This is a genomic window from Shewanella marisflavi (genome assembly GCF_002215585.1).
In the GTDB taxonomy this organism is placed as follows: Bacteria; Pseudomonadota; Gammaproteobacteria; order Enterobacterales; family Shewanellaceae; genus Shewanella; species Shewanella marisflavi.
The window spans coordinates 3,572,632-3,630,302 of record NZ_CP022272.1; the positions used below are offsets into that span (position 1 = coordinate 3,572,632).

Genomic DNA, 57,671 nt, shown 5'->3' on the forward strand with positions numbered 1-57,671 from the left:
CTTTGTATTTTTGTAACACACTTTGGCCTTTATCGGCAACCAGGTGATAGACCCATGAAACGACTCTTTCTTGCCATCTCTCCCAATGCTGCTCAGCTCGACACATTGACTCAGCTGCAGGCAAACATTGGTGGCGAAGGGCGCATAGTCCCTAGAGACAATCTGCATATGACGCTGGCCTTTCTCGGCCAATGTAGCGCGGCGCAGCAAGAGGCCCTCAGCGAAACCTTAGCGCGGCTCGCCCACCAACGCCGGCTGCCGGCTTTTGAAGTGACGCTCAATACGCTAGCGCATTGGGACAAGCCGAAGATCCTCTGCCTCAAAGGCGAGGCGCGAGACCCGCAACTAGTCTCCCTGTTTAACCTATGTCAGCGTTTGGCGCAGCAACTCGGGCTACATACCAGTGAGCATAGCTTCCAGCCTCATATCACCCTGATGCGTAAGGCTAAGGCACTGCCCGATATCAAATCCCCGACTCTTACCCTCAATGGCCATGCCCTGCATCTATATCACTCCCAAAGCAGTGAGCAAGGCGTGCAATATGAGATATTGGCCTCCTGGACACTTACATAAAAAAAACGCGCCATTGGCGCGTTTTTCACATTCACTACAACTTAGCTTAGTCTTGCAGCAACTCGGCAATGGTTAACACGCCGTGAGCGGTCGCCCCCGCCGCCCACAAGCCATTGGCCGAATCGGCAAAGGCCGAGGCTAGATCCATATGTAACCACTGAGTGTCATCCGACACAAAGCGCCATAAGAAACCGGCAGCGTTTGAGGCGCCGCCAGCTCCGCCACCTTTGACCGGACGACTGTTGGCGGTATCGGCATAGGCTGATGGACACATCTCTTTGTGCCAAGGATCGAGGGGAAGTGGCCACACCATCTCGGCGACAGATGAAGCCTTCTCTTGGGTGCGGTTAATCAACTCACGACTTGGCGAGAAGATGGCGTTGTACTGAGTCCCCACGGCCATCACGGCAGCACCGGTCAGGGTCGCGGCATCGATCACCAGCGGTGCACCTGTCTCACAGGCGGCTTGCAGGCCATCGGCCAATACCAAACGCCCCTCGGCATCTGTGTTTACTACCTCAACCGATACGCCATTCTTGTAGGTGAGGATATCCCCCAGTTTATAGGCACGGCCACTGATCAGGTTCTCGGCGCAGCAGAGGAACAGCTTGATACGCTTATTCAGACCAGACTTGATCGCCAGGCCCAGCGCTGCCGTCACGGTCGCCGCGCCGCCCATGTCGCACTTCATCCCCAGCATGCCTTCGGACGCCTTGATGCTGTAACCGCCTGAGTCGAAGGTGATCCCTTTACCCACTAGCGCCGCCGACACAGGAGCATCATCACCCAGTGGGTTATAGTCCAGTTCGAGCAGCGCAGGAGCACGCTCACTGCCGCGGCCCACAGAGTGAATGCCTATCCACTTCTCTTCCAGCAGGGCTTCACCCTCAACGATGCGATAGCTCACCTTGTCGCCACCGACTTTAGTCAGCCACTGGGCAGCCTGATTTGCCAGGGTCACCGGCGCCAAGTTTTCAGGAGTCTCGTTGATCAACTGCCTGGCGAAGGCCGCGCTGTCGCGTCTGTCGTCTAGCACTTTCTTGATGGCGTCGTCGCCAGTCCAGGCTATCTTGCCTATCTGCTTGGCCGTAGCAAAGCCTTGGGCGAAGGCCCACTGAGTGTGAAGATCCCAGATCTCACCTTCTAATGCCACCTCGTTAATCCCTTGATTGCGTAGCTTACGCGCCGCCTGCTGCACCTGACGTAGCTGATCGCCCGCCTGCAGATGGATATTGGCCTGGCCCGCCGTAAAGGTCACATCTGCGCTGCCCCAATGGGCTGCTGGTGCATCGCTGGTCAGATAAATCTTCATCACGTCGCTCATAGTTATTCCTTTTCTGTACAGAGAGTCGCGAAACCTTTAGCGGCTCCGCCTTATAATGGCGCCAAGTATAACGCCAATCATGGGCCTTTATCTAATCGCTTAAATCAACCCCATTCCCCCTAGGCCAGCAGGGCGGTGCGACAGCATAATGCTAAATAAGGTAGAATCGCTGCGCTCAGCCGTGGTCTGTTACCACATAGAGATAGCAAACCAACGCCAAACCCAGCCACAGAAATAATAAGCAGCATAATAAGGTCGACAAGATGATTTTTACCCCCGCATTTGAACAGGGAATATTGCTCAGACGCTACAAGCGCTTCCTCGCCGATGTGCAACTTGATGATGGCTCAGAGATCACCATCCACTGTCCTAACACTGGCTCGATGCGCAACTGCCTCTATCCCGGCGAGCCCGTCTGGTTCTCCACCTCTGACAATCCCAAACGCAAATATGCCCATACCTGGGAACAAGCGGCCTCAGATGAGGGCCACATCATAGGGATCAACACTGGGCGCGCGAATGCCCTGGCGGCTGAGGCGATTGAGGCGGGCGTTATTACCGAGCTGAGCGGCTACGACACCCTGCGCCGCGAGGTAAAATATGGCAGTGAGAATAGCCGCATCGATCTATTACTGCAGAGCGAGGGCAAACCCGCCTGCTATATAGAAGTCAAAAGTTGTACCTTATTAGAAGAGGGCCAGGGTTACTTTCCCGATGCGGTCACCACTCGGGGACAAAAACATCTGCGTGAACTGATGGAGATGGTCAAGCAAGGCCACAGAGCGGTACTGCTATTTGTGGTGCAACACACGGGGATCACCTCAGTGGCCGCCGCCAAACATATCGACCCAGACTACGCCGAGCTTCTGACTCAGGCCCACCAAAATGGGGTGGAGATCCTCGCCTACAGCAGTAAATTATCCCCAAGTGGGGCCAGTCTGATTAAATCCTGCCCTGTCAAGTTGTAAATAGAAGGTAAAAGTTGAATTAATGCGTAATAGAGGACATAGTCAAAAGATAAACTTATGGCAGCTTAAAAAATTTGCGTGGTATATCAGATTCTGATATAGATATCGGCCTTTAATAAAGACGCCCTACAACGCAAATGATTAACAGGAGATGCGTTATGCCTGAAGGCACTAAAAAACTTGGCGTGCTCGCTATCGCAGGTGTAGATCCTTACCAGGAAAAACCAGGTGAGGAATATATGAATACCGCTCAACTGGGTCACTTCAAAAAAATTCTCGATGCTTGGCGTAGTCAGCTCCGTGAAGAGGTGGATCGCACCCTGAATCATATGCAAGACGAAGCGGCTAACTTCCCAGACCCTGTCGACCGTGCGGCTCAGGAAGAGGAGTTCAGTCTTGAACTACGCGCCCGTGACAGAGAGCGTAAGCTGATCAAGAAGATTGAAAAGACATTGCAGAAGATCGAAGACGACGATTTCGGTTTCTGTGATTCATGCGGTATCGAAATCGGTATCCGCCGTCTCGAAGCTCGTCCAACGGCCGATCTCTGTATCGACTGTAAGACGCTCGCCGAGATCAAAGAGAAACAGATGGCCGGTTAATCTGGCGTAAAGCGGGGCTTAGCCCCGCTTTTTTATGATGTGTCGTTAAAGGTTTTGCCGTGATAGTTCAAGCAGACCACTCTCAAACCCCAAATACTCAAACCACTATGCCCAAAGCCGTCGCGTCCCAAGCCACCGGCACAGAGGCCTATGTTGGTAGATTCGCCCCCTCCCCCTCGGGTCCACTGCATTTTGGCTCCTTAATTGCCGCGCTAGGTAGCTTTCTACGCGCCCGCGCAAACCAAGGTAAATGGTTGGTGCGTATCGAAGATATCGATCCCCCGAGAGAGGTCATAGGTGCCAGCGACCTTATCCTCAAGACTCTAGATGCCTATGGCCTGCAATGGGACGACGCCGTGCTCTATCAAAGCGATCGCCTAGGCGCCTACCAGGCGCAGCTTGACGCATTAGTTCAGCAGGACAAAGCCTACTTTTGCCAGTGCACCCGCAAACAGATCCAGGCGATGGGCGGCACCTATGATGGCCGCTGCTCTGCGCGCATGCCTAAACATACTGAAGGCGCGATACGCATTCACAATACCTTGGCCATAGACCATTTTAATGATGAGTTACTGGGCCCTATCCAGGTTGAACCAGACTTTGCGGCTGAGGACTTTATTATCAAGCGCCGCGACGGCCTCTACGCCTACCAGCTGGCGGTGGTCATGGACGATGCCTTTCAAGGGATCACCGAAGTGGTGCGCGGCGCCGACCTGCTCACCTCCAGCGCCCGCCAAGCCACGCTCTTTGAGCTATTTGGCGAAACGGCGCCTAAGTGGCTACATCTGCCACTGGCCTGCGCCCAACCTGGGATGAAGCTCTCAAAACAGAATCATGCCCCGGCGATCGATATCGAGGCGCCTCAGGCCAGTATCAATGCCGCGCTCGCCTTTCTGGGGCAAGCTCCTTGCGATATCGACAAAGTTGAAACCATGTTAGCCCAGGCCATCAGCCAATTTGACCTGAAGCGGATCCCGTGTCAGCAGGAGATCCTTCTGCCGCAAGGCGCTTAAGTCGATGCGCTAAAGTAGTGAAATGCAAAACCTAACCGCCGTCACGAAACCCAGTTGACCGGGAAAGCCCGGGTATACTCTTTAACCCATATTTGGGTTATCATAGCGGCCTAATTTTAACCCTAACTCAAGATCCAAGTTCGAGGTGTCCTATTTTTCGCCGTATTAGTCAATTCTGTAAGCAGCTTTTTGACGACAATCAAAACACCACAGAAACCACACAAGCGGGACTAAGCCTAGAGATAGTTGCACGCAAACACCATGCAATCTCTCGTAAGCAAATTAGCGAAAACGCTATTAAGGTACTCTATCGTCTGCACAAGTCTGGCTATAAAGCCTACCTGGTGGGTGGTGGTGTGCGTGACATCCTCCTCGGTCTCGAGCCAAAGGATTTCGATGTGGTCACCAATGCCACACCGGAAGAGATTAAAAAGCTGTTTCGCAACTGTCGCCTGGTCGGGCGCAGATTCCGCCTGGCCCACATCGTCTTTGGTCGCGATGTTATCGAAGTTGCCACACTGCGTGGCCACCATGTTGACAGTGGCGAGAAGATCTCTAAGGTCAATGCTGAAGGGCGCCTATTGCGCGACAACGTCTATGGCACCATAGATGAAGACGCCGAGCGCCGCGATTTTACCGTCAACGCCCTCTACTATGACATCAGCGACTTCTCCATCCACAGCTATGGCGGCGGTTTGCAAGATCTCGAGTCTCGCACCCTGCGCCTGATTGGCGATCCGCAAAAACGCTACCGTGAAGACCCTGTGCGCATGCTGCGCGCCGTGCGCTTCGCCACGAAGCTGGGGATGAACATAGATAAGGCCGCGAGTGAGCCAATCTATGAACTGGCGCCGCTGCTTCAAGATATTCCCGCCGCCCGTATGTATGAAGAGGTGCTTAAACTCTTCTTTAACGGTCAGGCAGAAAACAACCTAGCCATGATGCGCGACTTTGGCTTGTTCGCCCCCCTCTTCCCGCTGGTCGATAACCTGTTAGAGGAAGATCCTAAGGGACCGGTTAATAAACTGGTCAAGGCGATCATGCGCAACACAGATGAGCGCGTCCAGGCTGACAAGTCGGTCACTCCGGCCTTCTTCTATGCCGCCATGCTTTGGTATCCCCTGAGCCAAAGAGCCGATGATATCGCGCTGGAAAGTGGCCTAACCCAATATGATGCCTTCTACGCTGCAATGGGTGACGTGATGGAGCAGCAATGCCGCACCATCAGTATTCCCCGCCGATTCAGCACACCGGCAAAAGATATCTGGCAGCTGCAACTGAGATTCGACCGTAACCAGGGCACCCGCGCCTTTAAGTTTATCGAGCATCCTAAGTTCCGCGCCGCCTATGATCTGCTGCTACTCAGAGCAGAAGCCGAAGGTGGCAATGTCGCCAAATCCGCCGCCTGGTGGAAGAGCTTTGTCGAAGGTAACGAAGAGCAGCGAAGCGTGATTGCCCGCAGTGTCAATAAAGGCAGCCGCAACCGCAATAATCGCCGTCGTCGCAGCCCAAAGAAAGCACCTAAAGCCGAATAATGCTCACTGTCTACGTCGCACTGGGGGCCAATATCGCGGCCCCAAAAGACCAATTGGATCAAGCCTGTCAGGCACTGAAATCCCTGGCAAGCGACGGACAGGTGAGCGTCTCTCCCTATTACCAAAGTGCCCCTATGGGTGATGTGCCGCAGCCGGACTACCTCAATGGGGTGGCTCGCTTTCAGACTATGCTCGCACCATTGGCGCTACTCGATGCTTTACAAGCCATCGAAAACGAACAGGGCAGAGTGCGGCAAGTGCGTTGGGGAGCGAGAACTTTAGATCTGGATCTGCTGCTCTATGGTGACTGGCAGCTGGATATTCCCCGTCTTAAGGTGCCGCACTACGGCATGAAGAGTCGCAGCTTCGTGCTGATCCCTCTGTATGATCTGTCTCCTGATCTGATCCTTCCTTGTGGTACCCCGCTAGCATCACTCATCAGCCCCGAACTTAAGAGCCAAGTTCAACAACTCGCCCTGGATCATTGAACTTAGGCGCCAGTTAGCTTATAAAGCACACTACTGTAGAGTCTGTTGACCTTTACTGTTTTGTTTTCCAGCATTTTGTAGACGATTTATACCAGGCAGAGCCTGTGTAATGTAGTTATTCTACATAGACGGGCGATAGCACCGTAGAAATGGACTGCAAAAGCTGCCCTAAGGGTTCATCTAAACACGCCTTGTCCTGCGTTGCGTGCTATTTGCATAGAAAAACTATGCGGCACAGCACGCGCCTTGAGCAAAACGCTTTTAGATTGAACAAAAATTAAACCTGAAAGGTAAACAGACCCTAGGCCGAATCCTTTTCTAAATCAAAGTTAAGACCAGCATTATGTCCAAAATAACCAGCTCTACCCTGCTGAAGTTCAAGCAGGAAGGTAAGAAGTTCACTGCACTCACCGCCTATGACGCCAGCTTCGGCGGCGCCTTCGACAGCGAAGGGATAGACGTCCTCCTCGTGGGCGACTCGTTAGGCATGGTGTTGCAGGGTCATGACGACACCCTGCCGGTCACCATTGAAGATATTGCCTATCACACCCGCTGCGTGCGCCGCGGTATCAAGCGCTCTCTGTTGATCGCCGATATGCCGTTTATGAGCTATGCTACGCCAGAGCAGGCGATGAACAACGCCACAGTGCTCATGCAATCAGGCGCCAACATGGTCAAATTAGAGGGCGGCCACTGGCTACTTGAGACTGTAACCAAGCTGACCGAACGCGGCATTCCCGTCTGTGCCCACTTAGGACTCACACCTCAGTCTGTACATGTTTTTGGTGGCTTTAAGGTTCAGGGGCGAGATGCCGACAACGCCCAGCGCATTATCGATGAAGCTAAGGCTATCGAGGCGGCAGGTGCTCAGTTACTGGTGGTCGAATGTATCCCGGCTGCACTGGCGAAAAGCATCACTGAAGCACTAACGATTCCGGTTATCGGTATTGGCGCGGGCGCTGACACCGACGGTCAGATCCTGGTCATGCACGACGTATTAGGGATCTCCAGCGGCTATATTCCTCGTTTCTCGAAAAACTATCTGGCTCAAACCGGCGAGATCCGCAGCGCGATTCGCGCCTATATCGAAGAAGTCGACAAGGGGATCTTCCCCGCTGCCGAGCATACTTTTAGCTAAATTAAGGTAGCAGTAACATGTACACCACCCAAGATATCGCCGAGATACGCAGTAAGGTGCGTCAGTGGAAAAGAGCTGGCGAGACAGTGGCTTTTGTGCCCACCATGGGCAACCTGCATCAGGGGCACATCACCCTGGTCACGGAGGCGCTAAAACAGGCCGATCACGTGGTGGTCTCTATCTTCGTTAATCCGATGCAATTTGGGCAAAACGAAGATCTGGACGCCTATCCACGTACTTTAGCCGCCGATCAAGCTGCTCTCGAAGCTGCCGGTGCCGAGCTGCTGTTTACGCCAACGCCGGCCATCATCTACCCCAAGGGAATGGATCAGCAGACCTTTGTTGAGGTACCAGGGCTATCGGATGAACTATGTGGTGCCAGTCGTCCGGGTCATTTTCGCGGCGTCACCACCATAGTCTGTAAGCTATTTAATATCGTCCAACCTGACGTGGCGCTATTTGGTAAGAAAGATTTTCAGCAGCTCATGGTGATCAAGGCCATGGTAGAAGATCTTTCCCTGCCTATCGAGATCATTGGCGTCGATACCATCAGGGAAGACTCAGGTTTGGCGATGAGTTCGCGCAACGGCTACCTCAGTGAAGAGCAGAAACAGCAAGCGGCTCAGCTAAAGCGCACCTTGGATGAGATGGCCAAGGCGATCACGGCTGGTCAAGCTATCCCTAATGTAGTGCAGCGCGCTCAGGAGCAACTGCACCAGGCTGGATTCAAACCTGATTATCTGTCGGTGCGTAACGCCGCTAACCTGCAAGCCGTCGGTGATGATGACAAGCAGTTAGTGATCTTAGCCGCTGCCTTCATGGGTAGCACGCGATTGATCGATAACCTCTGTTTTCAGCGATAAGCGTTAACCTTAACGGCTTCATTTTAGCTCTCTAAGATGAAGCCGATTTTGGCCCTCATCTCTTTTTTACCTCGCCTCTCCCCCCATCTCTGCACCAAATCGCGGCAACTTACACGCAAATATCCTTCTTAACTCATTGGCTGCGCACCAAATCGGCTCACAACCCTGGCCATTATTTGCGAAAAATTTGGAAAATAAATTACGTATATGAGGAAAGCTCAAAAAAGTGACCCTGATCCAGATCACCTGCATTTCATTTACATAAGATTCAGATAGATTACCACTTATCGAACCTAATACACTGAAAGCAAGTGGTAATACCTATTTACCAAGAATTCAACTTCTCCACATAGGAGTTACAAGGTGACATGGGTCACAGTGACCCAAGAGCGTCACCGAAACGATTAGCTTCTAAACTGAAATTATCAGATCAGATTTTTCCACTTTCGAGACCTAATTAGAGTAATTACTCTTTAAAATACCTGTTTTTTGGCTAATAAACCTATTCTTAGTTCCTAAAAGTTATAACTGACCTCGCCGCCTAGTGACCTGCGTCACATTTCTAGTTTAAGGCGTCAGACTAAGTTCACACACATCTAACTCCATCTCACATAATCAGCACATAATGATCTAGATCATATTTGCATTTGATGAATTAGCGTTTATTACGCATCAAGGATAAACCGATTCCATTTAGGAATAGCTTTCCCCCAACACACTATGCTGCATCGGACGAGTCAGCATCGACAAATTAAAACTACCAAGTGACGACAGTAAGAGGCAATCATGACCCTACTTCAACTACTCGCCAGTTTGACGCCTGTAATCAGCGTTATGCTATTTTTGGTGCTACTCAAGATGCCTGCATCGCGCGCCATGCCCATCTCAATGGTAATGACCGGCCTTGCCGCCGTCTTTATCTGGCAAATGGATACCACCATACTCGGTGCCTCCGTGGTTGAAGGGCTACTCTCCGCCCTCACCCCACTCAGCATCATCTTCGGTGCTGTATTCCTGCTTAATACCCTGAAATACTCAGGGGCCATGGATACTATCCGCGCAGGATTTACCAATATCAGTGCTGATGCCCGCGTTCAGGTGATCATTATCTGTTGGTTGTTTGGTTCATTTATTGAAGGCAGTGCCGGTTTCGGTACCCCTGCAGCCATCGGCGCGCCATTATTGGTTCTCCTAGGCGTACCGCCTATCGCCGCCGCCGTGGTTGCCCTTATCGCCGACTCCACCAGTGTTTCCTTTGGCGCCATCGGTCTACCAGTCCTCTTCGGTATGGAGCAGGGTCTGATGCAAGGCGGTGTGAGCATGGCTGCCGAGCAGATCGCTCAGCATGGTACAAGTTTCGCTGACTATGCGCAGTTTATTGCACTGCACATGATCACTATCGACTTGATCACAGGTTCTCTAATCCCGCTTGTACTGGTTGCAGTACTGACAGGCTTCTTCGGTCGTAACAAGTCCTTCAAAGAAGGTCTGGCTATCTGGAAGTTTGCCCTGTTCGCCGGTCTTGCCTTTACTGTACCAGCATGGTTGATCAACTTCTTCGCCGGTCCTGAGTTCCCATCTGTAATTGGTGCGCTTGTCGGTATGGCCATTGTGATCCCAGTAGCTCGTAAAGGTCTGCTACTTCCTGAGACACCTTGGAACGATTTCGCTGAAAATGATAACCAAGAAGGCAAAGCTAAGATTGAGACAAAGGCACAATTCTCTCAGGTTGCCGCTTGGACTCCGTATATCATCATGGCAGGTCTGCTAGTACTGTCACGTACCGTTGCACCGCTTAAGTCTTGGTTGACCAGCTTTAACATCAGCTGGACTAACCTGCTGGGCACCGAACTGAAAGCCGGTTTCGCGACCTTGTACGCCCCGGGCGCCTTCTTTGTGCTAGTGTGTATACTGGGTTTCGTGCTCTTTAAGATGAAGTCACCAGCCATCAAAGAGTCAATCACTGTCTCTTGCAAGTCAATGCTACCGACTATCATCTCTCTAGGCGCTTCAGTGCCTATGGTTAAGATCTTCCTAAACTCAGGGACTAACGAAGCGGGTCTACAGTCTATGCCGGTAGCTCTGGCTGACATGCTTGCAGGCTCTATGGGTGCTATATGGGCCTGGATGTCACCTATCGTAGGTATCTTCGGTGCCTTCCTATCAGGTTCTGCAACCTTCTCTAACATGATGTTCTCGGGTCTACAATATAGTGTTGCCGACAACATCGGCATGAACCACGCGTTAGTCCTAGCCCTTCAGGGTATAGGTGCCAACGCGGGTAACATGATGTGTGTGATGAACGTAGTTGCTGCCGCTACCGTAGTGGGTATGGCAGGCCGTGAATCAGAAATTATCCGTAAAACAATGCCAGTCGCTCTGGGTTATGCCTTGATTGCAGGTACTATCGCCAGCCTATGGGGCGGCCTATAACAGATAACTCGAGAAAGGCGGAAGTGATGACCCCGCCTTTCTGTGGGTCAACTAAAAGAGTAATGTTATGTCGATTAATTATTCAGCAGTAGTCGCAGATTTACGCGCAAAACTCGGTAATGAAGCAGTAACAGACGATGCAGTGCGTCGTTTTGCCTGGTCAACAGATGCCAGTTATTTCCGTATCGTCCCTGAGGTAGTGGTACACGCCGAAACCTTAGAGGATGCCAAAAGCACCCTAGAAGTGGCACGTGCCCACAATGCCCCAGTCACCTTCCGCGCAGCCGGTACCAGTTTGTCTGGTCAGGCGATTGGCGAAGGGATTTTATTGATCCTGGGCCATGATGGTTTTAGAAAGATCGCCGTTAGCGATGATCACAACCAAATCTCATTAGGCGCGGCAGTCATTGGCAGCGACGCCAACTTGGTGCTTAAGCCCTTCAACAAAAAGATTGGTCCCGACCCAGCGACTCTGGCATCAGCCATGGTTGGCGGTATCGTTTCTAACAACGCCTCAGGCATGTGCTGCGGCACGGCCCAGAACAGCTATCAGACCATCGCCTCGGCTAAGCTACTGTTTGCCGACGGTACCCGTCTAGATACTGGCTGTGAGCGTTCTAAGGCGGCATTTAAAGAGTCGCATCAGGAGCTACTTACCGAGCTGACCGAACTGGCGAAACTCACCAGCAGCAACCCTGTGCTGGCCGATCGTATTCGTAAAAAATACTCTATCAAGAACACCACAGGCTACAGCATTAATGCCCTGGTGGATTTTGAAGACCCATTTGAGTTGATCAACCACCTGATCGTCGGCGCTGAAGGCACCCTGGCCTTCGTCGAAGAAGTAACCTATAACACGGTCGATGAGGCTAAGTTCAAGGCTTCTGCCATGGCGGTATTCTTCAACATGGAAGATGCGGCCCGTGCCATCCCACCAATCAAATCTGACAGCGTCGCCGCTGCCGAGCTACTGGACTGGGCATCGATTAAAGCCGTAACCGGTAAGAAAGGGATGCCTGATTGGTTGAGCGAGCTACCTGAAGGCTCTGCGATCCTGCTTATCGAATCCCGTGCTAACGATGAAGCCACTCTGGACGTATACACCCAAGATGTGATCGCCAAACTGGCTCATATCGAAACTGAGCGTCCTATCACCTTTAGCCGTGACCCAGAGGTTTACAGCAAGTACTGGGCAATGCGCTCAGGCCTGTTCCCGATCATTGGTGGTGAGCGTCCTAAAGGCACCTCGGTTATCATCGAAGATGTGGCCTTTGAGCTAGAACACTTGGCCAATGCCGCGACCGATCTTACCGAGCTATTCCACAAGCACGGCTACCCTGAAGGGGTGATTTACGGTCACGCATTAGCGGGTAACTTCCACTTTATCATCACACCGACCTTCGCCTCACAGGAAGATATCGACCGCTTCCACGCCTTTATGCAAGATGTGGCAGAGATGGTGATCAACAAGTACGACGGCTCAATGAAGGCCGAGCACGGCACAGGCCGCGCGGTAGCACCTTTCGTCGAAATGGAATGGGGCGCCGATGCCTATACCCTGATGAAGCGCATCAAGCAGATCTTCGATCCACAAGGCCTGCTTAACCCTGGGGTGATTCTCAACGATGATGCTAACGTGCACGTTAAGAACATCAAGCCTTGCCCTGTGGTCGATGACTTTGTAGACAGATGTATTGAGTGTGGTTTCTGTGAAAAGACCTGCCCGACCTCTGCGCTCAACTTCACTCCACGTCAGCGTATCGCAACTTTACGTGAAATCGCCCGTCTCGACGCCTCTGGCGACAAGCAAGCCGCAGAAGAGATGCGCGCTGCCGCCAAGTATGATGTGGTCGACACCTGCGCGGCCTGTCAGCTGTGTACTATCGCCTGTCCGGTAGACAACAGCATGGGTAATCTGGTACGTAAGCTACGTACACCTTATATCACTACCACTGAGCAGAAAGTACTGGATTTCCAAGCCAAACATTTTGGCGCGGTAAACCAGGTGATCAGCACAGGTTTCAATATACTCAACATCATCCATAAGGTCACCGGCGACAGCGTCACCAACGGTCTGATGAAAGTGGGCCGCATGGTGTCTAAAGAGGTGCCTTACTGGAATCCTGATTTCGCTAAAGGCGCTAACCTGCCTACGCCATCGCCAATATCTCCAGACAAAGAAACCGTGGTCTACTTCCCAGCATGTGGCGGTCGAACTTTCGGTCCAACACCACTAGACCCAGACAATCGCACCCTACCCGATGTCGTGGTTACCTTACTTGAACGTGCAGGCTATAATGTGGTGACCCCTGACAATACCCGTCATCTGTGCTGTGGCCAGATGTGGGAATCTAAGGGTGACTTTAAAAATGCCGATGCTAAGCGCGATGAGCTAATCGATGCCCTAAGTGCACTAAGTGAAAACGGCAAGGTACCCGTTGTGGTCGATGCCCTCTCTTGTACTTACCGCACCCTGACAGGTAACCCTAAGGTGGAAATCACCGACTTGGTCGAGTTTATGCACGATAAGATCTTGCCTAAACTGACCTTCACCAAGAAGGTTAATGTCGCGCTGCACTTTGGTTGTAGTGCCCGTAAGATGAAGCTTGAGCCTAAGATGCAAGCTTTAGCCGATGCCTGTAGTGCAGGCGTTAAGCTACCTGAAGGCATCGAGTGTTGTGGTTATGCGGGTGAGAAAGGCCTGTACAAGCCTGAGATGAACGCCAGCGCGCTGCGCAACATCAAGAAACTGATCCCTGCGGACATCAAGGAAGGCTATTACGCTAACCGTATGTGTGAAGTGGGTCTATCACATCACAGCGGTATCTCCTATCGCCACCTAGCCTACCTCCTAGAGGAGTGTAGCCGATAGGTTAGTCGCAACCGATTTAAGGTTTAGATAACCCACCCAAGCAAACTCCGCGGTGTGACATCAGCTCACATCGCGGTTTTTTTATCTTTACCCCACGACAAAACAAACGAAGATCCCACACGTCATGCAAAATACTGGTGTTAATCCGTGACTTGCGCCATAGTATTAGCAAGTCATATAGCGCGATACCCAAGTAGCCGACCCGCCTAAGTATTGCCAAACCTGATAAATGAAATAAGGAATAGAGTGGTTACGACGACATTTCACCTCAGGTTGATACCGTCCGACGCAGATAGAGGAATTATCGCCCCATGGGAAAACTGCTCCTAGCCATCGCACTTCTGTTGCTTCCCGGCCTGAGCCAAGCCAACGGCATCTATAAGTGCATCAAGGGCGAAAAGATCGTCTTTAGTCAGACCTCCTGTCCCAAAGATTTCAAACAGCACCATATCGAGTATCAACTGGGGATCACCACGGAAACCGATAGTGATCAAAAAGCGGAAAAGCTCGATCCCCTGCAGACCTTATTAAACAAGCGCACTCTTACCCAAGAAAAATTACTGCAGCTAATCGACGCCGAAATATACCGGCTCAAACAGGAAAACAGCTATTATGAGATCCTAAGGGCCAGTGAAAAACAGAAGCTGGATCGTAAACGCTATTGGCAAAAACAGGCTAAGAATGACCCAGAGTTTCTTGCCAAGCTCGAGGAGATGAACCTTTACTTCGATGGCTTGATTCAACTCAATCTCGATGCCATGGCCACCTTGGAACAGCACAAACAGCGCATCGCAAATGAGGAAGCTGAAGAGCCGGCGTTAGAGGCAAGTAGCAAACAAGGTGAGCAAAACTAACCAAAGACCAAGAGGAAGGCCATGAACAAAACCCGGTTGAGCTTGCTTATTATCGGCCTGCTGCTCGTGGGGTTATATCTGCGCCAACAGATCATTAGCCCTGCCAGTACCTCTAGGGAACCCAATATTGAAAGCTTCGTCGATCATGCCCAATATCTCACCACCCAAAGTGAGGTGATCGCACCGCTGCTGTGCGCTAAGCTGGCCACCGACATGGGATATGAGATAGATCAGCAACAGATTAATCAAGATCTGCATCAGGCGCTGGCCGCCTACGATGATGGCCAAGACGCTCCCCTGTATCTATTTATCTATATCAAGGGTTATGCCTTTGGCTTAGCCCATGGTATAGAAGATAAGCCCGGCGCCTATTATCACCTGGGCTGCCAGCAGAAGCATCCCGACATAGAGCCGGAGGAGGCGCCAACGCGCATCTGATGATCCACTTTCCCCTATTACTCAAGGTCAGCGGCGACAAACAGCTGTTGCTTATCGATAACCAGAATGACTTGCAGCGTGAAAGCGCCCATCTGCCTAAAGATGCCCTGCTTATTATCGACTGTCAGGGCGCAGCCTATCACTGCCAAGCGGGCGAGTTTATCCCCTTGGTGGAGCCTATTTCGTTAGCCCAGCTTATCGACTGGGTCAGTGAGTACGCCTGCCAAAACGGTCACTTCTGCAGCGCTAAAATCGGCGCCAAGTCGGTTAGCCAGTTGTTTGAGATAGTGCGCTATCTCGACGACCAATGAGGCGACAACCAAGCGGTCTCCCCCTCACACACACAATCCATCCACAAAAAAGCCCCAATTTCATGGGGCTTTTTATTGAATATATCTGGCTATATAGGGTTAGGTTCTCAGGCCTATGCCACGGCTGATCAGGTAGTAAGCCACCAGCCAGAGACCCACGCAGAAGCCCACCATGATCGCCACCGACAGCGAGATACTGATATCGGCATAGCCAAGGAAGCCGTAGCGGAACACGTTGATCATATAGACCACTGGGTTCAGCTGAGATACCCCTTGCCAGAAGTCAGGCAACAGGGTCAGCGAATAGAAGACGCCACCTAAGTAGGTCAGCGGCGTCAACACAAAGGTCGGCACTATGCTGATATCATCATAACTCTTGGCAAACACCGCATTAATCAGGCCGCCCAGGGCGAACAAGATAGCGGTCAGCAGCACAGTCAAGGCCACCAGCCCCGCATGGTGCAGACTGATATCAACGAAGAACATGGCCACCAGAGTGACTATGGTGCCGACACACAGGCCTCTTGCCACGCCGCCGCCCACATACCCGGCAATCATCACATAATGTGGTACCGGCGCGACAATTAGCTCCTCCAGATTGCGCTGGAACTTAGCACTGAAAAAGGAGGACGCCACGTTGGAGTAGGAGGCGGTGATCACCGACATCATGATAAGCCCAGGCGCGATAAACTCCATATAACTCACGCCGCCCATCTCGCCGATACGCTTCCCCACCAGGTTACCGAAGATCAGGAAGTAGAGCGTCATAGAGATAGCTGGCGGTACCAAGGTCTGTACCCAGATACGGGTGAAACGGGTCACCTCTTTGATCAATATGCTCTTAAAGGCGGTAAAATAGACATGCTTCATATTCATGCTCGAGCTCATACTTTGGCACCTCCCTTACCTTGCTCAACCAACTCCACAAACAGCTCCTCTAATCGATTGGCCTTGTTGCGCATCGACAACACCTCGATCCCCTGCTCGGTGAGCTGGGCGAATACGCTATTGATGCTGTGGGCCTTCTCCACATCCACCTCGAGTGTGTGTGGGTCGCTCAGGCGGCAGTTGATCCCCTTAAGCGATGGCGGCTCGCTGATATCGGCACTGAGGTCAAACACAAAGGTTTCCATGTTCAGGCGGCTGAGCAAAGACTTCATGCTGGTACACTCCACCAACTCGCCCTTGTCGATAATGCCTATGTTACGACACAGCATCTCGGCCTCTTCCAGATAATGGGTGGTCAAGATGATGGTCACTCCCTTGCGGTTAAGCTCGGTTAAAAAGGTCCACATGGAGCGTCTCAGCTCAATGTCCACCCCGGCGGTGGGCTCATCGAGGATCAGTAACTTAGGTTCATGCATCAGGGCGCGGGCAATCATCAAGCGGCGCTTCATACCGCCTGAAAGCGCACGGGCCGGGCTGTTACGCTTATCCCACAGGTCCAGCTGACTCAGGTACTTCTCGGCGCGCTCGAAAGCCTGCTCGCGGGAGACACCAAAATAACCGGCCTGATTGACCACTATCTGCTGCACCGTCTCAAACTGGTTAAAGTTGAACTCCTGAGGCACCAGACCGATAGACATCTTGGCAAGCTCAAGTTGGGTGTCGATATCATGCTCGAACACCTTAACCTTGCCAGAACTCTTCTGCACCAGGGAGCAGATCACCCCTATGGTAGTGGATTTGCCGGCGCCGTTAGGCCCTAGCAGGGCAAAGAAATCCCCCGCCTCAACCTTAAGGCTAATCCCTTTTACCGCTTCGACACCGCCCTTGTAGGTCTTCCTAAGCGAGTCAATCACTAAAGCATATGGCTCTTGGGTCATTAGTTACTTCCGTTCTTTTGACAAATGCGAGTAAATAAAAACTCCCGCACAGGGCAGGAGTTTAGGGTATTGCTAAAATGCGATTAATCTAAGGGTACGACTTTGGCGATATAAGGCAGATTACGATACTGCTCAGCGTAGTCGATACCATAGCCCACGATAAATTCATCGGGAATGGTGAAACCGATAAAGTCGACCGGTACATCTACCTCACGGCGCTCAGGCTTATCCAGCAGGGTGCAAAGCGCCAGGCTCTTAGGCGCGCGCAGCATCAGCATCTCACGCACCTTGTTTAGAGTGTTACCCGAATCGATAAGATCTTCGACGATCAACACATCACGCCCTTCGATATCAGACTGCACATCTTTTAAAATCTTCACATCGCGCGAACTGGTCATGGCATTGCCGTAGCTGGATACCGACATGAAATCGATCTCAACATGGCCCTTAATACGGCGGCAAAGATCGGCCATAAAGACCACAGACCCTTTTAGCAGGCCCACCATCAAGAGGCGCTCGCTGTTGGCGTAATGGGCATTGATCTGCGCGGCCAGGATATCCAGTTGTTGTTCAATCTCATCAGCCGAGATCATCACTTCGGTGGTGTGTTTCATACTCTTCTCAAATTTGTGTTAATTGTCGCGATTGTCGGCACTGTGCTTATCATAGCCCCAACGCTTGGTTAACGCGTGGTCGACGCCCAGATGATCTAAAATCCGAGCGACCATGAAGTCTACCAGATCTTGCACCGATTTGGGATCATGATAAAAGCCAGGCGCCGCAGGCATTATGGTCGCCCCCAGACGAGACAGGGATAGCATATGCTCTAAGTGTATGCTGCTAAAGGGAGTTTCCCGTGGCACCAGAATCAGCTGACCGCGCTCCTTTATCACCACATCGGCGGCGCGCTCTAACAGACTATTGCTCATGCCTGTGGCTACCGCCGCCAGGGTGCCTGTGCTGCAGGGGCAGATCACCATCTGCTTTGGCGCCGCCGAACCAGAGGCCGGTGGCGAAAACCACTCCTCCTTACCCAGCACATGCAGTTCCCCTTTTGGCGTGAGTCCCTGCTCGGCAAACAATGCCAGTAGCTGTGCCTTAGCCTTGTCGCCATTGGCGCTCAGCTGCAGGCCATGTTCGGTCGCCAGCACCACCCGCGCCGCACTGGAGATCATCAAAAACACCTGGTAATCGGCCATCAACAGGCATTCCAGCAGCTTGAGTCCATAGGGGGCACCCGAGGCGCCGGTCCAGGCCAGGCTGATCGCCTTGGCCTTCTTGGGATAATTCATATTACTCTCTTCGTTTAAGACGCGAGTTTAACGCTTGAGCTTAAGTTCCAACTTGTGCAGCAACTTACCGTGCAGGCCGCCGAAGCCGCCGTTACTCATTACTATGATGGTGTCGCCAGGGCGAGCGTCCGTTGCAACCCGGCCCACCAACTCATCTATCTGGTATAGCACAGTCACGGGTAACTCGGCCTTAGCCATCGCCGCTTCCACGTCCCAGTCGATATTTTCAGCCTGATACAGATAGGCGGCATCTGCCAGCGCCATAGAGCCGGCCAGAGTATCCTTATGCACACCGCGCTTCATGGTATTAGAACGCGGCTCAAGCACCACCAGGATGCGACCCTCTCCCACCTTGGCGCGGCAGCCCTGCAGCGTGGTGGCGATGGCCGTCGGGTGGTGGGCAAAGTCATCATACACGGCGATATCATTTACCGTGCCGATCAGCTCCATACGACGTTTTGGCGGTGCGAAACGGGTCAGCGCCTCGATAGCCGCCGCGGGCTTGACGCCCACATGACGGGCTGCGGCGATCGCCATGGTGGCATTCTCTACATTGTGCTGACCGATAAGCGACCAGTCGAGTACGCCCTGGGACCCGCCATCGAAAAACAGCTCGAATCTATGGCCATCTTCGCTTAGCAGCTCGCTGTACCAGCCTGGGCTACCCGCCATCAGATTAAAGGTTTCCTGCTCACTCCAGCAGCCCATGTCGATCACCTCGCGTACGGCGTTACTCGCCGACGGCCAGATGATTTTGCCCTGACCCGGTACTGTGCGTATTACGTGATTGAACTGACGTTGGATCGCTTTTAAATCATCGAAAATATCGGCGTGATCGAACTCCAGGTTATTGATCACCAGAGTACGTGGCTGATAGTGGACAAACTTAGAGCGTTTATCGAAGAAGGCGCTGTCATATTCATCGGCCTCTACCACGAAAAACGGCGAGTTACCTAAGCGCGCCGACACACCGAAGTTTTGCGGCACGCCGCCGATCAAGAAGCCCGGCTCATAGCCGCAATCTTCCAAAATCCAGGCCAGCATACTGGAGGTCGACGTCTTGCCATGGGTGCCCGACACGGCCAGCACCCAGCGATTGGTCAGAATATGTTCGGCCAAAAACTGCGGGCCAGAGGTATATTTCAGGCCACGATTGAGCACGGCTTCGACGCAGGGGTTGCCACGACTCATGGCGTTACCTATCACCACCAGATCCGGCGCGTCATCTTCATTTTGCCCCAATTGGCTTGGGTCGAAGCCCTGGGTGAGCTCTATCCCCTGCTCTTCGAGCTGAGTGCTCATGGGCGGATAGACGTTGGCATCGCTGCCCGTGACCTTGTGACCGTTAGCGCGAGCAAGGAGTGCGAGACCACCCATAAAGGTGCCGCAGATGCCTAAGATATGTACATGCATGGGGTTGGCTCTGGATAGGAATAATCTGGGGGGTATTCTAACGATTCGTATCACCATTGTCAGTTAACAATGGTTTAAATAACGTTTTGATGACTAACGTCATGTTGACGGTTTATCGAAACTTCGTTTGTATCGCTGACGTCAAGAGTGCGGCCTTACGGCCGAGGTAAGTCGTGGAACTCCGTTCCACACCAGGGCAAGAGGGGGATCTCCAGCAATCCCCCTCTTGCATCTCCCGGTGCCGCCCCAGACGAAGTTGTGATCCCTACGTGGCTTATTGAAAATGACTGACGCTTCCGATGGGGCATCCAAGCCCCCCGAAAGCTAGCCTCACATCCATGTGAGTCTCACGCCATTTTCTGCTATCCACTCCGGCAACTTCGATGGGGACTTGTCGTAGCATCTACCAGCAACCTAATCAACAAGATAAATATGATTTCGCCCCTTTCTAGTAACTTTCCAAAGCATCACATAAATCCCTGAATGCAAGCTCCAAACAAAATTAACAAATCAAACGCGGGTTGTGGTTACTATAAATCCCCATCGAAGTTGCCGAAATGCGCAGATGAAAATGCCGTATAGCCATCATGGACGATGGCTAAGACTCGGGGGGACAGGAGTCCCATCCGAGTCGTTAGGCGATTTTCATTGAAGCATGAGGAGTAACAACTTCGTCGGGGCGTCAGGGTGGATGCAAGGAGGGCGAGGACGAGCAGTCCTCCTTGCCCGGGTGTGGGATGGAATCCCACGACTCTCATTCCCAAACGGAGTTTGGAAAATAAATCAATGGCCACAAGGCCAAACAAAAACCTAAGTGCTAAACCCGAACTCAATTTAAAAACCAAATGCCGGTTGTGGCTACAAGAAATCCCCATCGAAGTTGCCAAAATGCGCAGATGAAAATGCCGTATAGCCATCATGGACGATGGCTAAGACTCGGGGGGACAGGAGTCCCATCCGAGTCGTTAGGCGATTTTCATTGAAGCATGAGGATCAACAACTTCGTCGGGGGCGTCAGGGTGAATGCAAGGAGGGCGAGGACGAGCAGTCCTCCTTGCCCGGGTGTGGGATGGAATCCCACGACGTTAATCCAAACGTAGTTTGGGAAACTCAATTCAGGCCGAAAGGCCACTCCGACCCTAGTATGGAACGGAGTTCCACGACTTTCTCAGCCATAAGGCTGAATTAACCCTGTGTGACACTTACCTCGACCGTCAGGTCGCACATCCCCGGGTGTGAGATGGAATCCCACGACTTTCATTTCCAAATGGAGTTTGGAATACGAATGAACAGCCTCAAGGCTGCATTCTTACAAAAACCAATCATTTCCCTAACTTCCCAACTGCAAGTACAATGAAAATTCTAAGGACAAGCTGGCAAGACCAAAGGAAAGGCGATGACACTAAAGGAAGATGTCAACAAACTCAGCCAGGCGCTTGATGCGCTCAAATCACAACAAGCCACAGATCAAGCGACGCTCAGTCGGCAACTGGCGCTATTTAGCCTGCAGTTATCGCAGCTAAGTGAGCGAGTCAACGCGCAAGAATCTCACCTTCAAGAGACCCAAACTGACACCCAAACTCAAGCCTGTGCCGCTCAAGAGCAACTATTGCCAGAAAAAGAGAGCCTATCTGCCTCACCGGCAAATACTGGCTACCACCATGAGATTTGGCATTCAGATAAGCAAAACCAGAAACAGGCTCCTAGTCAGAATCCCCCTCAAAAAGGTCCCCGTGCTGGTATTAATCCTCAGTTAGCCAAAGCAACAGCGCAGCTACAGGGAACTCTGGGACAGATAGTCCCCCTACTACTCGGCCCCTTTGCCGCACTCGGCGAGCAGGCGAAGGGCTTTTATGATCACTATCGGGATAAGGGACAGAGCGCGGTATTTCTGATGACCCTAGCCGGCATCATCACACTGACGCTCGGTTTCGGCTACCTGTTACAGTACTCTATCAATCATTGGTTCTCTGAGATGGGCAAGGCAATACTGGCATTGGTAACCGCCAATACGGTGATCGCCGGCGGCCTGTTTATCCGGCGCGCCCGACCCGGCATGGAGGACTATGCCTCGGGCATCGTCGGCTTAGGCGTCATCTTAAACTACCTCGCCATCTATTTCCTCGGCCCCTATTATGAGCTGATACCTGAGAGTCTCGCCTTCTTGCTGATGCTGGCAAACACACTTTTGGGCTATGGCCTGTCGATGAAACTAGAGACCAAGGTGGTGGCCGCTATCGCCCTGTGCGGCGGCTCGCTGGCGCCACTTATGCTGCTCGATGCCAGCCAAGCACCACTGCTCTATCTCCCCTATTTGCTCATCATAGGCGCCTGCTCTCTGGCACAGAGCCACAGACTCAACTGGCCAGCGCTTATCGAGATCACGGCACTGCTACATATCGCCTGTGTGCAGTTGCTGAGTTTCTTCCTATTTCTGCCTCTCACGCCAATCGATTCCATGGCGATCATGGCGATGCTCTGCATCAACGGCCTCTTCTATCTGTATGGACTAAGCAGCCTCGCTTTACAGCGCAAGATGAAACTGAATGCCCGTTTGCTCATGGTGCCAGTCGCCATGCTTTGTTTCATTCTCTACACCTTGAGTGAGTTTACTGCCTATGCAGGAGAGATCTTTGCTATCAACGCTCTAATAAGCGTCCTAATAGTTTGGAAAGTAAGGCGTGATCCCCTGATTGCACCGCTGATGTTGGCCGCCGCGGGGGTATTTGCAGGGATAGCTGCCCTCTATCTTATCAGCGCCGAACTTCTGGGGCTGGTGCTTTTAGTCGAGGCCCTGTTACTGCTCTGGCTGGGCTGCAAACATGATTTCATCTCCATTCGCACTGAGGCATATCTGCTACTCCTGGTAGGGATCGCGAGTAACCTGCTCAGCCTGTTTGATGGCCTAACAGCCACTCTGGACAACCCAGTGCTCTTGAGTATGAGCATGGTGCTCACCACCCTCGCCTGTTGGGCGGCGACTCGACTCATCACGACACAGCTCGTCGTATTAACAATGCCGGAGCGGCTGATCCACACGCTGTTAAGAGAGGCTTTGGGGCAACTTGCCTGCATCAGTATTCTGTTTATCGCTTACCTAATCTCTGACACCTACTATTTGACCATTTTACCTCTGCTCAGCCTGCTGCTGCTTCACTACAGCGCCAGAGGCCAGCTGCGCTTTAGCGAGATCCTGGCCTGGATATGGCTACTGCCACTAGTCGGTTTAATTTTCATGGGAACGGTGGAAGCCAATAGCATCACCTATGGCGATCAGCCACTTAATGCCAAGCTGGCACGCATCGAACTGTTTAGCAGCCTGCTACTGGCTTATTACTGGTACAAGCGGCACTTTAGCGACTCTCCCTTGCTGCGTCTGGCCTATTACGTCCAGCTCGGCTGTTACCTTGCCTTACCGCTATTGCTGCTCCCCAAGGTGCTGCGCAGCTATCAGGAACTGCTCCCCATCTATCTCTGGCTTGCAAGCGCCTTGAGTCTCGCTCTGGCCCGCCTGGTACGACACAGAAGCCAGGTCATTGAAACCCAGATACTAGTTTCGACAGCCATGCTAACCACCGCTATCAGTTGTCTTGACAATCAATGGCAGGGGCTTATCGCCCTCGCCCTGGGTGCCCTCGCGATGGGCAGCATACTCAGGCTTTATGCCGGCTTAAATCGCCGCTGGCGCTTGCTGCTGACCTTCCCCTGGCACCTAAGCCCCTTCTATTTTGCCTTAGTTGTCGCCGTCGCCGTACAGAGCCTGTCGGGGCTTATTGCACCGGGTTGGTCCTTGGTGTTCTTGGCGTTGACCACCTACTTTGCCCTGCTGCTAGAGCGGGACAATGCTCTGGGTAAACGTTTCGCCAAGGCGCTCAAGCCCGGCTATCTCTTGGCCTACGGCTTACTTATCTTGCTATCACTAATGCCTGTCATATTGCACAGCGAGCGCCCGCTGGTGCTGGATATGACTAATCTGCTGTTTAGCCTCAGCGAGCTAGGCATACTCCTGGTACTGGCCTGGTATCTAAAGGGCAATCGACTCGCCATAGCCCAGCACAAGAAGCTACTGCCGAAACCTTTGCTGCTGTGGGGTTGGCACGGCCTGTTGGCGATGAGTTACTTTATCTGGAGCTATCAGCTGGGCACCAAGATAGCCGCACCAATCAGCAGCATCTTATTGGTCTGCCATGGCAGTACACTGATGTTTATCAGCCTGCGGCCCCGACAGGAAAGTCTAGTGCGCCTGGCTGGTATTCTCTTTGGTCTCGCCTGTATCAAGACCCTATTTGTCGATATGGCCTCCTTCGAACTGCTGCAGAAGGTCGTCGCCTTCATCATCATAGGCGCCATCTTGCTCACCGTGGCCTACTTTTATCAAAAGAGTAAGAATCGATTACAGGCAGCCAGTCAGGAGAATCTTGAGATGACCCACTCTTAGTCCACCGAGGCCCCCATCGAAGAAAAGCCGTTACATTCGCGTCTTTCTGCCGAGAACCAAACAAAAAAAGAGGAGCTATTGCTCCTCTTTTTATGCCATCACCTAGGGTGGCATTTTGAATTAGTAGGAGCAGAGTAAACTTTTACGTATTTGTTTAAAAGAAGGTTGTGGCTACGATGAATCCCCATCGAAGTTGCCGACGACTGCATGGATGCAGGAGGTAGGGCGAAGCAGGATGCCAGAGCCGAAGGGCGCAGATAAAAATGCCGTATAGCCATCATGGACGATGGCTAAGACTCGGGGGGACAGGAGTTCCATCCGAGTCGTTAGGCGATTTTCATTGAAGCATGAGGATCAACAACTTCGTCGGGGGCGCCGGGGGATTTCCAAAAGGGGAACAGGCGATTTTCCCCTTTTGGTCGGGTGTGGGTTGAAGACCCACGACTTACCTCGACCATAAGGTCCCCATAAACCTGCGCAGCGTTATGCCGAGAACCTGGCCAATGTTAATCACCAAAAAGATATGGGTAAGACAGTTAGATCTACCCTGGTTTTCAGCACAATCGCCCACTCCATTGCTGTTAGAGGGTGAGTAACAATCCCATACAACTGTGACCCAAACCGCAGTTTTTTTAACCGTTTCCTGCTACAAGGGAAAGTTATCAACTGGTTAATATTTAATCGGAAGATCTATTATTTATGCCTCTATTACAGGCTGGCAGATAGACGTCATTGCTAAGGATATCGCTATGCTGAAAAAAGTAAGCCGACTCGATTATTTTACGCTACAAGTGTTTATCGGACTGGTTGAGCTTAAGAGCGGCAGTGCGGTGGCCGAGCGGCTGCGCACCACCCAGTCTAAGGTGAGTCGCAGTCTCACCTGTCTGCGTGAGGTCCTGGAAGATGAGCTCTTTATTCGCCAGCAGTATGGCTTCGAGCCCAACCAGGTCGCCTTAACCATCTACCCTATGGTGCAGACCATAGTGGAGCAGTTCGACAAGATTGTCGCCGCCACCATAGACAAAGGCGCAGAGCCCTATCAGCTGAGCGTCGCCACCTATGAACAGTGGTCCCTGATGGCGATGAACTGCGTCCACAATACCTGTCACTGTATCGAGGGCGGCGTCAGCATCAATATTCAGCCTTGGACCGATAAGATCAATCAACGCCTGTGTCAGGGTAAGGTAGATTGCAGCATCTCCACCGAGCCTATCGACCACCCCATGATCAATAACTATAAACTGGGAGATATCACCCACTTCTTTATCGTGACAAGACGCGGACACCCACTGCTAAGCAGCACAGATCCCATGACAGAGCTGTTCAATTATCATGTCGCTCTGGTTAACACTCACCTTCAGGAGCAAGAGCCCCATCCTATAGAGCGCTACGCAAGATCCAAGAAAATCGATATTCACGTGGCCCTCAAGAGTCCCAGTTTGCGTATGTTAGTGGATCATGTCAGTCACAGTACCGATGTCGCCCTACTCTCCTCGGCGATGTCGATGACCTATTTCGAGAATCGTGATGATGTGGACTACCTAGATGTGTCTAAGATCTGGTTACAAACCAGTGGATTAGAGAAGGAAAGCTATTATCTGCACTGTCACAAAAGCATTAAACCTGAGCTGGTCAACTGTCTACGTAATCTACTCACAAAGAAACTCAATGAGATGCAAGCTCACTGCGACGAGGCAGCTCAGGAACGAATCGCAAACCCAGCGTAAAACGCCAAGACTAGTGCACGCTCTGATTGATCAACAGCCTGATCTCTTGCTTTAACCAGTCAAGGTGGGCGCAGCTATGCTGCTTGGCGCTCAGCAGATACAGCCTGGGGTAGGCTTGAACCCGATACAGGCGCTCAGTGTCATTGGCCGATAGGCAGCAAACATGCAGACCGGGAAGCAGATCGCTCTGTTCATACACCTTGTTATAGGGCAGTAGACTCACTGTTTTGTCGTCAGAGAGATAGCGAAACAGCTGATGAAACCCCAAGCCCTCCTGCCCCAAATCCGTAGGCGCCAGATGACAGGCCAGCTTATGCTGCCGACAGTAGCGCAGGAAAGGATCCGGCGACTGCTTATCTATCTGGCTAAAGGCACTCAGGTAGGGATAGGCCGCGATATTATCCAGGCTGATCTCCTGATGCAAAATAGGATGATTAAGGGAGCAGAGCAGGTACAGATGGGTTAACTGCTTAAGAGGCTCAACTTCAAGGCGCGGGTCTTGTAACCCCTCGGCCGACGACTCGCTAAGGATCGCGAGATCCACCAACCCCTGAGTCAGATCTTCAATAATGTCGGATGAACCAGAACGTAACTCATAGCTGATGGGCAGCTGCGCCTCGCTGATGGCGCCACTCAAGCGCTGGGGCAGATGAGCGATCAGCAGATCGCTCACATAGATCACCATGTTGTGACTAGCAGCCATGCCATGGCACAGCTCCAATTGATGCAACTGCTCGCCACACTGCACTAGGGCTTTCACTAGGGGATAGAGCTGGCGGGTAAACTCATTGGGCTCCAGGCCATGCTTCTTCCGAATAAAGAGGGGATCGTTAAAGATCATCCTGGCGTGTCGCAAGCAACGACTCACTTTAGGCGCAGGTATATTCATCTCCATAGCAACCGAAGAGGCAGAATGCTTTTCATACAAATTAACTAATATATTAGCACTAAGCATATCTAAACTATCTAGAGTCATATTTTTCATTTCAAAATACCTCTCCCGACAATGAATATACCCATTCAGAGTATAGTAAATATAATTACCCTGACAATGAATTTATTAAAACTTAATAAAACAAATAAAATAGATCTCAATCATATTTCTAAATTTCAATCATTTACATGACGCTCGCAAAACACTATTTTTTATAAAAATTAAATCCAAACCCGCTTAGAAACACAGATATCCAATAATTAAAAAACACATATCCAAGTATTGATTATCTGTAATTTGAAATAACCAAAAACAAGTATCTGACCCAGCCCTAAATTTTAATAATCCGATTTCAATAGTTATTGTAAATATCCCGCATAACGTAATAATTAAGTGGAGAGTTAAAAATGAAAAAAACCTTGGAGGTTTATCATGAACACCACCGCTACCGTTATTTTAAGCTATGCGTTTATGTACTTTGTTTTGTTCATCATTTGTCCTCTCGTCATCGTGACCTTTGTCATGACGTGTATTAAGTTCTTTAGATCAAATGAGGCACAGTTGGTCGATGCCGCCGTGAGCATCAAGCCACATTTGCTCGACAAAGAATCTATGCAGTTTCTCAAAGGCCTGAAGGCTATCGCCGCAAATCGCTACGATATTCTATATGGGGCATCACTGGTGAATGTAGTCGACATAGATGATTCAATCAAAAACCATGATGAGGTGCAGGAATTTATGGATCACTGCCACCTTGATTATGTGGTCGTCGACAACGAATCTTCTGCAGTCAAACTCGTCGTGAGCGACCCTGCAGCCAGCTCTCCCGAGCAGATGAAGTTTGTCGAAAAATGTTTGGATTACATAGGGGTTCAGTTGATCAAGCTGGACAAAGACAAGCATTGTGACGAAGCCCTGCTGCGCACAGCACTCGCCGCATGATTGAGGTTCAGTCATACCAACCCCGCTAGATGAGCGTCAAACCGACCACTTGGCGCTCCTCATTCGCCCGAACTCATGCTCACTGAGGTGTAAGGATGCATTATGTATCGAATTACCCCTTGCACTGCCGTGCTGCTGGTCAGCGCCTTAGCACTTGGGCTTGCCGGCCTTATGTCGGCCCCCACCTTCGCCGCCGACGAGCAAGCAAGCCGCAGCTGCATCAAATGTCACAAACGTAATGGCAAACTCGAGGGCATACATGCCAGCCCAGGCCTAGCCATTCTCTGCCAAGACTGTCACGGCCCTAAGGGCACGCACCCGAAAAAAGGATCGACACTCAACACCTTTGGCCCAGAGAGTTCACTAACCGCCGAGCAACGCACAGGGATCTGCCTAAGCTGCCATGATCATCAGGCACTAGGCGAGGTCGAGTGGACGCACAATGTGCATGCTAATCGCCTGAGCTGTGATAGCTGCCATAAACTGCACCCCGAAAGCGATCCTATGTTGTCCCTGAGTAAGCAACAACATAGTCAGCTCTGCGTCAGTTGCCATAAGGTCAAACAATAGGAGGCCTGTGATGCAAGTATCTAAACGTCAATTTCTCAAGGGTGTTGGCGCCTTGCTGGCGGGAGCCTCTGTTTATGGCGTCACCCGCTCGCCCCAGGCTGACTCGACTCAGGCAACTGAGCCGACGCCTGAGATCAAATATGCCATGGTGCATGACGAAAACGCCTGCATCGGCTGCAACGCCTGCGTGGATGCCTGTCGCGACGCCAATCATGTTCCCGAAGGCGTGACCCGGGTGAAAATAGAGCGTAGTGGTCCCTTTGGCGAATACCCAGAGCAAAGCTATCGCTTCAGCCGCGTCTCTTGCCAGCACTGCGAAGCCGCCCCGTGTGTCAGAGTATGCCCAACTGGCGCCGCCTATATCGATAAGGAGACGGGCATAGTCGCGGTCAATAGCGACCGCTGCGTCGGCTGCCAATATTGCCTTGCCGCCTGCCCCTATCAGGTCAGGTTTATCAACCCCGAGACCCGCACCGCCGACAAATGCGATTTCTGTCAGCAGAGCCGCTTGTCTCAGGGCTTGCAACCCGCCTGTGTTGAGGCCTGCCCCACCAAGGCTCTGACCTTTGGCAACCTCAAAGATCCCGACTCGGATCTGGTGAAACTGCTTAAGCGTAAACCCAGCTACCGCGCCAAGGTGGATCTGGGTACCCGGCCTAAGCTGTTTCATATTCAAACCATAGATGGGGAGATAATGCTATGAGTGCTTTTCATTTCGAAGGCCTGGTATGGCATTGGCCTATCGCCATTTACCTGTTTCTGGCTGGACTCTCTGCGGGGGCGGTATTTTTCGCCATTATGCTGAAACACTTTAAGCTGGCCCATGAGGCCTGGCATTCGCCCTTTGTACAGGCGGCGGCCATCATTGCCCCGCTAGCTGTATTTGGCGGCTTGGGGATCTTAGTGTTCGATCTCACCCGCCCCTTGGACTTTTGGAAGATATTGGTGTTCTACAACACCACCTCTGTGATGTCCATGGGCGTGCTGGTGCTGATGGCTTACCAGCTGGTACTGTTTGCCTGGATCGCCTGCGTATTCCAGCGCAGGATCTCCCTGCTGCTTGGACAGAGGTTTAGCCTTGCCAATAAACTCTTGACCTGGCTGGTGCGCCAAGAGGCGGCGATTACAGGTATCTTGGTGATCCTCGCCATCTCCTTGGGCGCCTACACAGGCTTTTTACTGTCGGCGTTAATCGGCTTCCCGCTGCTGAATAACCCGGTATTGCCCTTGCTGTTTTTGGTCTCAGGTCTCTCTTCTGGTGCGGCGGCGACCCTACTGGGCGGCGTGCTACTCAGAGGCAACCCCAATGGGGTCGAGGTGCGCTTTATTCACGGCATAGAGATCCCGCTGATCTTAGTCGAGATAGGCCTGCTGTTTACCTTCTTTGCCGGCTTAATCCTCTCGGGCGGTCAGAGCCAGGTCGCGGCAATCAACGCATTAGGCTTTGGCTTCTGGGGCTGGATATTCTGGGCCGGGGTGATAGGAATCGGCCTAACCCTGCCGCTGGCCTTCAACCTGTGGATGAAGGTATCGGCGGATCGTAAATTTGCCTATGTGGCGGTAACCGCCAGCTTCAGTTTGATAGGGGTGTTCTTGCTGCGCAACTTTATCCTCTATACCGGCCAGATGACGGGAGTCTAATCCTTACTGGCCACTCACTCGAGGGGCGTCCTTGCTACTGATAAGCTGCAGCGGCGCCCCGTCACTTAAGTAAGCCTCATCCACCTGATCCAAGTTGTTATAGCGGATCATCTCGCGAATACCATCGATATAGTCCTGCCCCCGCTCTGAATACTTGTCCAGGGTTCCGGCCAGCACCAAACCAGAAATCGGCTTATTGCCAGCCCTTAGCTCCGCTCTCAGTGCCCGTAACTTTTGATAAGCATCGTGAGTATTAAGGTTTAGCAGATAGCCCTCTACCGAGGCCAATGGCGTATCAAAGCGGGCCAGGCCATAGTTGCCCAGCTCCTTACGTTGTTCCTTTGGCTTCATTCCCTTACCGCTAAAATCCCACTGACCGAAGAAGGCGTTACCCTCGACGGTAAAGCGTGAAGTGGCCCAGCCACTCTCTTTTGCTGCCTGCGCAAGCACCAAGGAGGGCGGCATAATATCCACCCTAACCAGCAGTTGTTGACGCTCCTGCTCACTAAGCTGAGTAACTGTGTCATCGGCTAAGCGATATTTACGCGCCAGGGTCAGTAGCTCTGGGTCATCCAGCGCCGCCAACGCAATGGTTTGTCGTTCCAATAAGATCTGCTCATTAGCCACTAAGATCAACGGCGCCATCAGCCGGAAGAAGACTTTCTTCTTAAGCTGAACCGGGATCTGCGATGAGGTTTGCTGCCATCGCTCACTGACAGCCTTAAAGGTGAGCCTGGGCACCTCACGTTTACCCGCCCGCCAGCTGGCATCGTTATAGTCCAAGCGATCAAACAGCTCCATGAGCTCATCAAGCGAGTCAATCTCCACATCCTCAGGCGTCTTGGTTGGCCGCGTCTTAGACACTGTCGTAAAGCTGGTTTGGGCCTGCTGACTATCCACTTGAGTAGCAAGCTCTTTGGCCGCGACTGGGCGATACCATAAGGCCCACACCATAATCATAGAGGTGAAGATAAATAATATAGGCTGGGTTATTTTTTGGGGGCGGCTAGCAATGGACATAGCGTCTCCTCAGGCACATAAAAGGATAGGCGACAGTCGCCTCACATCTACTCCCTACTCTAGTCTATCCTTGGGCCAGAGTCTCTAAGCCAGCATTTCGACGGCAATACTTCGCTGCAAGCCGATTATCGTAAATAGGAAAATTAAAGACCAAATGCCACAGCGCTCGACCCATTCTTATGGTTAACCAAGGAAAAACCAGCCACCCAGCAGTCATTTTTTGCTTAAGAGGTAATAAGTTAAGTCAAAGCGCAATTAAAACCACAATCCCCACTGATGCCAAACCTTTGGCAAGCCAAGCCCCATCTCGCTCCCCCCTTAGCGCGCAACAAAGGTAGCAAAATGTACCATGTTGTTTAGACAGTTGTTTCAGTACCCAATAGTGGTTAACTTATGCCTGATAAATGTAAAGGAGATCTCCCCAGATGGAGCCGAATGAGCAGCCATCCATTAGCCAACTGGAAGCCGAAATTGCGGCGCTTAAGCGCGAGAATGCCAAGCTTAAACTACTCAACGATCGCGCCGAAGAAAAACTCTTCGCGGCACTGGACGGCAACCGCCTCTGCCTGTGGGAGCAGCATATTCCCAGCGGCAACCTGACCATATTTAATATGCGTTGGGGTGAATTGCTGGGTTTTAGCCGAGAAGAGTTGGCGGCCCATGTGGATAGCTGGAAACAGAACCTGCATCCGGATGACAAGGAGTGGGTGATCAAAGCCTTCGAGGATCATGTTGCAGGCAAGTCTGATTACTATCAGGCGGTGCACCGCATGATCCACAAAGACGGCTCTGTTACCTGGGTATCAGATCGTGGCCGTATCGTCGAGCGTAAGGCCGATGGCACGCCGCTGCGCATGATGGGCACTCACATGGATATCACCCAGGAGAAACGCTATGAGCAGGAGCTATCTGAGCTGGCCCATTGCGATCCCCTCACCAATCTAAGCAATCGTCAGGCGATCACCCAGGCCTTCGAGCAGCAATACCAACACACTCAAGGCAGCCTGTTCTTCATCGACCTCGACGGCTTTAAAGAGCTGAATGATAAGCTGGGGCACAAGTTTGGCGACCTGCTGTTGATCCATGTGGCCAATACTCTCAAAGGTGTGATCGGCACTCAGGCCCATATTGCCCGCTTAGGCGGTGATGAGTTTTTGATCTTACATCCAAGCCAGGATCTTTCCTTACTCGCCGATCGAGCCCAAGCACTGCTTGATGTCTACCGCCAGCCGATCATCTTAGAAAATACCGAGATAAAACTTGGTCTTAGCATAGGTATCTACTGCTTCGCCCCAAGCGATGACTTTGCCAGCGCCTGCGAACTGGCCGATGCCGCCATGTATAAAGTTAAGGCCCAGGGCAAGCACGACTACCAATTCTGGCGAGCCGAATAAGCGACAACCCTTGTGCAATAGGGTCAGATATTCTTAATCGCCTACACTGAAACCTAGCCTAAATTGTGATAGCATCCAGCCCAAATTTTCCGCGCGACAGCGAACGAGTGCGCCAAGCGATATGTCAATCACGCCATTGACCCACGATTAAAGGAAGCCACTGTGAGCGAACTTGAAACCCGTCTTAATAAATACATCAGTGAGAGTGGCATCTGTTCACGTCGAGAGGCTGATCGCTATATCGAACAGGGCAATGTTTTCATTAATGGCAAGCGTGCCAAGATTGGTGACACCGTCAGCTATGGTGATAAGGTGAAAGTTAACGGCCGAGATATCGAACCCAGAGATGCCGCCGATCTGGTCTTTATTGCCCTCAACAAACCCGTTGGTATCGTGAGTACCACCGAAGCCAGCGAACGCGATAATATTGTAGACTTCGTCAATCACAGTGAACGCATCTTCCCTATCGGCCGCCTGGATAAAGACTCTCAAGGCCTTATCTTCCTCACCAACAACGGCGATCTGGTCAACAAGATATTGCGCGCAGGCAACAACCACGACAAAGAGTATTTAGTCACGGTCAATAAGCCGATCACCGAGGCTTTTCTTACCGGTATGCGCGCGGGTGTACCTATGCTTGGTGTTATCACCAAGAAGTGTAAGGTCGAACAAGTTTCCACTTTTGTATTTAAAATAGTCTTGGTGCAAGGCCTTAACCGCCAGATCCGTCGTATGTGTGAACACTTCAATTTTGAAGTGACCAAACTAGAGCGTCAGAGCATCATGAATGTGTCGCTCAAGGGACTCCCCATAGGCGAATGGCGCGATCTTGACGAAGAGGAGCTAGCAACCCTGTTTAAGCTCATCGAAAACTCCTCGTCAGAAGACAAGAAAACCACCAAGGCCAAGACAAACAAGAAGCCAGCCAAGAAAAAGCCCAACCAATCGTTACGCGAAAAAATTGAAGGGCCTGAGCACTTTATGCAAAACCATGGCGGCCGCAAGAAAAAACCTGCTGGCACCAGTCGCGGTAAACCCAATGCCAGACGCCCCAAACGCTAACCCCAATCACCCCAAACGCTAACCCCAATCACAAGGCAGCCTAAAGGCTGCCTTGTGATTTAAGCAGTAAATCACCTCAGTTAAACGACCAACCTCTTCACCTCAAAGGCTATTGCCTCAACTCGCCGTCACTGCACCAAAGTCAGCCACGCAGGCACCAAGTTGGTGAGCCCCGTGCGCCAGATCACATCTTCCAGTAATAATGCAAATAACAAAATAACATTAAATATCATACACTTGATTAAATAACAAAAAGTTGGCACGGAACTTACATACTACTTAATAGGTAGTCATTGGGCAGGGCAGTTTTACCAGCAGTGCGGTGAGACAAAGACCCGTCCATAAGGAGCAGAAGATGAAACCTTGGTTAAAAACGGTCAGCCTATTTGATGAGTGGCAATTCCTCTTCCACCTCGGCGTTAGCCAGTGGGATGTCGACTAATCAGACAACCGCTTTCCCCCAAATTCATCAATAAGGAGTCGCAGATGAGTACAGTAGCGAAAAGTATCACACCAAAGATGGCAGAGCGCATCGTCACCGAAGTGAAAATGAACAATTGCCTGCTCTCTGAGGTCGCCAAACAATTTGGCGTTTCCACCAAGACAGTTTATCAACTCGTCAGACAGAGTGAGCAACAGGGTGGACGTGTCGGCGTACTGCGCGCCGAAATAGACAAGTTAACTTTGCAACTTAATCAACTCATGCGTGAGCTGAAGCTTATCCAGGGATAAATCGATTCGCCAAGGGCTAGGGAAGGCTGTAAAACAAAATGGAAATAGAATAAGTGGTCTGCAGGAAGCATGCGATTTTAGGTTAGAGGGCAGCATAAATAATAGCCTAAGTCGAGGGCCAGAGACCTAACGACGGGCCAGAATCGCAAAACCATTTAAAAGAGGTGTTTTACAGGTGGCACCTCTAGCGCTCCCCCAAAGGCGCTTTTCGCCTGGTGATTGGCAGGATGCTCAATCATCAGGTTTTTTCTTTTGGGATCCAGCCACGCCTTAAATAAAAATTTTTAACCCCTTTTAGATTCAGCATCGTCTATAAGTTCAAACAACGGATTTCTATCTACTGATTTCTATCTATTTTGACGTTTGGAGTATTCGATGAAAAAGACCCTGATTGCGACACTATTTAGTTCACTGGTTTTCACTACCAGCCTGCTTACCTTGCCTGACGCAGCCGCGGTGGAACTTAACTTTCCCCATATCGAAACCGTGGGCACCAGTGAACTAGTGGTCAAGGCCGATATGGCTGAACTTACCGTCGAGGTAGTCACTAAGGCTGATACCCCAGCGAAAGCCAAAGCGGGTTCTGACAAAGCGGTTAGCGAATTTCTAAACCGTTTGTCCAAGGCTGGCATCGCCCGGGGCGATATTCAGAGCGCCAACCTTAACCTGCAACCACAACACCTGTACGATCCTGAGACCCGCACCAACAAGGAGATTGGTTATCGCGCCAGTCGTCAGGTGACTGTCACCCTAAGAGCATTAGACCAACTCAACGAGTTGCTGGACACGGCGCTCAATGAAGGGATTAACCGTATTCATCAGATCAACTTCAAGTCCAGTAAAGAGGCGCAGATGATAGAGCAGGCCAGACTGATGGCGATCAAGGATGCCCAGCAGAAAGCCGCAGCATTGGCAGAGGGATTTGGCGAGCATCTGGATGGTATCTGGGAGATACGCTATCAGGCACAAGGCTCTGTGCGCCCCATGGTGTATAAGATGAACGCCGCGGCCCAAGGAGACATAGGCGAGAGCTATCAAGAGGCACAAACCAGCATCAGCGATCGCGTCGAGGTGATCTACCGCCTCAAGTGATCGGCCTTAGCCTAAATATCTCTTGGCCCTTAGTAAAGTACAAAAGCAACAAAGGCCCAACCTAAGTTGAGCCTTTGTTTGACTTGATGCTAGCGTAAATCTCGAGGGGGCCTTAAATAGGCCATCACCAACAAAGCTAATCCAGCTAACACAAAGGGCACACTGAGCATCTGACCCACGCTGAGGCTCCAATCCAGTGCAAACTCAGCCTGGCGCACTTTGACAAACTCTATCAGGTAACGCGCCCCAAACACTAAGGCCAGGAACAAACCTACCAGCGCCCCCTCTCTGCGTTTCATCTCGGTATAACGATAGAGCAGCCACAGGGTGATAAAGATAACCAGATAAGCTAAGGCCTCATATAACTGCGCAGGATGGCGCGGCACCATATCGATTCGCTCAAAGATGATCCCCCAAGGCTTGTCGGTTGCGACGCCGAGAATCTCTGAGTTAGCCAGATTACCTAAACGGACGAAGACACAGAAAATGCCGGTTGCGATCGCCAAACGATCAAGCAGGAAAAGAAACGGAAGCTTCACTTTAAGCTTGTAGTAGTACATGGCCAGCACCACGCCCACAGTACCACCGTGGCTCGCCAGTCCGCCTTCCCAGATCGCCAGGATCTTTGCCGGATGGGCAAAATAGTATCCAGGATCATAAAACAGAACATGTCCTAAGCGCGCACCGAGCACTATGCCCACCACGCAATAAATCAAAAGATTATCCAGTGACTCCACATCGAGTCCTTCACGGACATAAATATGCTTAATCACCTGAAAACCACTGGCGATCGCCGTGGCAAATAACACGCCGTACCAGTGTATGGTTAGCCCCATGAAAGAGACCATCACTGGGTCCATATTCCAAATAAAGTGATCCAAAAACCTAAGCTCCCTAGCTTGAGGCCGACAGGCCTAATGAAACATCTCTGCTGACAGGCAGTTTTACGCGCTTCGACTTGCTTATTCAAGGTCTTGAGGCAATTTTCAGCACACCGACACAAAAAAGCCTGCACCATAGGGTGCAGGCTTTGCATCAATAGGCTTGTCGCTTGCTAGCTTAATCCGCCAGAGAGGCAAATAGAGTGTTGAACTTAGCAAGCCCCTCGGCCATCACCTCATCGCTAATGGTGAGCGCCGGCAGGAAACGGATCACGTTACCGTAGAAACCACAGGCCAGTAGCACCAGCCCATGCTCGGCGGCATTGGCGATAATCGCCTGGGTCAAGGCAGTATTTGGCTGTTCACTGTCACCGTCGATCACCAACTCCATGGCGATCATCGCCCCTTGGTTACGCACCTCGCCAATGATCTGAGGATATTGCTCCTTGAGGGCACATAGCGCCTGATTAAAGGTGTCGCCTATCTTGACCGCACGCTCTACCAGCTGCTCCTCTTTCATCACCTCAAGTACCGCCAGCGCCGCCACACAGCCTACCGGCGAGCCGCCATAGGTGCCGCCCAGACCGCCCGGCAGCGGCGCGTCCATGATCTCGCTCTTACCGACCACGGCCGCCAGTGGAAAGCCACCAGCGATCCCTTTGGCCATAGTCATCAGATCTGGCTCGACACCTGCGTGCTCGCAGCTAAACATCTTGCCAGTACGGCCAAAACCAGTCTGGATCTCATCCATCACCAGCACGATACCGTGCTTGTCACACAAGGCTCTGAGCGCCTGTAAAAACTCAGGTGGCGCCGCATAGAATCCACCCTCGCCCTGCACTGGCTCGACAATGATGGCTGCCACATCGCAAGGGGCAATATCCACCTTAAACAGGTTCTCTATCGCCTTGAGGGAGTCTTTAACGCTTACGCCATGCAGCGCCATAGGATAAGGCGCGTGGAAGATATCGCCGGCAAAGGGGCCAAATTGATGCTTATAGGGCGTGATCTTGCCCGTCAGCGCCATGGTCAGGTTAGTGCGGCCATGAAAGCCACCATTGAAGGCGATAACACCGCGACGCCCGGTGTGGGCCCTGGCGATCTTGATACAGTTTTCCACCGCCTCGGCGCCCGTGGTGACAAAGATAGTCTTCTTCTGGCTGTCTCCTGGGGCTAACTGATTAAGCTGCTCCGCCAGCGCTACCGCCGACTCATAAGGGTTGACCATGACACAGGTATGGCTAAAGTTATCCAGCTGCGCCTTGACCGCCGCCACCACTTTAGGATGACTGTGGCCCGTATTACACACGGCGATCCCAGTACCGAAGTCGATATAGCGCTTCCCCTCGACATCCCATAGCTCGGCGTTTGATGCTCGCTCCACATAGACGGGATAGGCATTGCCCTGTCCTCTGGCGATAGCCTGTGTCTTACGCGCCTGTAATTCTGCGTTACTCATTGTCTCAATCCTTATGCTTACTTATCCAGGCCACCAAGGCACAGGTACTTAATTTCTAAATAATCGTCCAGGCCATACTTAGAGCCTTCGCGACCGTTACCCGATTGCTTCACCCCGCCAAAAGGCGCGGCGGCATTAGAGATGATCCCCTCGTTGACCCCGACCATGCCATATTCCAGCCCCTCGGCGACGCGGAAGATACGGCCGATATCACGGGCATAGAAATAGGCGGCCAGGCCATACTCAGTATCGTTGGCCATGGCGAGTACCTCCTCCTCACTATCGAAGCTGATGATAGGCGTCACAGGACCAAAGATCTCGTTACGGGCCAAAGGCATCTCGTTAGTCACATTGGTGACGATAACCGGCGACAGGAAGCTTTCACCCAGTTCACTTGGCTGACCGCCTGTGACCAGGCTCGCGCCACTGGCCAGGGTGTCATCCACCAGCTTAAGCACGTTTTGCACAGCATCTTTGGAGATCATAGGGCCAACGGTCACGCCATCACCCAGGCCATCGCCCACCTTGAGGTTCGCCACCGCGGCGGTGAACTTTTCGGTAAAGACCCGCTCGATCCCTTTCTGCACAAAGATACGGTTGGTACAGACACAGGTTTGCCCCGCGTTGCGATACTTGGAGATCAAGGCGCCCTGCACCGCGGCGTCGATGTCGGCATCATCAAACACGATAAAGGGCGCATTGCCCCCCAGCTCCATGGAGACCTTCTTCACGCTGGTCGCGCACTGAGCCAGCAAGATCTTGCCCACGGCAGTAGAGCCGGTGAAGGTAAACTTGGCCACATCGGGATGCTGAGTCAGCACCTTGCCCATGCCCACTGCATCTTCACCCACAACAATGTTAAATACCCCGGCAGGGATACCCGCACGCTCGGCCAGCTCGGCCATCGCCAAAGCAGACAAAGGGGTGAGCGGTGACGGACGCGCCACAAAGGTACAGCCAGCCCCGAGCGCTGCTGCCGCCTTACGGGCGATCATGGCGTTCGGGAAATTCCAGGGTGTAATAGAAGCCACCACGCCCACAGGCTGTTTCAGCACTAAGATACGCTTGTCATTGGCAGGAGCCGGAATGGTATCGCCGTAGACACGCTTGCCCTCCTCGGCAAACCAGTCGATAAAGGCGGCGCCATAGGCGATCTCCCCCTTAGCCTCAGCCAGTGGCTTACCCTGCTCCAGCGTTAACAGGCGACCCAGATCTTCTTGATGCTCCATCATCAGGTTGAACCATTTACGCATCAAGGCGGCGCGCTCGTTAGCCGAACGTTTAGACCAGTCCGGCAATGCCCGCTTGGCAGCCAGAATAGCGGCCTCGGTATCTTGGCAGCTAGCATCGCTCACCTGGGCGATCACTTGCTGAGTGGCCGGGTTCACCACGTCGAACTGCTGGTCACTCGATCTCCATTGGCCATCAATATAAGAGGCGAGCTTGATTAACTGAGTATCTTTAATTCCCTGCATAACAATTTCCTGCGTAAATAGTCCGAATCGAAAAGGGTAAGCCGATAAGCGCTCATTTCCCTATTGAATAGCAAAAGTAACTCAGGTTAAATACCAAATATTCAACGCAAAGTTTTAAGGCTGTAAAACTTATGAGCAAACAGTCCATCATCCCCAAAGCCATTACCGAGTACGATCTGCGTCTGCTACGTATCTTTCGCACTGTTGTCGAGCACGGTGGCTTTGCCGCTGCAGAGAACGAACTCGGAGTCACCCGCTCCACCATCAGCGTACATATGTCTAACCTCGAGAGTCGCATGAAGCTTAAGCTCTGTAGCCGGGGACGAGGTGGTTTCGCCCTCACGGAGGCGGGGCAAGCTGTGTATCATGCCTGTATCGAACTCTTCGATTCCCTCAACGACTTTTCTATGTTTGTTAATAATTTAGGCGAGGAGTTAATCGGCGAACTGGTGATCCTTTGCGCCGACCAATTAGACCATGGCATGCAACAGAAACTCGCCGAGGTGATCGCCTACATTCATGAGCGTCAACCCCAGCTACATCTGATTTTAGACGGCGAGGCGCTGCACCAGATAGAAAAATCCCTGCTACAGGATAAGGCCCACGTAGGCTTGTTACCCAGCTATCAACAGATCCAGGGACTCAACTACCAAACCATCTTCAGCGAGCCAATATACCTCTGTTGCAGCGCCAAGCATCCCTACTTCCACCTCAGCGACGAGGAGATCAGCGCCGAAATGCTGGCCAAGACCCCCTCTATCCATCCTGGGGTAGATATCGACCCCGAAGGCAGAGAGCAGTTAAAGCGGCTAAACCTATCGGCCAAAGCGTATCAGTTTGATACTCGTAAAACCTTAATTTTATCGGGATGCTATATAGGTTATCTGCCCCTGAGTTATATCCAACAAGAACTAAAGACCAAACAGATAAAGATCATTCATGGCGAGGCGGCCAGTTATCGATTTAATCTGTCGATGGTCGTTAAGCAGTCGGCACGTGAGAGCGCCAAGGTAGAGCTACTCACCCAGGCCTTCAATGAGGTATTTGGCCTGGATGGGCAACGAGGCTAGGGCGAATAGATGGGCTAAAACTTCTCCAGCAGCGACTCATTGAAATCTTGCACTGTAATCTCTAGCCCCGAGGTTTCGATACGCTGCTTAATGTCATCAAGCTCCTTATCGACCTCGTTAAGAGTCAGGGTATTGTCATCCAACAGATAGACCAGCTTCTGGCTGGTAAAATAGAAGAGTAATAGGGTGAGCGCAGAGGGATCATTAGCCTCGCTCGCCTGTTTTATCGCCTTATATTTTCGATAGATACGGTTTTGTAACGCCTTGAGACGTGACACATAATAGATCTCACGAAAATAGTCGCGATGACGCTGTGAATACAGCCCACCGGCGCACAGTGCAAATGCGAGCAACACACCGAAAAAATTTAGGTGCAGGTTACCGGTCGACTCGCCACTCACCACCTCCTGATGACCAAAAAGTGCAATCAACAGCTGGCCAAATACCAAAGACAAGAGTGCCAAACTGGCGATAAATACCGCAATCACACGGTTTAAATGTTGGCGATATCGAACCTTATTCACCTCAATTAATTTCATTCTTCTCAATTTCCACCCTAATAGACATGGGCGCAAGCCTAGCATGAGTCATCACTAAGTGGCAGTTTTAACACGATAAAGAATTTGATCTCTCGACTTAAGCTAGGCAAGTTAAGCAAGAGCCCTACTTAGTTGTTAACAAATACATTAAAGCATTTAACAGCAACCAAACATTTAGCAGTAAAAACATCTAGACGTCTAAATTGACAGACGTCTTTCGATCTCATATCCTCTCACCTATTGAGATGATCCATTTCGCAGCTAGCGAGATGTTCCAGCTAGGAGGGCATGGGAACCAGAGGGAAACATCCGGTTTTAACGACACGTCTATGAGTAAGACGTCTAGCGATAAGAGAGAAGAGTTTTGACTACACCAACACATGCCCAATCCACTGCAGCACCTAAGGCATCTTTTATTGCCTTGTTGCCACTATTTCTGTTTCTGGCTCTGTTTATCGGCGTCGGCGTTTACTTTCAAAGCCAGGGTGTAGACTTTGCTTTCTATCAGCTACCTAGCGTTGTCGCCATCTTACCCGCGATCATTCTGGCACTGCTCATCTCCAAGCAGAAGCTTAACCAAAGCATAGAGACCTTTATTGCTGGCATCGGCCATTCCAACATTATCGCCATGTGCCTCATCTATCTGCTAGCGGGCGCCTTCGCCTCTGTAGCTAAAGCCACAGGCGGTGTCGATGCGACCGTAGCACTAGGACTCTCCTTAGTCCCTTCTAGTCTCTTGCTGCCAGGCTTCTTTGTGATTGCCGCCTTCATCGCCACTGCGATGGGTACCTCTATGGGGACCATTGCTGCCGTTGCCCCTATCGCCTTGGGCGTGGCCGAAGAAGCTCAGATCGATCTTGCGATTATGGCTGGTGCCGTGCTCTCTGGTGCCCTTTTTGGTGATAACCTATCGATCATCTCAGACACCACTATTGCCGCAACCCGTACCCAGGGCTGCGAAATGAAAGACAAATTCAGAGAAAACCTAATCTTCGCCATTCCAGCCTCGCTGATCACCCTGGTGGTCTTTACCTTAGTGGGTCAGGGGCAGGCCGAAGTCGCGCCACAACAGATAGACTTTATTAAAGTTATCCCCTACCTCACCATCTTAGTGTTGGCAGTTGCGGGGCTAAATGTGTTCGTCGTACTCACGGTAGGTATTCTGCTAGCTGGCGTCACAGGTTGGGCGACTCTAGATTATGGCCCAATCCAGTTTGGCCAAGATATCTACGCCGGCTTTACCAACATGCAGGAGATCTTCATCCTCTCTATGCTGGTCGGCGGCCTTGCAGCCCTGATGCAGCAGCAGGGTGGACTGGCTTTTGTCAGTAAACAGATTGAGAAGCTGATCGTTCGCTTTTCAAGTGCCAAAGGCGAAGCCTCTACCCGAGCCTCTGAACTGGGTATGGCGGGTATCGTGGCCCTGACCAACACTTGTGTCGCCAACAATACGGTATCTATCGTGGTTACTGGCGATATCGCCAAAGATCTGGCTCAAAAACATCAGGTGACTCCTAAGCGCGCCGCCAGTATCTTAGATATCTTTTCCTGCATCATTCAGGGGCTTATCCCCTACGGTGCCCAGGCGCTCTTAGTCGCTTCAATCTTTAGCCTTAGTCCACTGCAGGCTGTCGCCCATGCCTGGTACTGTATGATTTTGGCTATAGTGGCAGTGGCTATCGTTATTCTGAGGCGTCGTCACTAAGTTGTTACTAAGTAGTCACTAAGCAAAGTGGCAACCCTGAGTGCCGCTTCAAAAGGTGACTATCTTCACCTTAGCAGTTTCACAAAGTGGGGCTTTCACTTAAACTGTGGCCATAGGGAGATAATTGTTGACCGGCTCGAAATGGTTAAGCGCTATTACTTAGCCCTAAGGTCAAAACAGAAAGGAGTACTGAGGTGCTCCTTTTTTATATTTAAAATAACAATAAATGGCATAACAATGGCCCTACACCAACCCATTAATTATGATCTGCAACGCATGGTGGTCTTTACCATCTTAGCCGGGGCGCTCATCTCTGCCCTGGGGATCTCTATCTCACTGTTTGCCCAATTTCAGCTTATTGGCATAGAGGCATTTAATCAGCGACCCGATTTTTTAGGTAACTACTCCGAGTCACCGCTGGCATACATCTTCAACATGGGGCTGATCTTGGCAGGTTCCTGCATCTTGCTCTCTATGTACGGCTTGCGACAACTCAAGCTGGGCCATTTTGGCAACTATATTGCCATCGCAGGCTTTGTGGTCGGTATCACCATCATCTTAATCGGTATCTACCCTATCAACTACCTGAAAGAACACAGGTTGTTTTCGACCATTTTCCTGTTAGCCACCATATTGCTCTACTTTCTGACAATCTCAGCTAGGGTTAATCATAAATCCCTGTGCTCAACCCCTCTCTTGCTAGTCAGCAGTTTGGGATTGCTGTCGGCAACGGGCTTGGCACTCATGCTCGACTGGGAGCAGCTCGACTTTGCTCCTTGCGTCCATAATGATAGTTCCCTATGCGTGGTCGCCTTTACCATGTGGGCACAAACCAATCTCGTGATGATCTGGTGTGTCACCCTGGCCCTGACGATCAAGCGACTGGCTCTGCACAGCTACCACGACAACCTGGCCAACCAATTATCGGCCCAGGGTTAATCAGCCCATGCGACTGGCCCAGTATCTCGCCTTAACAGGCCTCTGCTCTCGCCGCGCCGCCTCGCGCTTGATCCGCGATGGACGAGTCAGCATTGGCGGTGAGTTAGGCAACCACACCACCCAAGTTGAGGTGATCACAACCCCATCGGGCCAGCAAGCGTCACAGACAGTCTGTGTCGATGGTATTCCACAGGGAGCCATCGCCCCTAAACAATACTGGATGCTCAATAAAACGGTTGGCATAGATTGCCGCCTGCAAGCGCAAGATCCCAGCAGCTTGCTACATATACTGCCATCTCAGCCACGCCTCTATCCGGTAGGACGTCTAGATAAAGATTCTCGCGGATTACTGCTGCTGACTAATGATGGCGAATTAACCCAAAGCTTGATGCATCCAAGCTTTGCCCATAAGAAACGTTATCATGTCAGGTTAGATAGGCCCTTCGACAATCGTTTTCTTGAGCAGATGGCGGCTGGGGTCAGCTATAAGTCGGTCACCACACTTCCCTGCACCCTTAGTCGTCTGGCACCCGATAAGTTTGAGATCGTACTGACCCAAGGGCTTAATCGGCAGATTCGCCGTATGAGTCAGGCCCTTGGCTACCAAGTCGTTGATCTTAAGCGCGTAGCGATTGAGTCCTTAACCTTAGGCGACTTGCCTGAAGGCGAAATGAGGGAGTTGACCAAACAGGAAATTACCGCCCTGAAAGCAAGCCTCGAATAAGGTTTGAGCTTTATTGGCCCTGTAACCTAGGGGCGCAGATATATCTGCAAAGGCTATGGCATGACAGTGTTTGGTGTGAATAAGGAGTTAGAGTGCCAACTTATTGATGCCCCAATTTTCGTCGCCAACTAGATTAGCATTTAGCGACATGCTCATTTATTCAATGAGTTGAAGGTCGTACCTTCATGGCAACCTATCACCTACGGTGGGCCTATGTGCAGATACGCCTGTGAGACGCCGTAAATCCATATATGGACTTGCTGTGTGCCAAAAGAATGTTTGCACATAAGGGTCGCTCTTTTGCATCCCTGCAATCGCGACATTGGTGCATCCATGCACTGCACCTGCTGCCAAGCAATTGATTAACCATGAGGCTATGGTTTAAAGCTCCCATCCAAGTACCTAAGTCAGGTAGATACTTCAATAACAACTTACAGCTTCAATTAAACAATGGCCTCTCAAGGCAATCGCAAATCCAATACGTTCGGATATCAAATATGGCCAAATCGAAGAGAGATAATAACCCGGTGTAGATGCTGCTGAGGGTATCGAAAACAGGGATGTTTTCGTTAAGCGGTCAGGGATGACGTAAAGCGTCCCGAGGCAGTATCTGCACATAAGCGAGCCGCAGGCTATTAAATGCAATGAAGGTTCGACTTCAAACACTCCGACCCACTTCTACCAGACCAGAGGCAAAACTCCGAAAACTACCCTTTCGCCAACTTCAACTCCACCACATTCCCCTCTGGGTCATTGATATAGAGGGAGCGCCCAAACCCTTGGGCCCCATAACGTTTGGCAAACCCTTCGGTCGCTATGTCTTGCTCGGCGAGATAATCCAGTAGTGCCTGCTCCTCTATATCTTCGATGAGCAGACATATATGGTCGACATTACGGCCATCTTGCACCGGTGGGCCACCGCCGAGTTTGCCCAGCTTACTGTCGCAGGTGACGATATCGATCAATGCCTTACCCGCTCTTAATTGGGTTAGTCCCTCATCGGCCAATTGCCGCTCGATGGGACAGCCCAGCACTTGGGTGTAAAAGTGCAACATGGCGTCTAGTCGTGTGGTGCGAAATACTAAGTGATCTATGCCGCTAACCTGGATCATCATTATCCTCATTGCGCTCAATTTGTTGTAATTATAGCCAGATGCGCAGTAGAGATGACACTTACAGCAAATTTACGCCGCTAGTAGTATGTTCCCATCGGAAACTAGGGTAGTTTGAGGGTATCGCCGCTAATGGAGCCGAATCGATGAAACACGGGAAGCACGACGCACAACTGTTAAAACTGGCCCTGGAAATTGGCGTTGGCTACGCCAAGAAGCGTGGCTTTGCCGACTTTGAAAAGGGGATCTCCCCCAAAGATAAGGTAGAGTGCATCTACCGTCTGCTGGTGAAGGACAAATTGATCCAGCCCCTGGCACACGACAAGGAAGATGGCCCCAATATGAAGCACAAGTTGATTCTATGGATCAACCGCCAATTACCGGAAGATCACCCCTTAAAAGAGTAATCTCGCCAAGATGTTGGCTCGCTTGGATTTGATCTTTATCAAGCCAAGCCCCGATTCCCAGCAACCCGGCGCCAGATGGGCTATAGATCTAGCATCACCTGAGGCAAAAACCACAAGGAGTTACTGTGGCCGGGCCGGGACTATCGAGTCAACAAGCAGATGACCGACTCAGGCAATATGGACCCAATTGCCTGCCTAAACCTGCAAGACTCAGCTTCGTACACCTGTTTATCATCCAATTTAAGAGCGCCTTCATCTATGTGCTGCTCGCGGCCTTTATCGTCTGCCTGCTGCTCGGCCAACTATTAAACGCCATCTTTATCTTTGCCGTCTTAATGCTCAACGCCATCATAGGTACAGTACAGGAATACTCTGCACAGCAAGCCGCCGATGCGCTGAGTGAGATGGTCCCCTCCCAAAGCAAGGTGATACGCGATGGTCATCCCAAGATGGTCGACAGCCAGAGCCTGGTGCCCGGCGATTATGTCCTGCTCAGTAATGGCGATCGTATTGGCGCCGATATCAAAATCGAACAACATAACCAGTTTAAGGTGGATGAGTCGGCGCTCACCGGCGAGTCACTGGCGGTGGCTAAGACAGATCTGGCCTTTGCTGGCACCTTAGTCACCCATGGCCGCGCCGAAGGCGAAGTGGTTGCCACAGGTTCTCGCACCCAGATAGGTCAGATAGCCGACCTGGTGCACCAAGGGGGCAGTGCCAAACCCCCTTTGATGCAGCGCATCGAGCGCTTTACCCTAATCATCGCCATCGCCACCTTGCTGATCATCGCGCTTATCTTCGCCCTGACCTTGCTGCGAGGCGCAGATCTCTCCCACGTATTCCTGCTTGGGGTCGCACTAGCGGTATCCGCCATTCCCGAGGGACTGCCTGCCGCCATCACGGTCGCCCTAGCTATCGGCATGAAACGTATGTCTCAGGCCAATGTCATTGTGCGCAAGTTGGTGGCGGTAGAGTCCTTAGGTTCCTGCACCTATATCGCCTCAGATAAAACGGGCACCCTCACGGTCAACGAGATGACCATCAGCCAGATCAGCCTGCTTTCAGGCGAACGTTTTCACGTAGCAGGTACTGGGCTGTCCCCCTCAGGACTGGTGCACAAACATGGCCATGGCGTACCAGTATCACCCAGCCATGACCCCGAGCTGCACCGCTTGGCGCTCGCTGGCGTATTGGCTAACGAGGCTCACCTCTCTTTCGACGCGGATCAGGTTCATGCCGACGGTGACGGGGTAGATCTCGCCTTTCTTACCTTGGGCTATAAGCTCAATCTCGAGATGGATAAGGCCAAACAGGCGCCGCAAGAAAAGCTGTTTGCCTATGAGTCGGAAAACCAGTTCAGTGCCAGCATTAACCAGGTAGATGGTGCCTCGGTGATCTCGGTGAAGGGCGCGGTGGAAAAGCTGCTGACCATGTGTCAGCTAACCCCTGAGCAGGTTAAAGCAGTGCATGATGAAACCCACTGGCTGGCTCAGCATGGCTACCGGGTATTGGCTCTGGCCAGTGGCCAGGTGAGCGACCCGCACCAACCCCTGCAAGGGCTTGAGTTTCTAGGCTTAGTGGCCATGAGCGATCCCCTTCGCGAAGACGCCATCACCGCGGTCGCACAATGTCGGCAGGCGCAGATAAAAGTAGCCATGATCACCGGCGACCATCCGGTCACGGCACTCGCCTTGGCGCGTCAGCTCAAGCTGATCAAGGATCAAGATGGAGTGATCACTGGCGAGCAGCTAAGCCAGGCTCAGCAGCACAGTGTCACCGAGTTCGATAACCTGGTCGCAAATCACAGGGTATTTGCCCGGGTTCAGCCCAGGCAGAAGATGGAGATCACCGAGTCCTTGATTCGTCAGGGAGAATTTGTCGCCATGACAGGTGATGGGGTCAATGATGCACCAGCGCTGAAACACGCCCATGTGGGGATAGCAATGGGCCTCAAGGGTACAGATGTGGCCCGTGAGAGCGCCGATCTGGTGCTTACTGATGACAAGTTCAGTTCTATCGTCAAAGGGATCATCGAGGGGCGCATCGTCTACAACAATATCCGCAAGGTGATCTATCTGCTGATCAGTACCGGCGCCGCCGAACTGCTCCTGTTTATCTTAAGCGTGCTGTTTGCTCTGCCTATTCCCCTGTTCCCCTTGCAGATCCTCTGGCTCAATCTGGTCACCAATGGGGTACAAGATGTCGCGCTGGCCTTCGAGCCCGGCGAGGGGCATGAGATAGATCAGCCACCGCGCAAACCCAGTGAGCCTATCTTCGACCGCCTGATGCTGGAAAGGCTAATCGTGAGCGCGCTATGGATGGGGCTTGTGGCCTTCGCCCTCTTTTCACTGTTACTCAACATGGGCAGCAGCGAGGTCGAGGCTCGCAACCTCACCCTGATGTTGATGGTGCTGTTTGAGAATGTACATGCCCTCAATAGCCGCTCAGAGCGTAACTCACTGCTACGGATGCCAATGCTGAGCAATCCCCTGCTACTGTTTGGCATAGTGTTAGCGCAAGGGATACATATAGGTGCCAGTTATACGCCTGGACTCAGCCAGGCGCTGGGGATAAGCCCCATAGGGCTAGGACAGTGGCTGATACTGCTGAGCGCCGCATCGACGCTGCTGTTCATCGATGAATTTCACAAGCGTCTCTGGCGTCAGCAGCATAAGCTCAAACTTAGGCAGGCAGAAGCTGATCGTCAGCTGGAATGATCAGCACATTGCTGCGAATGCGGTTCAACATGGCCTCGGCGGTGTTACCGATAACCATGCCCATCAGGCCCTTACGCTGACGGGCACCCATCACCAGATAGGCCGCCTTAAGGCGACAGGAGAGTTCATAAAGACAGAGATCAGGGTCTCCTGCCAAGAAATGCACATGATCCTGATGCAGGCCAATATCGTCCAACTGCGCCTGATACCTGTGATAGGCCTCTTTGACCAAGGTGCGGGTATCGATCAGGTCCATGTCTCTTAAGATCTTGGGCACCCTGATGATGTAGGCAAGATGCAACTGACAGTCCATGGCCTCGGCCAGTTGGCGACCATGCTGAATGACACACTGGTTTAGCTTCTGCTTGATGGGGTTATCGCTACCCAGGTCCACCGCCATCAGCACGGTTTTTGCCCGCTGTAGCGGATTATCACACAGCAACATCAAGGGGATCCTAACATGGCGGATCAATTGCCAGTCCATCGGCAGGTAGTGTTCCTTGTTATGCACTGCCTTGACCATTAAATCGAAGCCATGACGAATGGAGTGATGACAGGCATGCTCAAACAGATCTTTAGTCCAGACACTATGCACCGCCACATCGTCTGCCTTAAGCGCCTTAAGCTTAGCGGCGATCTCATCGCTGCACTGACTCATCAACGCTACCTTGGCAGCGGCACCCAACCTGGGGTTATAGTGTTCCTTACCCGCGAAGGATTCATAGCTGTAGGCAAACACCTCAGCCTCCTTCTCAAGTCCCTTGGCCAAGGCGATCCCCTTTTCAATCGCATCAGCTTGTTCCTCGGCTTTCTGGGAAATAATAAATACCTTGTCCATGGCTACCTCCTGTCAGTGAGTCTTCATTTGAGCTTAGTCACACTGTACAGCTTGCGCCTTGATCTCGGTCATCAAAATGACCAAGATCACATTATCACCCTTTTCAGGGAGTCGAGCCTGCCATGGCCATAGATAACTTCGTCTTGTCCCTGTTTTTAATTCTGCTCTTCGGTCGCCTACTGGGCGAGGCCTTTAAGCGGCTGCAACTGCCCGCCGTCGTCGGCGAGATCACCGCCGGTATCCTTATCGGCCCCAGCTTACTGGGCTGGATTGCCCCCCACGAGACCCTGGCCGTTATGGCAGAACTCGGCGTGATCTTGCTGCTCTTCTCTATTGGCTGTGAAACCTCGGTCAAACGTCTCTTCCAAGCCGGTAGCAGCGCCGTCGGCGTCGCCCTATTGGGGATCGCCATACCGGCAATCGTTATCGGCTGGGTCAGTCTTACCTATCTGGAGCTTCCTGGCTTTACCGCCCTCTATCTGGGCTGTGCGCTCACCGCCACCAGTATAGGGGTATCGATGCGGGTGATGGCTCAAGCAAAGCGCTCCCAGAGCCGGGAAGGTCATATCATTTTGGGTGCAGCGGTGATCGATGACATTGCTGGTGTGATATTGCTCAGCCTGCTGTTTAATTTCGCCAGTTCAGGCGAGGTGGGACTTATCCCTAGCGGCTTGCTAATCCTCAAAATCGGCGCCTTTCTGTTTCTGGCTCCCCCCTTGGCACGCTTACTCCTGTATCTGTTTCGAGCCATAAAACCGAGAGAGGAGGAAACTGGCTATGAGGCAATCATCACCATGATCCTCATCTGTCTGTTTGCCTGGCTGGCACATGCCCTGCACGCCCCTGCACTACTCGGCGGCTTCGTGGTCGGCCTGGCACTGAGTCGGCAGTTTATCTCACCACTTAATCGCTACCTAAAAAACCCCTTCTCCTTCACCCACGAGATGGAGGTCGAATCTAAACCCTTAGTGGATATCTTCGCGCCGATTTTCTTCGTCTACGTGGGGATCAGCTTAGATCTCAGTCAGATAGACCTAGGCTGGTCAGGAATGTTAACCCTGCTGATGTTGTCACTACTGGCAATAGCGACCAAGGCTATGGCAGGGTTCAATGTACCCGGCTCGCTGCGCAGCAAGGCGATTGTCGGCAGTGCCATGGTTCCCAGAGGCGAGGTAGGTCTAGTGTTTGCCGAGATGGGGCTACAGATGGGGGTCATCTCCCCTAAGCTATTCACCGAGCTGGTGCTAATTATCGCCATCACCACTCTGGCCGGCCCGCTACTACTCAAGTGGGCACTGGCAAGTGACAGCAAGTAATCTAAATTACAGGCAAAAAAATACCCGCCATCAGGCGGGTATTGAGATTCAATCAGGCTAGTTAGACAGGAGAGACCACGAAGAGTAGTTCACCCTGCGAAACCTGCTGACCATTGCTGTTCAGGATACGCTCGATGCGATACTGCTTGTCCTCTGGGTAGAGCACGGCGCCTTGGCGGTTGAAGCCAGCCAGTGTCACCTGAGAGAACATCTTCATCGCTTCGGTCAGTGCCAGTGTCTGATCCACAGTCACTATGTCACCTTCCTTCACGAAGTCAGCTTCACCAGGCGCTGGTGAGGTATAGAAGATACCCGCACCTTGAGCCAGTACCTTAAGCTCGTTACTCTCGCCCACACGCAGCGACTCGGTATCCACGCCCACAGTCTCGGCGGCGGCTTCCATCTCGGCGATCAGCGCAGGAATATCCAGCTCAGCCATAAAGCGTGGCAGATAGTTAGTGTCGTACACGCCTTCGTTAAAGGTGCCATCTTTCAGGATACGAGTTAACAATGGAATGTTAGTCGCAATACCTTTGATCACTACCTGATTGGCCAGGTAATCATGCAGCTTGTTGATCACATCTTCACGGCTTTCACCACGGCAGATGATCTGTGCGATCAGGCTATCGTAGTATGGTGAAACCTCTTTGCCTTCACCGGCAATCGAGATGATCTCGATATCGTCACGCTCTGGGATCACACACTCAGTGATAACGCCAGGATGCGGTAGCAACTGCAGTACACCATTGCTATCCAGCGCGGCCTTCTCCGCGGTTACACGTACTTCGATGGCATAGCCAATCTCTTGTGGCTCGAGATGTTCGATAGAGCGGCCAGCGGCGATGTCGAAGCCTGCGCTCACGATATCGATACCTGAGGTCGCCTCGGTCACAGGGTGCTCAACCTGTAGACGTGTGTTCATCTCCATGAAGTAGACTTCGTTGGCATCCAGGTTGTAGATGAACTCTACGGTACCTGCACCCATGTAGTCAGTGGCGTCACCGAGGGCGCGGGTGTATTCCATCACCTTCTGCTTCAGCTCTTCAGGCAGCATGGTTGAGCCAGACTCTTCGATCACCTTCTGGTTGTTACGCTGTACCGAACAGTCACGCAGACCCAGTACCTTAGTATTACCAAACTTGTCACGCAGCAACTGGACTTCGATATGACGCAGTGAGGTCACATACTTCTCTAGGTAGAGGTCACCGTTACCAAAGGCCGCAGCCGCTTCGGTAGAGGTCTTCTGGAACAGAGAGATCATATCTTCTGGACGCTGAACGACCTGGATCCCCTTACCGCCGCCACCTTGTACCGCTTTAAGCAGCACTGGGTAGCCGATTTCGTTGGCCACGTTCACCGCCTGCTCGGCGTTAGTCAGAATACCGTGGCTACCTGGTACCACAGGTACATTTTGTGCCTGCGACGTCTTAATCGCATTCGACTTGTTACCCATGGTGGTCATGCTGTGTACGCTAGGACCAACGAAGTTAACGCCGTTATTCACACACAAAGCCGCAAACTGCGGGCTTTCCGACAGGAAGCCGATACCTGGGTGCAGCGCGTCGACCTGCTCATATTCGGCGACCTTCAATACCGAGTAGGCGTTGAGGTAACTCTCGTCTGAGGTGTTACCACCGATACAGACCAGCTTGTCGTTTTCGTTCAGCATGTCGGCCGGTACTGAGGTCATGTCAGGATCTGACGCTACCAGTACCACCTTGATGTTATTGTCGTGAGCCTTGCGGATCAGTTTCACCGCAGTACAACCACGAGCGTGTACCAGTACCTTGTCAATCGGCTTCATCAGCTGACGCGGATCGTCCTGTACCAGCTCTTCCTCTGTGATCAACATCTCTGGCACTAGGGTCGAAATGGCGTTACCAATCACATCAACAACCTTAGCCGTTGGCTTAGGCATCAGCGGATCGATACTGCTTAGCTGATCGTCGATAGTGTCGCTAAATGGGTTGGTGACCAGGGCGTTCATGGCGCCAGGTACCTTAGACAGATAGTTCGACAGGGTAGAAGTAGACGGCAGATACGCAGGGACAACCATCTGACCCGCGAACGGCATGTTGGTACCAGAGAAATAGTAAGTCTGTACTAACGGGTGAGTCACGAAGCTTGCCTGTGCACCACCAGTACAGTCACCGAAACCAAACATCAATACCGGCAATTCGTTATCACGAACGAAACGGGTAATACGATCGTTTACTACCGCCATAGAGAAGAGCGCCGCAGCACCTTCTTTGGTCTGCATACCACCTGAGCTGATAAAGCAGATCACAGGCAGCTTACGCTTAGCACACTCGATTAGCAGCGCAGAGAACTTCTCGGCAGAGGCCATATCGAAGGCACCGGCCTGGAAGGCAGTGTTAGACACTGCCACACCGACGCGCATGGTTTGTCCCTGATACTCGAAATCAGCAGTACCAGTGATCAGGCCGCAAGGACGGATACCCTTGTCTAGCGCGTCTTCGATAGAGAGACGGAAGCCAGGGAAGTTCAGCAGGTTAGCCGACATCTTGTCGCCGTTTAGCTCTTCAAACTCGCTAAAGAACTTGGCAATCACATTTTCCCAGCTCATCTTACCGGCGCGTTTCTCGTCACGCAGTACCTTCTGGATCAGCAGATCCTGATAACCCATGGTCAAACGGTTCCAGAAGTCTTTACGACGACCGATACGAACCGGGTTGATGGCACCCGTGTACTCACTGCTCTCCTCTTCGCTAGCGAAGTATTCAGGCAGCAGACGCTCAAAGAAGTAAGTCAGGATAACGAACAGAGAGTCGTTAAGCTGAGGGAAACCAACACTCTTCCACTGCTCGGTTTTGGTGAGCAGATCGGCGCGGTTAGACTGAGACATGAAGTACTTCAGCCACTTATAGAACTTGTTCTTATCGTTGGCGGTATCTTGCTTAGAGATAGCGCGGTCGATTGAGTCATGCAGCAGGCTGTCAACTGAGGCGCGTGACAGGCTCTTAGACATCATGGCTTCTTTCGCGATAGAGGCAAGGTTGCCCACAACGTTGTCGTATAGCGCGTTGAAGATCAAGATGTTATAGCATTGCCAGATGAAGTCCTCGCGCAGCTCTTCGTGCACGATCACATCCAGTACCGTCAGCTGGTTCAGCTCAGGCCAATCTGCCTGAGTGACTTCGTCTGGGAGACTCTCAAGATAGTGGATCAGCCCCTTGAAGTTGTTCTCGGCGTTGCTCTTCCATCTGTGGTACAGCGACCAACCGATGTTGAACAACAGCGCCTTACGGGCCTTCTTATAGTTCTGCTTCGGCTCACCTAAGATGAGGCGAGTCAGCATGTTACGCTCGGTAGAAACTTCGTCACGCTTGGCGGTAAAGTTGCTCCACAGCTTGTTAAGTTCTTCGTCGTATACCAGCTTATCAGGGCTAGATAACCAAGACTGGAATACCTTGTCCTGCTCTTGCTGAATACGCGCCAGCAGATCACCTTCAGGCACACTCACCTTAGACAGGCGACCATACTGATCCTGTGAGATCGAATGGATACGGCTACGCAGCGTAAGGTAACGCAGGTAACGGTATGAGCTACCAAACAGGTTAAGGTGCATAGTTGGGTTGTTAGCCACCGACAGCTCAGCGTGATGCTCAAGCGCTTCCAGGTTCTTAGAAGGATGGAGGAAACGGTTCAGACTGCGATCGTAATGTTCGCGCAGATCCTTAGATTCGCGAACAAATTGCACCGCCGCATGCTCAACGGCCTCGATGCTGCTGATAATGGCGCGGCGCAGGTTGTGCTGGCGCTCATCTTTATCAGATGGTGAGAAATCGATAATGCCATCGATACAACCTGAGGTGTATAGCTCTTCTGGTGACACACCTACCGACTTAGCACATTCCTGCCAAGAGAGGTTGTACTTACGCGCGATGCTTTGCAGACCCTGTGGCTGAATGGTGTTGAAAATACCGTCACGTAGCGACAACAGGATGTTAGCAGCGGCCAATGGGATCGCACCGCCAGAATAACCGGCGCCGATAACGATACCGACTGTCGGTACGTCAACGTTAGCACTCTCGGCAATCGCCTTAGAGATAGAATGCGCCTGGTTTTGGCTGTTGGCTATCTCACCCGCATCGGCACCCGGTGTGTCGATGAGGTAAACGATAGGCATAGAAAGTTCGGCAAAATGACGAATGGCCGTGCAGGCCGCCAGGTGATGCTCTGGCATCCAGGCACCGTTACTTGTGGTGCGCTCTTGGGCGATAAAACCGATGCGGCGAGTACGAGATCCAAAGTTCAGTTCAATCTCGGCACTATAGAAAGGCCCCATATGTTTTTCGACAATTAACTTGCCTTTAAGATCCGCAATCACGCGCTTAGCGCCTGGGCGGCCCTTATCTAAGGTAGGCTGAATGACTTTGGCCACATAGCCATCAACATCCAATTGCTCTAACTCTTTTAAGTTAGCTTGAATATCGTCGTCGCTAAGCAGACCTTTTATCTGCTGTGAAAGACTTTGCTTACTGTGCTTAGGAAACAGCGAAAAATCCTGAGCCAAATGTTCGGCTTGAAGAAAAAGCGGATCGGCTGTTTGAACCTGAGTCGTGTTTGTGGGCTGATTGTTGCTGGTCATCAATAGATCCTCTGCTTTAGCCTCTAAAATTTTTAGCCAATAAATATAGCTTTGTTATAGGGTCAAATGCTATTAAACTGGCTTAGACGCTTTGTTCCATATTTGAGACAGTGATAAATAATGCCAGATTTAAACGGTATGATGCTCTTTGCTGCCGTCGTTCGCGCCAAGGGGTTCTCCCAGGCAGCTCGTAATACGGGCATGCCAAAATCAACCATAAGTCGTAAGGTGGCTCAGCTCGAAGAGCAGCTCGGTGTGCGCCTGTTACAGCGTGACACCCGTAATCTTAGCCTGACTCAGGTTGGTGCGCTTTTTTATCAGCACTGCAGTAGTATTAGCGATGAAATCGAGGCTGCCAAGGCAACCATTGAAAATACTCACAACGACGTCTCAGGTTCACTGCGTATCGCCATTCCGGTTTCCTTCAGCCAGGAGCTGATAGCTAACCTCTGTAGCAGCTTTATGCGCCTCTATCCCAACGTGGACCTCGACGTCCAGTTTACCGATAACGATGTGGGCTTGGTCGGTGAAGGTTATGATATCGCCATCAAGTATGGCCCGCTGCAATCCTCTGATCTGGTCGCCCGTCTACTACTGGAGCGCCAACCTATATTGGTGGCTAGCCCTGGCTACTTAAAGGCCAACGGCACCCCTGCAACGCCTCAGGAGTTAAGTGAACACAGCGGTATCTTGCTGGGAACCTCGCGCTCTGCGCCCATCTGGCCCTTGGGCAAGGGGGATCGCAAAACCATGGTCAACTTTAAACGTAAGGTTAGGGTGAACAGCGCCATCATGGTAAAACAACTGGTATTGGACGATTTTGGTATCGCCATGTTGTCCAACTCTGTGTGTAAGAATGAGCTGGCAGGTGGTAGCCTGGTACCACTGCTGCAGGAGTGGCCGATAGAACCCTTTAAGGTCTATGGTGTGTATTCCAGTCGCCGCCAACTGGCCACCAACATCAGCGTCTTTTTAGACTTCTTCACCAAACGTTTCAGCAGCCATGAATCACTGCAATCTATGATGATGTAAGTTTTAGTATCGGAAGGTGATAGTGCTGATAAGGCAGGGAAGCTTACCGCCTTACCACCTTTAAGCCATTAAGCCCCTCACATCCAGCCCTTAGCCTTAAGAAGCTGCTTCACCACCTGCTTGCGTAATGCCAGATCTTTATCTGTGGTGATATCCATATTCATGGCGAAGAAATAAGTGTTCTCCTCTCGCTCCAACCAGCCAACCCACCAGCCAAGTTTCTGGGCATTACGCACGCCATAGCCCGTCTTGGCTCTTAGCACCCAATCGCCGTTGGCCTCGTTGAGCATCATGGTCTTAACGATACGCTGACTGCGCTCGGAGACTGGCAGTTGATTGTGATAGAGGCGCCTTAAGAACTGCACCTGCTGTTGCGCGCTGATAGCCAGCTCACCATCGAGCCAGAAGCTATCGAGTCCGCCGCCAACATTGGCGTTGCCATAATTGAGCTTAGCCAATCCCTGAGCCATACGTTTATCACCCAGCTGCAAAGCCAGTTTCTGATAGATGGGCACCACGGAATACTTCATCGCATCAATAAAGGAATGGTCACGGTTCCAAGGGGTATAAGCACGCTTAACCCCATCCCAGGCAAACCGGCTATGCTCATCTTTTACTATCCCCGCCTCAAGCAGCAACAGACTATGGGGTATCTTAAAGGTGGAGGCGGGAATATAGGCATGCTGGCTTCGGGCAAGGTCGTTGGTCAGCACTCTGCCCTGTTTATCGTCCAGCAGTACCATGACGCCTTTCGTCCCCAAGGCGTCGAAGGCTGACTGTATCTCTTGGTCCACCTTTATATCTTCAGCCCCCATTTTCGACTCAGATATCATCCCAGGCTCTGCCGCCACTGCGATGCCACCCCAGATAAAAAAGGCTAAACTAAGCCACCGTAGAGACTTCCTTGTTGCAGCTAATGTCATCGACACTTCCCCCAAATAATCGCCACTGCATCACCTGATGCTTCATTAAATGCTATAAGCAAGTCTAACAACTCCTGCTACCGCCATGAGGGCAAACTCATGGCGATTTGTGTCAAGAATCTGGCATTTTATCAAGCCATCTCAAGTCTTTATTTGCGACCTGATGTCGTGCATACTCAGTTGTTGACTATAATAAATTCAAATTGATAACCGCCCTGAGCCATCATTGCCCAATATGCTCCACCACGAGTGTTAAGGGTGAGAGGTTTTTGCAAAGGAACCATGTCATGCGTAAAACAGCCATAGCCCTGGCGATGACCAGCTTACTGAGTAGCAGCGCCTTCGCCAGCCTGGATCTTGAGGAGCTACGCCTGCCCAAGGCAACACAGGCCATACCCGATGTCGTCAATCGCTATCAAGCCCTGGT

The 57,671-nt window shown here is 51.8% G+C and carries 48 protein-coding genes (1 of these 48 running past the window's edge); 32 read left to right on the forward strand and 16 right to left on the reverse strand.

Translation table 11 applies throughout. From position 1 onward, the window contains the following. The first annotated feature begins 54 nt into the window (after positions 1 to 54). Entirely contained in the window at positions 55 to 573 is a 519-nt protein-coding gene (gene thpR / locus CFF01_RS15725; protein ID WP_088905426.1) for an RNA 2',3'-cyclic phosphodiesterase, read from the forward strand. A 46-nt stretch (positions 574 to 619) separates the two neighbouring features. On the opposite strand, the gene pepB is transcribed toward thpR, so the two are convergent. Then, the gene (gene pepB, locus CFF01_RS15730) at positions 620 to 1,897 is read right to left on the reverse strand and encodes an aminopeptidase PepB (protein WP_088905427.1); all 1,278 of its coding nucleotides are present in this window, start codon (positions 1,895 to 1,897) and stop codon (positions 620 to 622) included. A 263-nt stretch (positions 1,898 to 2,160) separates the two neighbouring features. On the opposite strand from pepB, the gene sfsA reads away from it, so the two are divergent. The 12 genes from sfsA to CFF01_RS15790 all read left to right on the forward strand — a co-directional run bounded on the left by sfsA (position 2,161) and on the right by CFF01_RS15790 (position 15,412). Further along, entirely contained in the window at positions 2,161 to 2,865 is a 705-nt protein-coding gene (sfsA, locus tag CFF01_RS15735; protein WP_088905428.1) for a DNA/RNA nuclease SfsA, read from the forward strand. Between the two features lie 158 nt (positions 2,866 to 3,023). Beyond that, complete coding sequence (gene dksA, locus CFF01_RS15740) at positions 3,024 to 3,467, forward strand: RNA polymerase-binding protein DksA (RefSeq protein ID WP_011866925.1); 444 nt, start codon at positions 3,024 to 3,026, stop codon at positions 3,465 to 3,467. Between the two features lie 107 nt (positions 3,468 to 3,574). Continuing rightward, positions 3,575 to 4,480, forward strand: a complete 906-nt coding sequence (gene gluQRS, locus CFF01_RS15745; RefSeq protein WP_088905429.1) for a tRNA glutamyl-Q(34) synthetase GluQRS — start codon at positions 3,575 to 3,577, stop codon at positions 4,478 to 4,480. Between the two features lie 92 nt (positions 4,481 to 4,572). Continuing rightward, complete coding sequence (pcnB, locus tag CFF01_RS15750) at positions 4,573 to 6,015, forward strand: polynucleotide adenylyltransferase PcnB (protein WP_052125460.1); 1,443 nt, start codon at positions 4,573 to 4,575, stop codon at positions 6,013 to 6,015. Continuing rightward, positions 6,015 to 6,503 (forward strand): 2-amino-4-hydroxy-6-hydroxymethyldihydropteridine diphosphokinase, encoded by a 489-nt coding sequence (folK, locus tag CFF01_RS15755; RefSeq protein WP_088905430.1) that lies wholly within the window; start codon positions 6,015 to 6,017, stop codon positions 6,501 to 6,503. Before pcnB ends, folK begins: the two co-directional genes overlap by 1 nt. Positions 6,504 to 6,846: 343 nt before the next feature. Further along, a complete protein-coding gene (gene panB / locus CFF01_RS15760) occupies positions 6,847 to 7,641 on the forward strand; it encodes a 3-methyl-2-oxobutanoate hydroxymethyltransferase (protein ID WP_088905431.1) in 795 nt (264 codons plus the stop codon). A 17-nt stretch (positions 7,642 to 7,658) separates the two neighbouring features. Then, positions 7,659 to 8,504 (forward strand): pantoate--beta-alanine ligase, encoded by an 846-nt coding sequence (gene panC / locus CFF01_RS15765; protein ID WP_088905432.1) that lies wholly within the window; start codon positions 7,659 to 7,661, stop codon positions 8,502 to 8,504. A gap of 786 nt (positions 8,505 to 9,290) precedes the next feature. After that, positions 9,291 to 10,937, forward strand: coding sequence for an L-lactate permease (locus tag CFF01_RS15770; RefSeq protein WP_088905433.1), 1,647 nt, complete (start codon positions 9,291 to 9,293; stop codon positions 10,935 to 10,937). A gap of 67 nt (positions 10,938 to 11,004) precedes the next feature. Further along, positions 11,005 to 13,809: an FAD-binding and (Fe-S)-binding domain-containing protein gene (locus CFF01_RS15775; RefSeq protein ID WP_088905434.1), complete on the forward strand. Its 2,805-nt coding sequence runs from the start codon at positions 11,005 to 11,007 to the stop codon at positions 13,807 to 13,809. A gap of 311 nt (positions 13,810 to 14,120) precedes the next feature. Then, a complete protein-coding gene (locus CFF01_RS15780) occupies positions 14,121 to 14,663 on the forward strand; it encodes a hypothetical protein (protein ID WP_088905435.1) in 543 nt (180 codons plus the stop codon). Between the two features lie 21 nt (positions 14,664 to 14,684). Beyond that, positions 14,685 to 15,101, forward strand: a complete 417-nt coding sequence (locus tag CFF01_RS15785; protein WP_088905436.1) for a hypothetical protein — start codon at positions 14,685 to 14,687, stop codon at positions 15,099 to 15,101. Then, positions 15,101 to 15,412, forward strand: coding sequence for a DUF4144 family protein (locus CFF01_RS15790; RefSeq protein ID WP_088905437.1), 312 nt, complete (start codon positions 15,101 to 15,103; stop codon positions 15,410 to 15,412). The genes CFF01_RS15785 and CFF01_RS15790 overlap by 1 nt, the downstream gene beginning before the upstream one ends. 99 nt (positions 15,413 to 15,511) lie before the next feature. On the opposite strand, the gene CFF01_RS15795 is transcribed toward CFF01_RS15790, so the two are convergent. The 5 genes from CFF01_RS15795 to mpl form a co-directional block, all read right to left on the reverse strand. Then, positions 15,512 to 16,282: an ABC transporter permease gene (locus CFF01_RS15795; RefSeq protein ID WP_033538003.1), complete on the reverse strand. Its 771-nt coding sequence runs from the start codon at positions 16,280 to 16,282 to the stop codon at positions 15,512 to 15,514. Positions 16,283 to 16,296: 14 nt separating this feature from the next. Beyond that, positions 16,297 to 17,238: an ABC transporter ATP-binding protein gene (locus tag CFF01_RS15800; RefSeq protein ID WP_033537837.1), complete on the reverse strand. Its 942-nt coding sequence runs from the start codon at positions 17,236 to 17,238 to the stop codon at positions 16,297 to 16,299. Between the two features lie 83 nt (positions 17,239 to 17,321). Continuing rightward, complete coding sequence (hpt, locus tag CFF01_RS15805) at positions 17,322 to 17,852, reverse strand: hypoxanthine phosphoribosyltransferase (protein ID WP_033537836.1); 531 nt, start codon at positions 17,850 to 17,852, stop codon at positions 17,322 to 17,324. A gap of 18 nt (positions 17,853 to 17,870) precedes the next feature. Continuing rightward, complete coding sequence (locus tag CFF01_RS15810) at positions 17,871 to 18,530, reverse strand: flavin prenyltransferase UbiX (RefSeq protein WP_088905438.1); 660 nt, start codon at positions 18,528 to 18,530, stop codon at positions 17,871 to 17,873. A gap of 27 nt (positions 18,531 to 18,557) precedes the next feature. Continuing rightward, on the reverse strand, positions 18,558 to 19,943 hold the full coding sequence (gene mpl, locus CFF01_RS15815) for a UDP-N-acetylmuramate:L-alanyl-gamma-D-glutamyl-meso-diaminopimelate ligase (RefSeq protein ID WP_088905439.1): 1,386 nt from the start codon (positions 19,941 to 19,943) through the stop codon (positions 18,558 to 18,560). A gap of 1,396 nt (positions 19,944 to 21,339) precedes the next feature. Here mpl and CFF01_RS15820 point away from each other — a divergent pair. Together CFF01_RS15820 and CFF01_RS15825 are read left to right on the forward strand one after the other, a co-directional pair. Further along, complete coding sequence (locus CFF01_RS15820; protein WP_088905440.1) at positions 21,340 to 24,381, forward strand: DUF2339 domain-containing protein; 3,042 nt, start codon at positions 21,340 to 21,342, stop codon at positions 24,379 to 24,381. A 749-nt stretch (positions 24,382 to 25,130) separates the two neighbouring features. Then, positions 25,131 to 26,108 (forward strand): LysR family transcriptional regulator, encoded by a 978-nt coding sequence (locus CFF01_RS15825; RefSeq protein ID WP_088905441.1) that lies wholly within the window; start codon positions 25,131 to 25,133, stop codon positions 26,106 to 26,108. Between the two features lie 10 nt (positions 26,109 to 26,118). Here CFF01_RS15825 and CFF01_RS15830 read toward each other — a convergent pair whose 3' ends face one another. Next, a complete protein-coding gene (locus CFF01_RS15830) occupies positions 26,119 to 27,093 on the reverse strand; it encodes a LysR family transcriptional regulator (RefSeq protein WP_088905442.1) in 975 nt (324 codons plus the stop codon). Between the two features lie 471 nt (positions 27,094 to 27,564). Here CFF01_RS15830 and CFF01_RS15835 point away from each other — a divergent pair, with 471 nt between their 5' ends. The 4 genes from CFF01_RS15835 (at position 27,565) to nrfD (ending at position 30,195) form a co-directional block, all read left to right on the forward strand. Further along, positions 27,565 to 27,984, forward strand: a complete 420-nt coding sequence (locus CFF01_RS15835; protein ID WP_232479457.1) for a DUF2726 domain-containing protein — start codon at positions 27,565 to 27,567, stop codon at positions 27,982 to 27,984. A gap of 102 nt (positions 27,985 to 28,086) precedes the next feature. Further along, the gene (locus tag CFF01_RS15840; protein WP_088905443.1) at positions 28,087 to 28,554 is read left to right on the forward strand and encodes a cytochrome c3 family protein; all 468 of its coding nucleotides are present in this window, start codon (positions 28,087 to 28,089) and stop codon (positions 28,552 to 28,554) included. A 10-nt stretch (positions 28,555 to 28,564) separates the two neighbouring features. After that, on the forward strand, positions 28,565 to 29,257 hold the full coding sequence (locus CFF01_RS15845) for a 4Fe-4S dicluster domain-containing protein (protein WP_088905444.1): 693 nt from the start codon (positions 28,565 to 28,567) through the stop codon (positions 29,255 to 29,257). Further along, positions 29,254 to 30,195 carry a cytochrome c nitrite reductase subunit NrfD gene (gene nrfD / locus CFF01_RS15850; protein ID WP_033537825.1) on the forward strand — a complete coding sequence of 314 codons (942 nt, stop codon included), beginning with the start codon at positions 29,254 to 29,256 and terminating at the stop codon, positions 30,193 to 30,195. Before CFF01_RS15845 ends, nrfD begins: the two co-directional genes overlap by 4 nt. A gap of 3 nt (positions 30,196 to 30,198) precedes the next feature. Here the strand turns inward: nrfD and CFF01_RS15855 are convergent, their stop codons facing one another. Continuing rightward, complete coding sequence (locus CFF01_RS15855) at positions 30,199 to 31,215, reverse strand: glucosaminidase domain-containing protein (protein ID WP_088905445.1); 1,017 nt, start codon at positions 31,213 to 31,215, stop codon at positions 30,199 to 30,201. A gap of 425 nt (positions 31,216 to 31,640) precedes the next feature. Between CFF01_RS15855 and CFF01_RS15860 the strand changes: the two genes are divergently transcribed. From CFF01_RS15860 to CFF01_RS15875, 4 genes are all read left to right on the forward strand, one after another. Further along, the gene (locus tag CFF01_RS15860; protein ID WP_088905446.1) at positions 31,641 to 32,609 is read left to right on the forward strand and encodes a sensor domain-containing diguanylate cyclase; all 969 of its coding nucleotides are present in this window, start codon (positions 31,641 to 31,643) and stop codon (positions 32,607 to 32,609) included. 162 nt (positions 32,610 to 32,771) lie between these two features. Beyond that, a complete protein-coding gene (gene rluF, locus CFF01_RS15865; protein ID WP_033537822.1) occupies positions 32,772 to 33,671 on the forward strand; it encodes a 23S rRNA pseudouridine(2604) synthase RluF in 900 nt (299 codons plus the stop codon). Between the two features lie 486 nt (positions 33,672 to 34,157). After that, positions 34,158 to 34,403 carry a hypothetical protein gene (locus tag CFF01_RS15870; RefSeq protein WP_052125459.1) on the forward strand — a complete coding sequence of 82 codons (246 nt, stop codon included), beginning with the start codon at positions 34,158 to 34,160 and terminating at the stop codon, positions 34,401 to 34,403. 375 nt (positions 34,404 to 34,778) lie between these two features. Then, entirely contained in the window at positions 34,779 to 35,495 is a 717-nt protein-coding gene (locus CFF01_RS15875; protein WP_088905447.1) for an oxidative stress defense protein, read from the forward strand. Between the two features lie 89 nt (positions 35,496 to 35,584). On the opposite strand, the gene lgt is transcribed toward CFF01_RS15875, so the two are convergent. From lgt to CFF01_RS15890, 3 genes are all read right to left on the reverse strand, one after another. After that, positions 35,585 to 36,376, reverse strand: coding sequence for a prolipoprotein diacylglyceryl transferase (lgt, locus tag CFF01_RS15880; RefSeq protein WP_088905448.1), 792 nt, complete (start codon positions 36,374 to 36,376; stop codon positions 35,585 to 35,587). 178 nt (positions 36,377 to 36,554) lie between these two features. Then, positions 36,555 to 37,835, reverse strand: a complete 1,281-nt coding sequence (gene gabT, locus CFF01_RS15885; RefSeq protein WP_088905449.1) for a 4-aminobutyrate--2-oxoglutarate transaminase — start codon at positions 37,833 to 37,835, stop codon at positions 36,555 to 36,557. 17 nt (positions 37,836 to 37,852) lie between these two features. Beyond that, a complete protein-coding gene (locus CFF01_RS15890) occupies positions 37,853 to 39,310 on the reverse strand; it encodes an NAD-dependent succinate-semialdehyde dehydrogenase (protein ID WP_088905450.1) in 1,458 nt (485 codons plus the stop codon). Positions 39,311 to 39,441: 131 nt separating this feature from the next. Here CFF01_RS15890 and CFF01_RS15895 point away from each other — a divergent pair, with 131 nt between their 5' ends. Next, on the forward strand, positions 39,442 to 40,380 hold the full coding sequence (locus CFF01_RS15895) for a LysR family transcriptional regulator (RefSeq protein ID WP_033537817.1): 939 nt from the start codon (positions 39,442 to 39,444) through the stop codon (positions 40,378 to 40,380). A gap of 14 nt (positions 40,381 to 40,394) precedes the next feature. Here the strand turns inward: CFF01_RS15895 and CFF01_RS15900 are convergent, their stop codons facing one another. Beyond that, a complete protein-coding gene (locus CFF01_RS15900; RefSeq protein ID WP_088905451.1) occupies positions 40,395 to 40,919 on the reverse strand; it encodes a DUF3087 family protein in 525 nt (174 codons plus the stop codon). Between the two features lie 364 nt (positions 40,920 to 41,283). On the opposite strand from CFF01_RS15900, the gene CFF01_RS15905 reads away from it, so the two are divergent. The 3 genes from CFF01_RS15905 to CFF01_RS15915 all read left to right on the forward strand — a co-directional run bounded on the left by CFF01_RS15905 (position 41,284) and on the right by CFF01_RS15915 (position 44,287). Continuing rightward, on the forward strand, positions 41,284 to 42,624 hold the full coding sequence (locus CFF01_RS15905; protein WP_033537815.1) for a Na+/H+ antiporter NhaC family protein: 1,341 nt from the start codon (positions 41,284 to 41,286) through the stop codon (positions 42,622 to 42,624). 237 nt (positions 42,625 to 42,861) lie between these two features. Further along, positions 42,862 to 43,563 carry a DUF998 domain-containing protein gene (locus tag CFF01_RS15910; protein ID WP_088905452.1) on the forward strand — a complete coding sequence of 234 codons (702 nt, stop codon included), beginning with the start codon at positions 42,862 to 42,864 and terminating at the stop codon, positions 43,561 to 43,563. 7 nt (positions 43,564 to 43,570) lie between these two features. Continuing rightward, positions 43,571 to 44,287: a 23S rRNA pseudouridine(2604) synthase RluF gene (locus CFF01_RS15915; RefSeq protein ID WP_088905453.1), complete on the forward strand. Its 717-nt coding sequence runs from the start codon at positions 43,571 to 43,573 to the stop codon at positions 44,285 to 44,287. 707 nt (positions 44,288 to 44,994) lie between these two features. On the opposite strand, the gene CFF01_RS15920 is transcribed toward CFF01_RS15915, so the two are convergent. Next, the gene (locus tag CFF01_RS15920) at positions 44,995 to 45,402 is read right to left on the reverse strand and encodes a VOC family protein (protein WP_332459610.1); all 408 of its coding nucleotides are present in this window, start codon (positions 45,400 to 45,402) and stop codon (positions 44,995 to 44,997) included. A gap of 143 nt (positions 45,403 to 45,545) precedes the next feature. On the opposite strand from CFF01_RS15920, the gene CFF01_RS15925 reads away from it, so the two are divergent. Further along, positions 45,546 to 45,806 carry a DUF5062 family protein gene (locus CFF01_RS15925; protein ID WP_033537811.1) on the forward strand — a complete coding sequence of 87 codons (261 nt, stop codon included), beginning with the start codon at positions 45,546 to 45,548 and terminating at the stop codon, positions 45,804 to 45,806. Between the two features lie 125 nt (positions 45,807 to 45,931). After that, positions 45,932 to 48,523 (forward strand): cation-translocating P-type ATPase, encoded by a 2,592-nt coding sequence (locus tag CFF01_RS15930; protein WP_088905454.1) that lies wholly within the window; start codon positions 45,932 to 45,934, stop codon positions 48,521 to 48,523. On the opposite strand, the gene CFF01_RS15935 is transcribed toward CFF01_RS15930, so the two are convergent. Further along, positions 48,489 to 49,361 (reverse strand): universal stress protein, encoded by an 873-nt coding sequence (locus tag CFF01_RS15935; protein WP_088905455.1) that lies wholly within the window; start codon positions 49,359 to 49,361, stop codon positions 48,489 to 48,491. The two genes, CFF01_RS15930 and CFF01_RS15935, sit on opposite strands and share 35 nt — an antisense overlap. A gap of 122 nt (positions 49,362 to 49,483) precedes the next feature. Here CFF01_RS15935 and CFF01_RS15940 point away from each other — a divergent pair, with 122 nt between their 5' ends. After that, positions 49,484 to 50,677 (forward strand): cation:proton antiporter, encoded by a 1,194-nt coding sequence (locus CFF01_RS15940; protein ID WP_088905456.1) that lies wholly within the window; start codon positions 49,484 to 49,486, stop codon positions 50,675 to 50,677. Between the two features lie 61 nt (positions 50,678 to 50,738). Here the strand turns inward: CFF01_RS15940 and CFF01_RS15945 are convergent, their stop codons facing one another. Next, positions 50,739 to 55,289, reverse strand: coding sequence for an ATP-binding protein (locus tag CFF01_RS15945; RefSeq protein ID WP_088905457.1), 4,551 nt, complete (start codon positions 55,287 to 55,289; stop codon positions 50,739 to 50,741). A gap of 120 nt (positions 55,290 to 55,409) precedes the next feature. On the opposite strand from CFF01_RS15945, the gene CFF01_RS15950 reads away from it, so the two are divergent. Beyond that, positions 55,410 to 56,321, forward strand: a complete 912-nt coding sequence (locus tag CFF01_RS15950; RefSeq protein ID WP_088905458.1) for a LysR family transcriptional regulator — start codon at positions 55,410 to 55,412, stop codon at positions 56,319 to 56,321. 77 nt (positions 56,322 to 56,398) lie between these two features. Here the strand turns inward: CFF01_RS15950 and blaOXA are convergent, their stop codons facing one another. Beyond that, entirely contained in the window at positions 56,399 to 57,115 is a 717-nt protein-coding gene (blaOXA, locus tag CFF01_RS15955; protein WP_232479458.1) for a class D beta-lactamase, read from the reverse strand. Between the two features lie 416 nt (positions 57,116 to 57,531). Between blaOXA and CFF01_RS15960 the strand changes: the two genes are divergently transcribed. Then, positions 57,532 to 57,671: the beginning of a C15 family peptidase gene (locus CFF01_RS15960; RefSeq protein ID WP_033537805.1), read on the forward strand. Its footprint extends 1,009 nt past the window's final position; only the first 140 of its 1,149 coding nucleotides appear in the window; it begins with the start codon at positions 57,532 to 57,534; its stop codon lies beyond the right edge, outside the window.

Bases quoted from the DNA above. Each gene is read 5' to 3' on its own strand.
- thpR (WP_088905426.1), top strand. From the start codon at position 55: ATGAAACGACTCTTTCTTGCCATCTCTCCCAATGCTGCTCAGCTCGAC.
- pepB (WP_088905427.1), bottom strand. From the start codon at position 1,897: ATGAGCGACGTGATGAAGATTTATCTGACCAGCGATGCACCAGCAGCC.
- sfsA (WP_088905428.1), top strand. From the start codon at position 2,161: ATGATTTTTACCCCCGCATTTGAACAGGGAATATTGCTCAGACGCTAC.
- dksA (WP_011866925.1), top strand. From the start codon at position 3,024: ATGCCTGAAGGCACTAAAAAACTTGGCGTGCTCGCTATCGCAGGTGTA.
- gluQRS (WP_088905429.1), top strand. From the start codon at position 3,575: ATGCCCAAAGCCGTCGCGTCCCAAGCCACCGGCACAGAGGCCTATGTT.
- folK (WP_088905430.1), top strand. From the start codon at position 6,015: ATGCTCACTGTCTACGTCGCACTGGGGGCCAATATCGCGGCCCCAAAA.
- panB (WP_088905431.1), top strand. From the start codon at position 6,847: ATGTCCAAAATAACCAGCTCTACCCTGCTGAAGTTCAAGCAGGAAGGT.
- panC (WP_088905432.1), top strand. From the start codon at position 7,659: ATGTACACCACCCAAGATATCGCCGAGATACGCAGTAAGGTGCGTCAG.
- CFF01_RS15770 (WP_088905433.1), top strand. From the start codon at position 9,291: ATGACCCTACTTCAACTACTCGCCAGTTTGACGCCTGTAATCAGCGTT.
- CFF01_RS15775 (WP_088905434.1), top strand. From the start codon at position 11,005: ATGTCGATTAATTATTCAGCAGTAGTCGCAGATTTACGCGCAAAACTC.
- CFF01_RS15780 (WP_088905435.1), top strand. From the start codon at position 14,121: ATGGGAAAACTGCTCCTAGCCATCGCACTTCTGTTGCTTCCCGGCCTG.
- CFF01_RS15785 (WP_088905436.1), top strand. From the start codon at position 14,685: ATGAACAAAACCCGGTTGAGCTTGCTTATTATCGGCCTGCTGCTCGTG.
- CFF01_RS15790 (WP_088905437.1), top strand. From the start codon at position 15,101: ATGATCCACTTTCCCCTATTACTCAAGGTCAGCGGCGACAAACAGCTG.
- CFF01_RS15795 (WP_033538003.1), bottom strand. From the start codon at position 16,282: ATGAAGCATGTCTATTTTACCGCCTTTAAGAGCATATTGATCAAAGAG.
- CFF01_RS15800 (WP_033537837.1), bottom strand. From the start codon at position 17,238: ATGACCCAAGAGCCATATGCTTTAGTGATTGACTCGCTTAGGAAGACC.
- hpt (WP_033537836.1), bottom strand. From the start codon at position 17,852: ATGAAACACACCACCGAAGTGATGATCTCGGCTGATGAGATTGAACAA.
- CFF01_RS15810 (WP_088905438.1), bottom strand. From the start codon at position 18,530: ATGAATTATCCCAAGAAGGCCAAGGCGATCAGCCTGGCCTGGACCGGC.
- mpl (WP_088905439.1), bottom strand. From the start codon at position 19,943: ATGCATGTACATATCTTAGGCATCTGCGGCACCTTTATGGGTGGTCTC.
- CFF01_RS15820 (WP_088905440.1), top strand. From the start codon at position 21,340: ATGACACTAAAGGAAGATGTCAACAAACTCAGCCAGGCGCTTGATGCG.
- CFF01_RS15825 (WP_088905441.1), top strand. From the start codon at position 25,131: ATGCTGAAAAAAGTAAGCCGACTCGATTATTTTACGCTACAAGTGTTT.
- CFF01_RS15830 (WP_088905442.1), bottom strand. From the start codon at position 27,093: ATGAAAAATATGACTCTAGATAGTTTAGATATGCTTAGTGCTAATATA.
- CFF01_RS15835 (WP_232479457.1), top strand. From the start codon at position 27,565: ATGACGTGTATTAAGTTCTTTAGATCAAATGAGGCACAGTTGGTCGAT.
- CFF01_RS15840 (WP_088905443.1), top strand. From the start codon at position 28,087: ATGTATCGAATTACCCCTTGCACTGCCGTGCTGCTGGTCAGCGCCTTA.
- CFF01_RS15845 (WP_088905444.1), top strand. From the start codon at position 28,565: ATGCAAGTATCTAAACGTCAATTTCTCAAGGGTGTTGGCGCCTTGCTG.
- nrfD (WP_033537825.1), top strand. From the start codon at position 29,254: ATGAGTGCTTTTCATTTCGAAGGCCTGGTATGGCATTGGCCTATCGCC.
- CFF01_RS15855 (WP_088905445.1), bottom strand. From the start codon at position 31,215: ATGTCCATTGCTAGCCGCCCCCAAAAAATAACCCAGCCTATATTATTT.
- CFF01_RS15860 (WP_088905446.1), top strand. From the start codon at position 31,641: ATGGAGCCGAATGAGCAGCCATCCATTAGCCAACTGGAAGCCGAAATT.
- CFF01_RS15870 (WP_052125459.1), top strand. From the start codon at position 34,158: ATGAGTACAGTAGCGAAAAGTATCACACCAAAGATGGCAGAGCGCATC.
- CFF01_RS15875 (WP_088905447.1), top strand. From the start codon at position 34,779: ATGAAAAAGACCCTGATTGCGACACTATTTAGTTCACTGGTTTTCACT.
- gabT (WP_088905449.1), bottom strand. From the start codon at position 37,835: ATGAGTAACGCAGAATTACAGGCGCGTAAGACACAGGCTATCGCCAGA.
- CFF01_RS15890 (WP_088905450.1), bottom strand. From the start codon at position 39,310: ATGCAGGGAATTAAAGATACTCAGTTAATCAAGCTCGCCTCTTATATT.
- CFF01_RS15895 (WP_033537817.1), top strand. From the start codon at position 39,442: ATGAGCAAACAGTCCATCATCCCCAAAGCCATTACCGAGTACGATCTG.
- CFF01_RS15900 (WP_088905451.1), bottom strand. From the start codon at position 40,919: ATGAAATTAATTGAGGTGAATAAGGTTCGATATCGCCAACATTTAAAC.
- CFF01_RS15910 (WP_088905452.1), top strand. From the start codon at position 42,862: ATGGCCCTACACCAACCCATTAATTATGATCTGCAACGCATGGTGGTC.
- CFF01_RS15915 (WP_088905453.1), top strand. From the start codon at position 43,571: ATGCGACTGGCCCAGTATCTCGCCTTAACAGGCCTCTGCTCTCGCCGC.
- CFF01_RS15920 (WP_332459610.1), bottom strand. From the start codon at position 45,402: ATGATGATCCAGGTTAGCGGCATAGATCACTTAGTATTTCGCACCACA.
- CFF01_RS15925 (WP_033537811.1), top strand. From the start codon at position 45,546: ATGAAACACGGGAAGCACGACGCACAACTGTTAAAACTGGCCCTGGAA.
- CFF01_RS15935 (WP_088905455.1), bottom strand. From the start codon at position 49,361: ATGGACAAGGTATTTATTATTTCCCAGAAAGCCGAGGAACAAGCTGAT.
- CFF01_RS15940 (WP_088905456.1), top strand. From the start codon at position 49,484: ATGGCCATAGATAACTTCGTCTTGTCCCTGTTTTTAATTCTGCTCTTC.
- CFF01_RS15945 (WP_088905457.1), bottom strand. From the start codon at position 55,289: ATGACCAGCAACAATCAGCCCACAAACACGACTCAGGTTCAAACAGCC.
- CFF01_RS15950 (WP_088905458.1), top strand. From the start codon at position 55,410: ATGCCAGATTTAAACGGTATGATGCTCTTTGCTGCCGTCGTTCGCGCC.